The organism is Microcoleus vaginatus FACHB-2002, assembly GCF_040004035.1.
In the GTDB taxonomy this organism is placed as follows: Bacteria; Cyanobacteriota; Cyanobacteriia; order Cyanobacteriales; family Microcoleaceae; genus Microcoleus; species Microcoleus vaginatus_C.
Genome location: NZ_JAMPLN010000014.1, coordinates 112,501 through 162,664 on the forward strand (window position 1 = coordinate 112,501; position 50,164 = coordinate 162,664).

A 50,164-nucleotide genomic window follows, 5' to 3' on the forward strand; every position below is an offset into this window, starting at 1 on the left:
CCACGTCCCAAGTCAGGCCGTTGTTAGCAGCCAACTTTTCGGCGTTAAACAGCATTCCAAAAACGCCAATAGAACCGGTAATCGTATTGGGTTCGGCAAAAATGCGGTTGGAACCCATCGAAATCCAATAGCCGCCGGATGCTGCTAAATTGCCCATTGAAACAATAACTGGTTTCTTTTTCCCCGTCAGCATTACTTCGCGTGCAATTACTTCGGCCGCCGTCGCACTGCCTCCGGGACTGTTGACGCGCAAAACCACTGCTTTTACGTCGTCATCTTCTCGGATTTTCCGCATTGATTGAGCGATGCGATCGCCTCCTACTTGAGTCGATCCCCCTTCGCCGTCTACAATCTCTCCCTCTGCGTAAAGTATAGCAATTTGGTTTTTCTTGTCAGCGCGAGTTGAGTTTTTATTCTCAGCAACTTTGGCGTAGTTTTTCAAGCTAATTTGCTTGAAAGATTTGTTTTCGCGATCGGTTCCTGTAAGTTTTTTGAGTTCGGTCGATATTTCGTCAAAGTATACAACTTTATCAACTAACTTGTTTTTGAGAGCTTCGTCAGCCATTAAAGTTCCGCCATTATCTGCAATCGCTTGCAGTTGCGGAACAGTCACTTTGCGGCTCGGAGCGACAGTTTTCAGGTAGTCTCCCCACATATCTCCGAGCAACTTTTGAGTTTGCTGGCGATTTTCGGGACTCATTTTTGTGAGCAAAAACGGCTCAACGGCTGACTTGTATTTGCCGACGCGAGTCACTTGCACTCCCACGCCGTATTTTTCAAAAGCACCAGTCAAAAACATTGCCTGACTGCTAAAACCGTTGATTTCCAAAGCGCCGTAAGGATTGACGGCAATTGTATTAGCAACGGAACCGAGGTAATAATCTCGCTCATTCCAGTCCATCTGGTAAGCAAAAATGGGTTTTTTGGCATCTCGGAAACGCTGCAAGGCCGATCGAACTTCTTTGAGATTGGCAAACCCGCTGTTGCTCGAATTTGAGCTGCCTTCAAGATAAAGGCCAACGATTTTAGGGTCTTTTTTCGCATATTCGATCGTGTCTAAAACAGTCCGCAGCGTCACTGTATCGCCGGAATCTTCCGAAAGCACTTCTTCAATCGCCGCGCTAGTGCTACGGCTCGGTTTGCTGTCGGTGATATTTAAAGAAAGGTCTAATACCAATACAGACTTATCTTTAACTTGCGGGCCCGAATCTTTAGACGACGATGCCGCCATAGCAATTAGTAGTACCAGTCCCCCCAATCCGATGCTGCCCAGCAGCAGCAGTCCTAGGAAGGTTCCCAGTAAACTTGCACAGGTATATTTTAGGAAATCTTTCATTAGATAATTGGTAATTAGTTATTAGTCAATAGTCAATAGTCATTAGTCATTAGTTATAGCAAATCCGGTTAGAACGGAATAATACCGAGCGTGGGAGCTGGTCGCTCGCACTGCACTCGAAAAAATATTATTCCGATGCCAGCGCAAACGATATTATGGGTAATTCCTGCAACTAGGACTAAACAATTATTTCCTGTCGTAGTTATTAGCTAATGACTTTTGACTGCTGACTAATGACTTTTGACTGCTGACTCTCTTTTATCTTAACCTTTCCAAAACCCCAGAATGTTTTAACTCATCCAAATTACCGCAGCCCGTACAGAACATGACGGTGGCGATTTCTGCAATTAAAGCCTCAGCTAGGAGGGCTGCGGCTGATTCCGATTCCGCTGCAGCTTGCAGAAACGGCCGCGCCAGTCCCGCAATATCCGCGCCCAGGGCGATCGCCTTCGCTGCATCCAACCCATTCTGCAATCCTCCAGAGGCAATCAGAGGAACATCCGGCGCTACGGCGCGGGTGCTGACAATGCACTCGGCTGTTGGTATTCCCCAGTCGGCAAAGGTTGCGCCCAACCTGCGCTGCTTGCCATCTTTAGCTCGCTCTCCTTCTATTTTCGCCCAAGAAGTGCCTCCGGCCCCGGCAATGTCGATCGCACCTACCCCCGCAGCGAGCAATTTCTTTGCCATCTTTCCTGAAATACCGTTGCCGACTTCTTTAGCAATAACTGGTACTGGTAATTTAGCGCACAATTTGGCAATTTTATCTAGCAGTCCTTTAAAGTTAGTATCACCTTCGGTTTGGACGCACTCTTGCAGCGGATTGAGGTGCAAAAATAGTGCGTCTGCTTCTAAAATATCGACAATTTTTTGGCACTCTTCCAAACCGTAATTGTAGTTTAATTGAACTGCTCCGATATTGGCAAATAACAGAATATCGGGAGCGCGGCGACGGACTGCAAATGTAGGAGCTAGTTGAGGATTTTCTACAACGATTCGCTGGGAACCGACTCCCATTGCTAGTTTGTATTCTTGAGCGACATCAGCAAGGCGATAATTGATTGTCTGGGCTAATTCTGTGCCGCCTGTCATCGAGGAAATTAGCAGGGGAACGGCTAGTTTTTTGCCGATAAATGTGGAGGTTAAATCAATTTCAGTGCGATCGAGTTCTGGCAAACAGCAGTGTTCAAAACGGTAGCGTTCGAGGCCGCTGGTAGTTTCGCGAAATTGTACGTCTTCTTCGAGGCAGATCCGCAGGTGGTCTGCTTTGCGGGTTTCGGTTTGCGAGGGGGAGGTTAGCGGCAAGTTCACAGTTGCTATTTGGGGAAAGAGTTTTGATTTGGGAATATAGCAATTTTATTTCATTTTTGAATCTTTTTTAATGAACCGCAGAGAGCGCAGAGGGCACAGAGGAGAAGAAAAGAGAGATGTTCGCAAATCCTGTAGGGGTTGCTGTATTATCCAGGAACAGTAAGCGGCATTCCGTTATCTGAAGGTTTTAATTTTAGTAAAAAAGGAACTGCTTTTTGCACCCATGCTTTGGTTGATGTGTAATTGGCCGCATCTTCGCCGAAACAAATGTCCAGCATATCGGTGTGAATTATCCCCGGATTCAAAGGAACTGCTGCCATACCTGCGGGCAATTCTTGAGCGAGCGATCGCGTAAGTCCTTCTATTGCCCACTTAGAAGCGCAATAGGGCGCGACTTCCGGCGAAGTTGACCTTCCCCAACCAGAACTAAAGTTGACAATTGTGCCGCTTTTTCGAGACATCATTGCCGGGACAAAGTGACGAATTACATTAGCCGTACCTTTAATATTCACATCAATTACCTGGGAAAATTCTTCGTTACTGACATTCCAAAGAGGCGCGAGATGATTAGCTATACCTGCATTATTAATTAGCAAATCTGGTGGCTCATTTTTTGCCAGAATTTCTGTTGCCCAAGCTTTTACTCGATCGTCGTTGGTGACATCCAAACAAGTAAAATGCTGGGGCGCACTATATTTTTGTTGGAGTTTTTCCACCGCTTCGGCAGAACGGGCGCATCCCACAACTGTATGTCCCAATTCAATAAATTTTTCGGTCATGGCAAGACCTAGACCGCGACTGACTCCGGTAATTACAATTAATTTTGTCATAGATTTGCTCCAAGTTTGACATTAAGTAATACAATACATATTGACTGGTGAATTGACAAATCGATCGCAGGGAGAAAGCATGAAAGTAAAAGCAGCAGTTGCTCGCAGTGCCGGCAAACCTTTGAGTATTGAAACGGTGGATCTGGATGGGCCGCGGGCTGGAGAGGTGCTGGTGGAAATTAAAGCCACGGGTGTTTGTCACACTGATGCTTACACTCTTTCCGGTGCCGATCCTGAAGGCTTGTTTCCTGCTATCTTAGGCCACGAGGGAGCCGGGATTGTCGCAGAAGTTGGGGCGGGAGTCACGAGTGTCAAAGTGGGCGATCGGGTAATTCCTCTCTACATTCCTGAATGCCGCAACTGCGAATATTGTTTGAGCAAAAAAACCAATCTCTGTCAAGCAATTCGCGTGACTCAAGGCCAGGGAGTAATGCCCGACGGCACGAGCAGGTTTTCCATAGACGGGCAGAAACTTTACCATTACATGGGAACTTCTACGTTCGCTAATTATACAGTATTGCCGGAAATTGCAGTAGCAAAAATTCGCGAAGATGCTCCTTTTGATAAAGTTTGTTTAATCGGCTGCGGCGTTACAACTGGCATCGGCGCTGTCATTAATACTGCGAAAGTAGAGCCTGGTTCTAATGTGGTAGTTTTTGGTTTGGGCGGCGTGGGTTTGAATGTCATTCAAGCGGCTCGCATGGTGGGAGCTAACATGATTGTCGGCGTAGACTTGAATCCCGACAAGCGAGAGATGGCGGAAAAATTCGGCATGACTCACTTTGTCAATCCCCGCGAAGTGGAAGGCGATTTAGTGCCTTATTTGGTAGATTTAACCAAAGGCGGAGCTGATTACAGTTTTGAATGTATCGGCAACATTAATGTGATGCGCCAAGCTTTAGAATGCTGCCACAAAGGTTGGGGCGTGAGCGTAATTGTCGGGGTAGCGGGAGCCGGTCAAGAAATTAGCACCCGCCCGTTTCAGCTAGTAACTGGTAGGGTTTGGAAAGGGACGGCTTTTGGGGGGGCAAAAGGCAGAACTGATGTTCCTAAGATTGTTGATTGGTACATGGACGGTAAAATTGATATTGATAGTTTGGTATCTCGGGTAATGCCGATCGACAAAATCAATGAAGCCTTTGATTTAATGCACAAAGGCGAAGTAATTCGCACAGTGTTGACATTTTGAGTTTTTGAAGGAAGGAGGAAGAGGGAAGAAGGAAGACAGGACTTACAAAAAGTGGTTTTACGCGCTATCTCTAGCCGTAAGGTACACGGCTACACCCTACATAACTTCTCTTTTCTCTCTGCCTCTGCGTCCTCTGCGCCCTCTGCGGTTAATAAAAAATTTCCTTCACAAATGAAATAGAATTAATATGATATCAGAATCCCTAAAACTGCACAAAGAACAGAAAAGTTTCGGTGGCCAACTCGGCTTTTACAGTCATCAATCCTCTGCTTGCAACAGCGAGATGAAATTCGCTGTTTATCAGCCCCCGCAAGCTTTATCTCAACCCGTACCAGTTTTGTATTTTCTATCAGGTTTAACCTCCACGGAAGAAAACTTTATGGCAAAAGCGGGGGCGCAACAATTGGCGGCAAAATACGGGTTAATGCTGGTTGCGCCCGACACTAGCCCGCGCAATACTGGAATTCCTGGCGAAGATGACGATTGGGATTTAGGAAGTGGTGCGGGTTTTTATGTTGATGCGACAGCCGCACCTTGGAATGCTCACTATCGGATGTACAGTTATGTGGTTGATGAATTGCCCAATTTAATCGCCGAAAATTTTCCGGCGATACCGGAAAAACAGGGAATTTTCGGTCATTCTATGGGCGGACACGGGGCTTTAATTTGCGCTTTGAAAAAAGGATCTCGCTATCTTTCTGTTTCCGCTTTTGCGCCTATTTCGGCGCCAATGCGCTGCCCTTGGGGACAAAAAGCTTTTGCAAACTACCTCGGCAGCGACCAACAGATTTGGAGGGCTTGGGATGCTAGCGAATTGGTGCTTGAGGCGCAATACAACCGCCCGATTCTGATTGACTGCGGCACTGCTGATTCGTATCTTGCTGACGGGCAGTTGTTGCCGGAAGTGTTTGCGGAGGCTTGTGCAAAAGCGGGACAGCCACTAACTTTAAGGATGCAGGAAGGTTACGATCACAGCTATTATTTTATAGCTACTTTTATGGAGGAGCACATTCGCCATCACGCGGCTGTTTTGTGCGGGTAGTTCCTAGCAGGAAGCAGGCAAGATGCCTGCTCCACAACAACTGTTAGGTTGTGGCTGAGAACCGCTATCTAGAGGCTCTGCCTCGAATGCCTGCCATCAAATGTGGAGGCAGAGCCTCCTGATCTGCGTTACCAGGCAGAGCCTGGTAACGAGTGAACTCGCTTCTAGGATCGCAGGTATTTTCGGTTAATTAAGATTAATCGGAAATACCCATTCTTTATAATTGCTGTCGCGATTTTCGATAATCTCCGTCAGTTTGTCCAAAATCTTTTCGGTGATGGGTCGGTTTTGGGGCAAGTGATAGTTTTCCACTCGCTTAATAGGGGTAATTTTGGCTGCGGTTCCGCAGAGGAAAATCTCGTCTGCAATCAACAATTCTGATTTATCAACTGGTCTTTCTGTGACTTCAATTCCTAAGTCTCTAGCGATAGTTATAACGCTGTCTCTGGTAATTCCTTCGAGAATATCTTGCTCGAAACCGGGAGTAACTAATTTACCGTTTCTGGCGACAAATATGTTCATTCCTGAAGCTTCGCTGACTTTTCCTTGAGAATTCATCATAATTGCTTCGTCGAAGCCGGATTCTACTGCTTCTGTTTTAGCTAATGCTGAGGTGATGTAAGCGCCGCTAATTTTACCTCTTAAGGGCAAACTGCGGTCTTCTTGGCGGTACCAAGAGCTAATTCTACAGTTGACTCCTTCTTTGGGTAAATAGTCTGAAAGTTCTAATCCGTAGACAAAAAAGTCTGTTTCTACGTTGTGCAGTCGCGGGGCAATTCCTAAACTTGATGTGTAGATAAAAGGGCGGATATAAAATGATTTGGTTGGTTGGTTTTTCTGGACAAAATCAATGATTATTTGTTGGATTTTGCTGGCTGGTAAATCGCAGTGAAGGAAGCTGGCACTTTGACTTAATCTTTGACAGTGGCGGTCTAATCTAAATAGCAATATTCGATCGGCATTTTGGGGGTCGGGAATTCCCCGCAACCCGCCTAAGACTCCGGTTCCGTAGTGCAGTGCGTGGGTGGCTATGGAAATTTTGGCGTCGGTAAAGGGGAGAAATTGGTTTTGAAAGTAGGCAATTGGTAGAAAACTATCCATGATTCAAGCTGGCGATGAGTTTGGCAGTCCGCTAGGAAAGCTGAATTTGGTTATATTACCATAAGTTATACCATTTGAGATTTGAGATTGAGAATGGCTGATTTGATAAGGGTTTGAAGCTTGCTTACAGTTGGATTTTTTTAGACTGGTATTATTCTTTTGTTGTTAGATCGATTGATAAAATAATATCAAAAGCCGTCTATTAGGTTGATAATTGTTTGGGGAAAGAGTGCGATCCTCTTCGAGGGCTTCGCTAACGACTACAAACAAAAATCAACCAAGGGGCAACTATGGCACGTAAATGTTTCATCATCGAAATGGGGATGGGGGTAGACCAGCACGGGCAGGAACCGACTGTAGCCTGTGCAAGGGCTGTACGAAATGCGATCGCCCATAATGCTCTCCTAGGCGTCTGGGAAGTGGCAGGTTTGACTGACCCCAATCAGATGATTGTTGAGGTTAAGGTGGCTGTTCCTTACCCGGAACAAGTGCGGGAACAGGAGGTGTTGGCGGTGCTCCCTTTTGGCAGCAAAACTCTGATTGTGGAGCAAGGAGGCATGATTGTGCCAGGAAGGGCGATCGCATCTCTGAATGATAAAAATGATGAAATGCTAATCGCTGTGGCGGCTGTGACTGTTTTTGTGGAAACTGAGGGCTAATTAATTTTGTGTAGTTTGAATAAATCGCCCGATCGCACTTGGTTGTTTCCGCGATCGGGCGATCGTACGCCTGTCTGTTAAAAAATGATTAATTTAGGCTAAGTTGTAGGGTGCCCCGGAGATATGGCATGAAATATCGTAGAAAATCTGAGCCTATGAGGCACGCTATAACTTAGTCTGTTCAAGGGTAAGGTTTATTTGCGCCTACCTAATTAATTTTGAAGTTTTAATGGATAATTTTTAATTTCTCAGGCGGCCGGGTATGTAAGCAATCCAGCAAAACCCTAGGATTAATAACAGCCACGTCGCTGTAATATTGCTGCCCAACAAGCTGCGGAGAAAATCTTCCATTGTTCTCAAAAATTATAGAGTTTAAAAGTTTAAAAGAATCTATTGCTGTTCCCTCTCCGATCGGCAAAGGTAGAGTGCGATTGGCTTTTAGGCGATCGCACTCTACCTCCTCTACCTCCTATTGGGGCTGGCTGGTATCTGCCAACATTTGGTTAACCATTTGCAAGTGCGCCTGAAGGTTCGGCAACTTCTGGGTGGCCCAAGCCTTCAAGTCGGGATCTTGTCCCTGTTGAGATTGAGCCTGAAACAAAGCAATAGCCTGATTGTGGCTCTCGATCATAGCCTGCTTGTAAGCAGTGTCAAAACTTGTACCGGAGAGTCCCGAAAGTCGCTCCATCAAAGCTGTGTTCTGGCTGCTCATTTCGGTTGGCAGTTTTACGCCTTTTTGCATTGCTACCTGCATCAGTTCTTGATTAGCCTGGGTGTGTTCCTCAACCATTTCTTGCCCGTATTGTTTCACACCAGCACTAGAACCGCGCTGCACTGCCAGTCTGCCGAGCTCCACTTCGAGCATACCAAGTTGACCTGCTTGCATGACAAAGTTTCTGTCTTGGCTGCTGAGAGAATTAGGCGAAGTTTCGCCACCTGTTGGAGTGTTGGGAGAACGGCTGGGAGTGTTGTTGATGGGGCTATTTGGAGAACGGCCGGGAGTGTTGTTGGTGGGGCTATTTGGAGTGTTGGGAGAACGGCCGGGAGTGTTGTTGGTGGGGCTATTTGGAGTGTTGGGAGAACCGCCAGGATTGTTGTTGTTAGGATCTGTAACAGAAGGTCCCGGAGAATTAGGATCGTTTAAGTCGCTATCAGCAAGCTCAAAAACTCGATCGCCCGACTGGTTGAAGCCGTGAGTCTGGCGGTTTAATTCTGCGAATCCCGGCACAGCTATCAAGGAACTAACGCCGGCAATTCCGGCAACTGTTACCAATTTTTTGAACAAACTTTTGCGATTGAGTGAAGTCATGAATTTCTAAGCCTCTAAGTTGTTTTCAAAAGTACGTGAAGCGAAGCTATCCCGTAGGGAATCGCCCAAAACTACCGATGGGAGGGTGTGCTGCCTTTCCGAAACAAGTTGATCAAACCAAAGGCACCCAAGGCACCCAGCCACCCGAAATTGTTGGGGCTATCGCGCCGAGCACTCAAAACTCCAGAATTAGTATCAGCCGGCGTCGATGTGGTATCGGTTGTACCGGTTGTACCAGTTGTACCAGTGCCTGTCGTACCGGTTGTACCGGTTGTACCAGTGCCTGTCGTACCGGTTGTACCGGTTGTACCCGTGCCTGTCGTACCGGTTGTACCGGTTGTGCCGGTGCCTGTCGTACCGGTTGTACCGGTTGTGCCGATGCCTGTCGTACCGGTTGTACCGGTTGTACCAGTGCCTGTCGTACCGGTTGTACCGGTTGTACCCGTGCCTGTCGTATCGGTTGTACCGGTTGTACCCGTGCCACTTGTACCCGTTGTGCCCGTGCCTGTCGTATCGGCTGTACCGCTTGTACCCGTGCCTGTGGTATCGGTTGTGCCCGTTGTACCCGTGCCTGTGGTATCGGTTGTACCGCTTGTGCCCGTGCCTGTGGTATCGGTTGTACCGCTTGTGCCCGTGCCTGTGGTATCGGTTGTACCGGTTGTATCCGTGCCAGTCGTACCGCTTGTACCGGTTGTATCCGTGCCAGTCGTACCGCTTGTACCGGTTGTATCCGTGCCAGTCGTACCGGTTGTACCGCTGGTGCCAGTGCCAGTCGTACCGCTTGTACCGCTTGTACCCGTACCAGTCGTACCGCTTGTACCGGCGCCTGTGGTATCAGTCGTACCGCTTGTGCCAGTCGTACCGCTTGTGCCAGTCGTACCGCTTGTGCCAGTCGTACCGCTTGTGCCACTGCCGACGCTACCGCCTGCACCGCCGCCTGCACCGCCTCCAGCACCGCCCGACTGGGCAGAAGCAGGCACTGGGAAGGAAACCGTTGCTAAACCTAAAGTACAAACGCTTGCTAAAACAGCTTTCAACAATTTAGAAGATTTCATGGTAATGCTTGCTTTTACATAGAGTCTTGCGATCGCTTGTGATGCCAAAACCGTAGGGTCAAATTGACAGCGTAACGTGCAAATTTTCTAACCTTCGCTGCGGAATAATGAAGGTAAGGGAGCAAATTTAGTCCCGTTCCCTCGATTATTTTTACCTGAGTAATTACACCGCCGCGTTAACAGTTTATAAGCTATTACGTATGCTTCAAGTTCGCCATTCATCTTTAGGAAGATTTGACCAAATGGCTTTTTATTTCAGGTGGTGGATGAAATTTGATTGAGCGGCAGACTAGCTCAATCAAAATTTGTGTACGGGGGATAAAAATCGGGTCGATCTGAAAAATTTTGGGTTGAGTAACGAGACATATACGCATCAACCGGGTTTCTGAGACAAGCGCGCGGTTCTTCCTATAAATTTTCTCCGGCGGCTGGTGCTTTGAGAGAGAAATTATTGATTTTCTCACCGTCAATTTTGGGTTGGGCCTACGCCATAGGAGTTAGTTTAAAAATTTTTTGAGCGCTATTTTTCCTTAACTTGCTGCTGGCAATTTGGGCGCTGACAGAATACCGCTCAAACTTTCCCCGAAACTAAATTATCTCAAAACGCCCGATCGACCGTTTTGATTCGCCAAAACACCTGCGACCGCGCAACAGCAGGGCTTTGGACTGGATTTTGACTAGCCTAAAATAGGAAGGCGAACTGAGGGCTATCCAAGTCGAGCCCGCACGAGATTACATTAACCACCGGCGGCGCACTCGTCAGAATTGCTTGAGAGTGCGATCGGCTAAACTCTGATATAGTAAAGCCCAAACTATGCCAGATAGCGCTTATTTCCTAACACATTTTACAAGCAGACATCAAGTATGCTGTATCGAATTATTGCCAGAATTGGCTATCTAATGTTCATCGCTTTTTCTAAATTCGCAAGTGAAAAAGCCGAAATCAGATTAATGACTGTTTCAGAAAAGAAATTACCCAAACACGGCTGAACCCGCAACGGCAAGTCAATTGCCTAAGCCGTTCAAAAAAAAATTAATATTACATCTGTCGTCGGTATGAAAAAAATGCGGTTTAAAACAGGCTTTTAGAGAGAGGAAAGGAGTGGGTTCTAGTATATAAGATTTAATTTGTGTTTAATAATTAGAGGTCATTATGCCAGAACAACAATTTGATACCTTACCTTCAGAAGCACAAGAACTCCCCCAAGGAGCGAAACAAATTTTTCAGGCGGCTTTTAAGAGCGCTAGTGAAGATGGAATGAGCGCCGATGGTGCTACTAGCGTTGCTTGGAACAGCGTAAAATCTGAATACGTTCAAGGCGAAGGTGGCACGTGGCATCACAAGGGCGACGATACTAACCAAACCCGCAAATCTGTACAGTCTGGTGGCAATTAGTTATCAGCCATCAGTAATATCGTGTCCGCTAACATAACCCCTATCCGTTGTTTAGTGAGGACTTCATTCCTCAAATTTTGAGGAGAACCAAGAGTCCTCACTACCAACCAATTGCAGTGACTTTATTCTAGCGGGCATGATATCATCAGTAATTAGCAATGTACTCATCAGTTGTGGTTAATGCTTGAGGTTGATAGCTGTGGGAATCGCGGCGGTACACCCGTTAATGCAGCCTGTTAAGAGGCTGGCCCATATCCCATTGCAACTCGGCTAAAACGAGCAAGCTAAATACCATTACGGTTCCCGTAAATAGGAAATACCAACCGCCCGTGTAAGGCAAAATCAAAATCCCCAACAGGTGTAATAAACTTGCTGCTAAAAGCGCGCGCGATCGCACTGCAAATCCAGTCCCCAAATACCCTATTCCGCTCATTCCCAACCACAGGGGACAGAGATTCGCCAACAGTTTTCCCCAACTGAGAAAAATTGCTAAATCGGTCAGCAACAATCCTAATAACATTAGTATTACCCAACCGTAAAGCACCCAAATCAGGCGTTCTATTTTGACCCAAGAGTATGTCATGCTTACCATTGCTGCTGTACCTACGAGGCTGAGCGCTGACCACAAAGCAGCTTGCAGTATCCAACTCACAGAAAAAAATTGTGCTGTGCCGAAAATGGGTATTAACAGCAAGCTCCACAGCAAGCAAGTTCGATCGAGACAAGTATAAAATTGTGAATAAAATCGGTCTTTGCCAAGGGGAAACTGAACCTGCCAAAGCCCTTCTAAATCTTGAACATCAATGTTAATCTGTTTCCGGCGCAGAGGCGGAACTGAATAATTAAAAAAGGTCATATCTGACAATATAAAAATTTACCATCATTTGCTTAGATACTATCTCACCAGCAATCGCTATATAATTGCAATCTGTCAATCGGATTAATCTAGTTAATTTGATAATCTGTCGGCAGTAATAGTTATTCGAGCGCACGAGATAAAACAGGAAGAGAGAGATTGCAGAGTTTGATAAAATAGCTCTTGCGACAGATGGCTGGGATATTAGTTATTCGATACTTTTAAAATAGTCAACTTTGTTACAGAATTTATGCTCACTTCATCCCATCCTCTGAAACAGGTATTCCACTGCCCGGAAGAATCGGATTTTTACGCGCACTGCTTGGAAAGTTTAGTGTTAAATGCTAGTGACAATTCTCGACTTATCGTAGAGTTTGGTTCAGGAGAGGGAAGTCCAGTTATTAAGTCTTTGCTGAGAAGTGATTTTGATGGGACAATACAGGGATTTGAGCTAAATAATGTAGCTTGGAAAATTGCTCAGTCTCAAATTAAGGAATATCAACTGAGCGAAAAATATACTGTCAACAATTGCTCTTTTTTTGATTCGCCTTTATACGAGTCGGCGGATTGTGTCATCTCAAATCCCCCTTACTTGCCGGCGGTGGATGATAAGATTTACCAGCCGCTGTTGCACGGCGGGAGTGATGGTTCGACAATTGCTAAGAAACTTTTATCTTTGGGCTGCGATGAAGTTTTGCTGATGGTTTCTAGCTATTCTAATCCTGTGGGTTTGATCGATTATGCCTTGGATCGAGGCTACTCGGTTGCGAATTTTGAAATTGCACCTTTAACTTTTGGCTATTATAGTTCGGAACCGAAGGTGAAAAGTGCGATCGCCACTCTCAGAGAACAGGGAATGGCTTTTTATTCCGAAAATATCTATCTGCTGGCTGGAGTTTTGTTTAAGAAGCACCAAAAGTCGCAAAGAGATTTGTCGATCGAGCTCATTCAGTTAATGACAGCATTTTAAAATACAGCGGTGCCTCTGAGATGTTGCACCATTGTCAGCAACAGGCAAGATTGTCAGCAACAGGCAAGATGCCTGTTCCACAAAGAGTGTATTTCTTGTGGAACAGGCATCTTGCCTGTTCCTCAAAGGCTTATTGAGAACGGTGCAAGATCTAGGGTGCATCCAAGACTTATGCACCCTAAATAGCCGTTAATTCCGTTCTGCGGCTTGGATCGATCGCACCACAGCAGCCCCAGCCCGATCGCCGATCGACTTCTCCTGATCGTACCCCAACACCAGCTCCCAAGCGTCCTGCGGGTATCTATCAACCAGCGGGATCGCCACTTCATCTAACATCCAGCGGCCGTGACGCTCATCTTCTTTGATGTGCAGTTCCCAATAACCCATCGCAGCCTGCGAGAGGCCCAAACGCTGGGCGGCGGCTAGATAATTGCGGTAAGCGACAGGCCCCGCCACCTCAAAATAAGTGAGTCCGCCGTTGTAGCGCAGAAAATGGCGCTTGCGTTCCGTCAGCAGAAAGTTGTGATTAATGCTTGCGAGCACTTCCCAAGGCACTAAATCGAAGTACGCTTCTGGTTCTGTACTCATCCCGAATTCAGCCAGCATTTGAGCAAAAAAGGTCGAGTGCTTGCGGGGGAGGCGACCGCCGCCGTATTCTTCCATCAGCACTCGCGTAAGGGTACACTGAATTTCGTTGCCGGCACCGCCGAGGATGCGAGAAAGGCGGCTGGCTTCAACTAAACCGTCGAAAGAGGCGATCGCCAGCAGGTGTTTGTATCCCTCTTCAGTCATCTGTTCCCGCTGGTAGCGATCGAGCTCAGTTAGCGGAGGATCGACATGGGCGGCCGCGCGATCGCGCAGGGCTTGCTTGACATCCGGCAATTTTTGCAGCGCTGCAACGTCGATTTGCGCCAGTTCCCACTGCTGCCAAGGTTCCTCAATGCGATCGCGCACGGAACGCAAATAGTGCGATCGCTCGTTGTTGTAGCGGCGCAAATCGTCGTACCAAAACAAGTTGAGGCGGTTGATACGGTAAAGTACGCGCTGCAAGAAGCGGTGAGCGGCCTCATCGCCCGGTTCCTGTTGGTAAGCTGCTTGAATTGCATAGGCGATCGCGCTTTCAAAATCGCTGACAAGTAACGGTTTTGCCGCCACCGTCTTGTCTAAATCCTCGACTTCTAGCAAATTGACAAATTGCCGATCGGCTGCTTCATAATTTGGGAGTACGGGTTGCTTTTTGGAAAGAGTCCGCGAGTCTGAAGAAGGAAGTATCTCTATCGTGTTTTGCATGGAATCAAGTTATGCTAACTCTAATTATTGTGCTGCCTGCCCAAACAGCCAACCGTTGCAGATTGCTGAGGATAATGGCTACTTTTCTTGAAGATAGCTAATCTGTCAGCACAATACACCTTTCTATTGATAGAGATTGGAGAGAAATCACTTTGGTCACAACTGCCCCAATTCATTCCGAAAGCAGGGTGACTGAGGGAGACTCGATCAAGCTGTGCAAAGTAATTGGGGCTAATATCTGGGCATCTTTTGCAGCCGGCACTGCTTGCCGCCACGCTTTGATACCGCCTGAAAGGACAACAACATTCAGGCTAATATCCTTAATCTTATTAGTCTCATTTCCTCCAGATTCTTGGGAATAGCGAGCGACTTTTTCCAACTGTTTGTATGCTTTCACCGAGCGCCCTCCTCTGGCACAATAAAGTACAATTACGGGCTGAGGTTGATCGGATTTAACCCTAGCTTTTACAATGGATTGAATCTGCTTGACACCGAACCCCATCTCAATATCAATTAGGGGAACAAGGGGACTTTCGCCGATGCGATCTTCGGTGTATTCTTCGGGCGATCGCACATCGATCAAAATCACTGGTTTCAACTTACCCTGCTGCAATTGGGCAACAGTTACTTGTTTCGTATTTAAACTGGCGATAAAAGTTAGGATATCCATGTGATGAAATAGGGCAACTGCACCCACCGAAGCAACACTGGTCAAGCCAAAACCCATAATTACTCGCAAAAGGCGAGAATAGCGATTAATACCTGGTTTTGCATTTTCATCTAGCATTTTTCATCATCCTTGAAAATGGATAGAACATTTGTCCGACATATCCAGCAGGTATAGAATCAGAGATTCCATATTTATGAGGCATTTTTTTCGCTGGCATATACATAGTGCCAAATAGCAAATCTAACAGTGGCAACTGAACAGCAAAGTTTTTGGTGTTGATTCCGGGAATTTTACTGTGATGCCAGTGATGAAATTGTGGGGTTGCTACGAACCATTTTAGAATGCCAATTTTTAATTGAATATTAGAATGAATTAAGAAAGCGATCGCGGCCGAATAAAGAGCATAAACTACCAAACTCTCCTTAGTAAATCCCAACCAGTAAAGAGGCATAATTTTGCAAACCTGAGTAAAGAGTTGCTCGCAGGGATGCACCCGCACTGCCGCTAACCAGTCCATGTGTTCAATACTGTGATGGACTGCATGAAATTGCCAAAGCCAGGGTACTTCATGCAATAGTCTGTGAGCAATATAATATGCCATATCTGAAACGATAACTGCTTCTGCCAACTGCAACCACACAGGTTGAGAAGCTACTTTGCTTTGCAATTCCGGGTTGAGGAAATTAGTCATCAGCGACAAAATTACACTCACAACAATAGCGCCCGATCTGCCAATAAAGTGACCTGTAAAAAAATAAGTGGCATCGGTTGCCCATCCGAGACGGAATATCTTTTGCTTGTGCAAGGATAAGATTCTTTCGAGGGGAATGAAGATGCAAGCTAAGATGATGAAGCCTTTGACAATTTCTGGCATAATTTTGGTTGCAATTTACTTACTCACTTCTACTGTCCCATCACCGCAAGCTAATTTACCATTAATATTTATTGGCTCTGCAGGTGGAGTTGGGGTATCAGATTTGGCGATACATAATATAGTTAGTATCGTACTTGTATCGGCAGCTTGCTTACCATTAACAAGATAATCTGGTACTAAAAAAACAGCTCCGACAACGCTCTTTGTATCCTTTTGGACCGTGCGGGATACGCCATAACTAAATGCAGCTTTTTTACCAGCAATTACTGAATAATTGTAGTTGGTTGTTTGAGACTTAAGGCCAAGATCGAGGGCATCAAGGGAAGTTGCAAAAACACTTTTTTCGGCAAAATAAGCTTGTTGAGCGCGGAGCATTGAGCTAACATATTGTTTAGCTTCTGACTGCTTCGCTTTATTGCCACAAGAGAGCAGATTCGGTAACGCGAGCGCACCAACTATTATGCTACCCAAAGGAAAATAAAGAAAAGTGATTCTCAGTAAAATTCCTACCCATGATTTACGTTTTTTGTCAGGGAGAATCTTTTTTTCTGAAGATTCCGCTTTTTTATCGAGTGCATCGAGTTGAGGATTTTTCTTAAGCTGCATGATTGTTCTTCAAATGTGTTAGCCGATTAGTTGTCCAGCGAGTAATGGTTGGAGGAGAGGCGCGACAATATTCAGGTTTCAGGTAAATGCCTCATTGAGGTTAAACTGAATATATCACTGAGTGCTGCGGGGTATGCAAACCTCGCATATTGTGCCTTGCTTCTACTCTATCTCTATTAAATCACCAGGCTATTTGAGAACTCGACTGACTTTTCATCGACTTCTCATCGACTTTAGACATCACTGGCATTTAATAGGGCGTGTGACTATAATCGAAGAAATAATTAGAGGAACGGTAAGTTATGGCAGTGCAGTTGCTCAAAAGACTTTTCACCGTAGAAGAATACCATCTGATGGGTAAAGCTGGTATTCTTTCAGAGGGCGATCGCGTAGAATTGATAGAAGGAGAACTTGTTCAAAGGGCCGCAATTGGAACTCGTCACGCAGGTTGTGTTAACCGCATTACCCGACTCTTTTGCCGGCTTCCAGAAGAAAGGGCGATTGTGACTGTACAAAACCCCATTCAAGTCAGCCAGCGAACCGAACCGCAACCCGATCTAGTATTGCTGCAACCTCGCGCAGATTACTATTCAACCGCCCATCCTGTCCCATCCGAAGTTTTACTGTTAATAGAAGTAGCTGACACTTCAATAGATTATGACAGAGACGTGAAACTTCCTATTTACGCTCGATCGCAAATTCAGGAAGTCTGGATAGTAAATTTACAGGAAAACTGCTTGGAAGTTTACCGCCAGCCAACGGTTAACGGTTACAGTTTAATGCTGAGGTTTTGGCGGGGAGACGAAGTTTCGCCGCTGGCTTTTCCCGAATTTGTAGTTAGTGTGGATTTGGCGATCGGGTAAATAGGGATTATTTGCAGTCAAGGCGATCGCGAAAATACTCCTCATACAAATTGCATCTCGCACTGCAATAATTGCCCTCCTGTTTCACCAACCCCATACTGTTTAATTTAAACGCCAATTCTAGCCTTAATCGGACTGGCTTTGACACACTCGCAACCTCTCTCATCGCCTCGATTAATTCTGGATATTTTTCTAAATTCCACAAATGTCGGCGCAAATGGTCGCTGTAAATTCCTGCCTCGGTTGCCGCCGATTTCAGCAATTGATTTAAAGTCACATCTTGACGGGCAATGCGATACATAGCCAGCCGCACTAAATAGGGATGTCCTCCCACTAGCGCCATCATTTCTGCCACTTCTGTAGCACTCCAATTGATTCCGTGTCGCGCTGCTAAGTCTTGCACTTGCTGGGAATTAAACTCAGGCAAATCAATGGGCAACCCCACATTAAACGGCGATTTATTCACATCCAGCGGGATGTAAACTTCGGTCGAATGCACCACAATCAAACGCAATTTTTTCCAAATGTCTCGCCGTTTTGCTTCTTCGTGTAAAGCTCGCAATAACCCAAAAAAGTCGTCGGCAATTTCCGGCGATTCAAACAGGCGATCGCTCTCATCCAAGCCTAAGGTCAGAGGTTTTGAGGATTCTGAAAGCAAATACTGTTCAAAATAAGCCTTGCAGCACTGATTGCTGCCAATCAAATCGGCCAATTCCCAACACTTGGGCAACTGCTCCAGCCTTCCTAACTCTTGACCGATGCTCGCACAAAACCACTGCAAAAATGTATCTGAATTAGCGAATATTTTCCTATTGGCTAGCTGAAAACTCAGCGCTACCGTGCGAGAACCTTGCTGTTCTGCATGATGCAAAATCCTCGCCATCAAGGAAGTTTTGCCCATTTGTCTGGGTGCTTTTATGCGGATCAGCGCTCCCGGTTGGGCGATCGTCTCGTAACAGCGGGATTCGATCGGAGGGCGATCGATATAAAAACGAGAAGCTATTTCAACTTGTCCTCCCGGCAATTCTGGCGGGGCTGCTGGTAGGGGTTGAATTATTGACTGTTTGGTGCTAGTAATTACTTTCCATTCTACAGCCAATTCATGGTCGGCAGTTAACGCTGTGCGACCTTCTTTGATAATGGTTAAAATTTGTGATAATAACTTAAATGAGTCGCCAACACCGCGCCACAGCCAGGGCTGAATTCCTGCTAAATAGCTCAGTAAATCAAAAGAAAGCGGTGTATTTAATTCAAGTAAAATCGGTAAGATTGCGGGTTTATGAGCAGTTGAATTGTGCAGTTCTTTGGCTAGCTGCACTTGTTCCAATATCATTTCGCTAGCGGCGGATTCTTGGGAAATCAGCAACAGCAAATAATCGCAACCCTTTAAATATGAGGCTGAGTCGCTGCTGTTGTTAATAAAAAAGACTTCGTGGCCTCCCGCACTCAAAGCTTGGTGTAACTGCTGAGAAAGGGTGGTGTTTGAGGTCGAGCGGGCGTTAGCGAAGCGATCCGAAGGAAAGCCCTCGAAGACGATCGCCACTTTTGCCCTCACCAGCACTACCTCCTCTGGCTCTGAATTCGCGTCAAAATCGGCTATATCGCGCCATTCCTGGCCCAATCCGCGACAAATTTCGATGAAATTTGCATAATCCACAGGTTTGCCATTCAGAAAATGGCTGACAGTAGATTGCGCCATCCCTAAATCCTCAGCCAGGATTTTCTGACTGGGAAAGCCATTTCTCAGGAGGCAGGATTTAACTGCGCGAATGCACTCTTCGCGCACCCTTAGCGATCGTGGCATTGCTTATCACAATCAAAACACTGAAACCATCATAAATGCCAACCGCCCTAAAGTCGATGAAAAGTCGATGAAAAGTCGATGATTTTTCAAATAACTCAGTCACCAACTCAAATAGCCACCTGATTAGATTAGAAATAACAAGGTTGAATCCCATCAAAACGAGGTAAAAGCATTGTGTATTCTATCCTAATTTTGCCGCTGGCGTCAGCCACTAATCAACCAGGTTTCGCCTTCACCCCGCCCCTATTCTGGTTGCTGATCGGAGTTGTGCTTAGTGCGATGGAGCTATTAATCATCAAAACTCAGCCCCAAAAATACAGATTTTACCTGCTAATGATGGGAGCTTCGGCTTTAATTGAATCCTTTATTTTGTGGAGAGGTTCGGTAGCATTTCAGTTTAGTTGGGCGAACATAATGTATGAAGATTTTGACTGGCAAATCTTCTACTGGATGGGGATAGCCCTCGCGCTGAGCATCTGGATTAGACCAATTTTTATTGTTCGCAAAAAGTTTGTCATTCCCGAAGCAACCGAAGCGACAACAATCTCCGAAATTTTCCCCGGAGAAACCGGAATGGTGATTTATGAAGGGGCTTCGTGGAAAGCTCGCAACGAAGATTCCCAAGGGGCGATCGCACCCAGACAAAAAGTTTACGTTTTGCGCCGCGAAGGAAACACGCTGATTGTTGTACCTGACAGATTAATTCACATCAACAGCTAAATCTCAGTTAGCTCTTTTATGACTCGGCGATAGAAATCGCTTCTTGCCAAACAAAGTCCCTCTCTAAGAGACTAAGAAATAACTATCAACTGTCAACTCTCAACTGTCAACTCTCAACTGTCAACTGTCAACTATTTACCAGGAGATTCACTATGTATCACTATTTTTTGACGGTATTGTTTGCCATCACCGGAGTATCCTTAGCCAGCAGTGTAAAAATCGTCCGTCAAGGAGATGAGGCGTTAGTTGAAATTTTCGGAAAGTACGATCGAAAAAAACTAGAACCGGGTATAACCTTTTTGATTCCCTTTGTCGAGCAAGTCGCCTATAAACAAACTCTGCGCGAGCAAATTTTAAGGCTGTCACCGCAAGAATGCACGACGCGCGATCGGGTTGCCGTCACCGTTGATTTTATTGTGTACTGGCGCATAATTGACTTAGAAAAAGCGTCCTACAAGGTGCAGAATCTCAAGGAAGCGATGTTAAATATGCTGATTCTTTCAATTCGGACTCACCTTGCTAAATTATCTGTTGAGGAACTCTACACGGCTCGACATGAGATTAATAATGCTTTAGTGGAAGAGTTGGATACAACGACAGATCCTTGGGGTGTGAAGTTTACCAGAGTGGAATTGCGCGATTTTGCGATCGGCAGTAAAGTGATTCAGCCCACATCCATTGACCGGAAAGAAGTACAAAAGCTGCGAGCTTAAGGATTAGTATTCCCTAGTTTTCCTCGTTACCAGGCTCTGCCTGGTAACGCAGAGCCAGAGGCTCTGCCTCGCCGAATTTAATTCGCCTTGTATATACCATTTAAGGAGACAACACCATGACTAAATATCAAGAATCAAGTATTAGCAATTCAGCTTACAACGGTTGCGGATGCTTATTGCTTTTAATGGGCCTTGTAGTAATTGGCGCGATCGCTCTGCCCTCATTTCTTGCTGGCCCGCAAGATAAGACTAGGACATTTGAAGCAAAACAGTATCTTAGCTCAATGAACCGCGCACAGCAAGCCCTATTTATAGAAAAAAATACTTTTGGTACTTCTGTTGATGCTTTAGGACTTGGCATTAAAACAGAGACAACAAATTTCAAGTATTCAATTCGTGTCACTAAGAAAGCAGCATTTAATTATGGAGTATCCAAAAAAAACGACTTAAAAACTTATGTGGGCGGTGTCTTTCTAGTTCCTGCTAAAAACTTTGAGCCAAATGCTGCTAAAGAGGAAACAACTACAACGTCCATATTGTGCGAAGCTGATTCTCCCGGTACAATTCAACCAGCGGAACCCACCTATGAAAATGGTAAAATTGCTTGTGGGAAAGGCACAACACAATTGCCCCAATAATCTCACTATACGCAATATAATGACAGTCGATTACAATATCAAATCGACATTCAATTGAGATTTGCCGGACTAAAGTTTTTACTACAAATAGAGAGGATACAAAACAATGAGTCAACAAAATTATAAATCAGCTAGCCTTGCATCGAATGTTGGTGGATGCTTAGCGATTTTAATCGTGATTGGAGTATTGGCTTCGGTAGCTGTGCCATCTTTTCAGGTTAGGGTTAGGATCAACAAGCAATGGGAACCCAGAGATTATATTAGCTTAATCAACAAACGTCAGCAAGCCTATTTTGCCGAAAAAAGTGTTTTTAGCACTTCTGTTAAGGCTTTAGGAATTCGCATTATTAAAACCGAGACAGAAAATTACCAATATTCCCACCATACAACAAAAAAAGCAACATTTAATTATGGAGTCTCAAACCATAAAGATCTTAAAAGCTTTGTCGGTGGAGTTTTTGTAATTCCTGCTCCAAAAGTTGAGTCAAATGCTTCTAAAAATAAACTAACGACCACATCTATATTGTGCGGAGCTGATTCTCCTGGTACAATTAAACCACCAGAACCAACTTATCAAAATGGTAAAATTGCTTGTGCTACAGGCACCATAGAACTGAGACAAAGTTATCACTAGAGGCAATATAATGACAGTCGATTACCAATATCAAATCGGCGGCAGTCTCCCGCAAAATGCACCTACTTATGTAGTGCGACAAGCTGACTCAGAACTTTATCAAGCCCTCAAAGCCGGAGAGTTTTGTTACGTGCTCAATTCCCGACAAATGGGCAAATCCAGTTTGCTGGTGCGAACTGTACAAAAACTCTCGGCGGATGGCATTGCCTGTGCTACGATCGACCTTTCGGACATTGGCAACCAGCAAGTCTCTCTAGATAAGTGGTACGGCGGCGTCGCTTACAAGCTATTGTGCAGTTTCAACCTGTTTAACCCAGTCGAGTTTGTGGCTTGGTGGCGGGAGAGAGAGTTGATGTCGCCGGTGCAGCGCTTAGGAGAGTTAATTGAAGAATTGCTGCTGGTCAAAATTTCTCAAAACCTGGTCATTTTTATTGATGAAATTGATAGCGTTCTGAGTTTCCAAGAACCGCTAGACGATTTCTTTGCATTAATTAGATGTTGCTACAATAAACGCGCTCACAATTCAGAATACCAGCGCATTACATTTGCTTTGCTCGGAGTAGCTACGCCATCGGATTTAATTAGCGATGCAACTCGCACGCCCTTTAATATCGGTTTAGCTATTGAATTGCACGGTTTTACATTACAGGAAGCTCTGCCTTTAGCCAAGGGATTTGAGGGAAAAGTAGAGAATCCTCAAGAGGTTTTAAAAGAGATTTTGGACTGGACTGGAGGGCAGCCATTTCTGACTCAAAAGCTTTGCAAGCTGATTCTGCACCATGTAAAAAGCTTAGCTTCAGCGTCTATTATATCAGACTCAACGGATGAAAGCAAAACTGAAAATTTTACTACAAATCCATTATTAATTAGCGAGATAGTACAATCTCATATTATTGATAATTGGGAATCGTCCGATGAACCAGTACACATCAAAACAATTCGCGATCGCCTTCTCAGAAGTCAGCACCGCGCCAGTAGGTTATTAGGGCTATATCAAAAAATATTGCCACTTTCAGAACCCCCCGATTGTAGGGGCGGTGCCCCCGTGCCCGCCCTGGTAGGGGGAATCTGGGCCGATGATACTCCCGAACAAACAGAATTGCGGCTGAGCGGATTAGTAGTTAAACGAGCCGGAAAATTAACCGTATCCAACCGCATTTACGCAGCTATATTCAGCCATGACTGGGTAGAAAAAGCGCTCGGCGACTTGCGCCCCTATGCTGAATCCCTAACAGCATGGATCGCTACAAATTGTCAAGACGAATCTCGCTTGTTGCGCGGTCAAGCACTGGAAGATGCCCAACAGTGGGCGACAAATAAAAGCTTGAGCACCCAAGATTATCAATTTTTAGGTGCGAGTCAAGAAGCGGAATTTGCCAAATTGCGCGATCGCGAAAAACAAACTCAAACTGAAATTGAACAACTGCGCCGCGAAAAAAAGTTACTAGAGGAACTAAGCGAAGCACAAAAGCAGAAAAAAGCGATTGCAGTTAAACTTTGGCGCGAGCAACAACTGAGAGTGCAAACAGTTACCGGAGCCGCAGTCATATTAATATCAATCCTGATAGTAGCTTTTTGGGTAAAACCGTCAATCGAAGAAAGAAACCACAAAATTCTCACTCTCAGTTTGCTATCAGAAACCCTATTTGCTGCGGATAAAAAAGACGAAGCTTTGCTAGAAAGCATCAGAGCTGTTACAGAAATGAAACGATCGCTCGGAGTGAGTTCAGATATTCAGATGCGAGTGGCGATCGCCCTCGAACAGGCAGTTTACAACTTTCGGGAACGTCGCCGCTTGCAGAGTCAAGCGAGTACCCTCGCTTTCGTGAGTTTCAGTCCCGACAGTCAAACACTTGTGACTGCTACCGATGATAATTATATCAAACTTTGGCAAAATAATGGGACTTTGCAAGCAACATTAACAGGGCATACTAATAAAATTAGAATGGCAATATTCAATCCTAATGGTCAAATCATTGTCTCAGCCAGCGACGACCAAACTGTAAAAATTTGGCAAAAAAATGGCAAATTGATTCATAATTTAAAAGGACATAAGGGTAAAGTAACAAGCGTTTGTTTGAGTCCAGATGGTAAAATCATTGTTTCAGCAAGTGCCGATGGAACAGTTAAACTATGGAAAATCTATGGTGAAGAATTGTTAAGTTTAAAATTGCAGCGAGGTTGGATAACCAGCGCCAGTTTTAGCCCCGACGGTCAGATACTTGCTGCGGCTGCCACTGATGGCACTGTTAAACTTTGGAGTTTGAGAAAGGTTACGGAAAAGTTGCAAAAACAGCAGTCAATTGAAGCAAGCACCGATATCAAATGGCTCCGAAGTTTACAGATGGAAAGTGATAAAATTATGAGTGTAACTTTCAGTCCAGATGGAGCAATGCTGGCGACTGCAAGTGCTGGGGGAACTGCGAGAATTTGGAGCAAAGACGGCACACCGCTAAGTATTTTAAAGCATACAAGTGGATTGACAAATATCAGCTTTAGTCCCGACAGTCAAATGTTGCTATCTGCAAGCACAGACAAAATGGTGAGGCTGTGGAACATTGACGGTACATTGCTCAAAACTTTAAAAGGTAACAAGGATGCAGTTTGGAGTGCGAGTTTTAGTCCAGACGGCAAAGCGATCGCTAGTGCTAGTGCTGACGGTACGGTGATTCTGTGGAATTTTAATCTTGACGATTTATTGCAGCAGGGTTGTAATGGAGTCCGCAATTATTTGCAGACAAATCCGATCGCAAATCAAAACAATCGCCACCTCTGCGACGGGATTGGAACTCAGTCGGAACTCACGCAAAAAAAACCGGGTTAAGAGTCAAAATGTTGAGTTTGGCAGCAAAGTATCTAGACAGAAACTGGCTTTTTGACCGCCCCTGCGTCTAGGGCTGATATGGTTAAAATTGGTAGCAGCTAATAGGTAATAGGTCAGCCCGATCAGTGTATTCAACTCTAGAACAAAAGTACCAGCGCCTGCAAAAAGACTTAAGAAACGGAGTCATCGCCCTTGGGGGCATTGTATGCACGGGTACTCTCTGGTATTGCCTGGTGGAGAAATGGTCTTTGCTAGATGCCGTTTACATGACAGTATTTACCCTAGCAACTGTCGGTTACGGTGAACTTCACCCCCTCGGCAAACGCGGGCGAATGTTTACCATAGGCCTGATTTTGATGGGCGTGATTGTGATAGGTTTCATCGTCAACCGCTTTACAGAAGCGCTGATTGAAGGATATTTTCAAGAAGGAGCAAGAATTAGGCAGCAGCGACGATTGGTAGATTCTTTGAGCGGGCATTACATTCTCTGCGGTTTTGGGCGCACTGGCCGCCAAATTGCCTTGGAATTTCAGGCCGAATATATTTCTTTTGTGGTGATAGATTCGGCGGTACAGTCGGTTGAGGCTGCTTTGGCGCTGGGGTACACGGCTGTCCAAGGAGACGCGACTCTGGACGAAACTTTGGTGAATGTGGGGATCGATCGCGCAATTTGCATCGTAGCAGCTTTGCCTTCGGATGCCGAGAATTTATACACTGTCATGTCAGCAAAAACTCTGAATCCGAAGGTACGGGCGATCGCCCGCGCCACCACAGAAGAAGCTGTAAAGAAGTTGCAGCGGGGGGGCGCCGATGCCGTCGTATCCCCCTACATTACCGGGGGAAAGCGCATGGCGGCGGCTGCTTTGCGGCCTCAAGTTATGGATTTTTTAGACGGTGTTTTGACCGGTACCGACAGTTCTTTTTACATGGAAGAATTTTTGGTCGATCCCAATAGTTGTGTCTACGTCGGGGAAACTTTGAGAAATGCCAAGTTGCGATCGCAATCCGGGGCCTTGGTTTTAGCAGTGCGGCGCGCTGGCGGGAATTTGATTGTGGGGCCTACCGGAGAAACTGCGATAGAAGGAGGAGATATGCTGATTTGTTTGGGTACTGCTGAACAACTGCGAACTCTCAATCAAATCCTCAGTCCCCTGAGTTTTCGCCTCCCCCGGCCTCCCAAGTAGTCGCCCGGTAATTACCTATGAGAAATGAGAACTTCTGCCGAATGCCTTCTTATCTATAGCAGTTATTTCTTGAAGCGAGGTACGCACACGAGCCGGCCCAGCAATTCCCTTGCATGAACAGGAACCACCCATGCCCAATGCCCAATGCTCTATGCCCAGGAGCACCTCCAGAAACCTGAGAAAGGCTATATCAATCGCAGTTTAAACCCGCCGCTGCTGCTGTCGGAAATTCGATCGGCACAAAAGTCACCCCAAACTGCTCCTTAGAACACTTGACAATATGCACTAATATCGGACTAAAATTTTTGCGCGAACCCGTTTTGTCAAACTGAATTGTTCCGGTGGCTCCTGTGGCGCTAAAATTTGGATCGGCTAAGGTTTTTTGCATCCCTTCGCGGCTGGGTTGCTGCTGCATTTCTATGGCTTGAATCAGCGCCTTAGCCGCATCGTAGGTTAATGCAGTTCGGTGACTGACATTTCCTTCCCAAAGCTTGCGAGTATTCTCAAGGAATTTGCGGTTGGGAGATTTTAAATGATGCCAAGAAACTGCGGCCGCCATTTTCTCAAAAGACGGTAACTGAGCAGCAGCTTCTAAAGTTTTTTGACTGTATATTCCCCCCGTGCCGACAACCCAATTGCGGTCGAGATTGGCTTGCAAAAGTGCCATCGCATTGTTGAGAGCGATGGGGATGTGACTCGGACTTAAAACTATCGTTGTTTTCTCTGTTTGCCTGACTTCTTGTATGGCTTTTTTCACATTAAAGTCGCTGTGTGACAAATCGAATTCGGTGATATTTGCAATATTTCCTCCCCGTTCTCTAAACTGTTTTCTGAATTCTTCCCAAAAAGAGGAAGTGGCTTCGCTGCTGGTGCTGTAGAAACCTGCTACTTTGGTTTGACCTTTTTTCTCAATCAGATATTTCGCGAACACTTCAACACTAACTTTAGTCCGAGGCACAGTCCTAAAGAAAAAATTTCGGGGTTTTTCTGTGGCTTCTTCCGTGGTACTGCCTGGGGAAATTAATACTAAATGATTTTGGTTGTAAATATCGACTGTATGGACTGTCATTGCGTTAGTGTAGTGACCGATAGCGCCCAAAACACCGCCCAGTTTGACTAGGGAATTAGCGCGGGCGAGCGACTCTTCTTTTAGATTGGCATCGTCAGCAATTATGACTTGTAAACCTTTACCTTTAAGAGCTTGGTTTTTTTGAAATTCTAAACCATTTAAGTTGCGCTCTATCTCAGAATTGAATAATTTTAAATTAACTTCCGTTTGCGCTTGAGCAACTCCCCGCAAGATTTCTTTAGGCAAATCGATCTCGGCTCTACCTTGTTCGTTGGTACTAACGGGAACGATTACGGCCAGCGTGTAATAATCAGCTTTTTTAGCCTTTAATAAGGCATTATTCATGTAAATTAAAGTTTCGGGATCTTTGCGTTCTTCTTCATGCCACGACCTTTTAAAGTAATTAAATGCTTCCCGATAATTGGATTTGGCAAATTCATTAACTCCTGCTTGCTTTAATCGAGGAGTCGAGGATTTTAGTAGAGATTCTTCGCCGCAGCTTAAAGCATCACCTTGCAGTAAAAGACAAGTTTTCGGGGTAAAAACGTTGTGAAAAAAAAGGGCGATCGCACATCCGGCAATAATTCCCGCAATTGCCAACAGCGATCGGCGAAAGTGCGATCGAGAAAATCCCGAAAACCGATCGCGTTTCGGCGGTGGCGATAGGGATACGATTGAATGATTATCTTGCAACTGTTGCGGTACATTCAAATTCTGTGACAGTGGGGGCGGCGGGTATAAGGTTGCGATCGAATTCAAAGCCTGCAAAACATCAGCAACAGATTGGTAGCGATCGGGGAAGTTGTAGCGCACCATTCTGTTTAAAATCGTTTCCATGCCGGCGCTAATTTGTACCATAGGGCGATCGGGAGTCGAGTAGCGCCAAACGATATCGCCCCGCCGGGAATCTGTCAGGAAATCTTGAGCAGGAGACAAGCCTGTGAGGGCTTGAATAGCGACAATACCTACAGAGTAGATATCGCTACAAAATTGAGGATTGCCAGCAATTTGTTCTGCCGGCGAATATCCTTGCGTATAAATAGTTCTGCTGATAGTGTTTCCCGAATCAGTTATTTCCAAGGAACTGATTTCTTTGACAGCCCCAAAATCAATCAGAACTATTCTTCTATCGCAATCGCGCCGAATTAAGTTAGAAGGAGTGATATCGCGGTGAATGACATTGTGTTCGTGAACAAAAGCGATAACTGGCAAGATATCCTGCAAAAATTCAACTACTTGCTCTTGAGTCCATTGAGTATTTGGAGCGAATTCTTTCCTGAGCGGATGTCCTTCAATGTATTCTTGAATTAAATAAAAATTGTCATTTTCTTGAAAGCTATCGAATAACTGTGGAATGCGCGAATGTCCGCCCAATCGGCGCAAAGCTCGAACTTCTCTTTCCAATCGCTGCTGTGCTTCTGGCAAGAGTTGCGGATTGCTTGGCTGCCTGATTTCCTTAACAACGCACAGGCGGTTATCCGGTATGTCTAAATCCCTAGCTGTATATGTCCTCGCAAACCCTCCCCGACCTAATTCACTGACAATTTGGTAACGTTGGCGCAGGATATCTCCTGATTGCAGGCACATAAATTTTTCGCTATTCCCTAACTGGCTGCGATATGCGATAGTTAAAATTGATTGTGCCGCATTATTACAGCGATTTCTGTTAAGTTTCTGTTAAGTTTTAGAAACACTAGCGATCGGCAAAGTAATTACAAATTGTGTTCCCTTTCCTCTTTAGCAATTTACCTCAATTGGGCCTTGATTTTTGGCAACAATTTGACAAGCAATAGCCAGCCCCTATCTGGTATTTTTGCCATCGACAAAATCCGCAATGCCATAGGTTTGCAGCATCGGACTTCAGTCCTTATTAAAATCCGAGGACTTTACTCCTGACTAAAAACCATAAAAATTGGTAATCAAATAGCTTCGTAGTGAAGAGTTCAGTCCTCCTTAAAATCCGCGATGAAATAGGTTCCTAGTGAGGAATTCAGTCCTCCTTAAAATCCGAGGACTTGCATTCCTCACTAAAATAGGCAAACCATAGACAAGTCATGGAAAAAACAAAGGTTCTACAGCATTAATAAGCTATAGAACCCTTGAAAATATATATTTTATTGCAAGCCGATGGTGGGATTTGAACCCACGACCGTTCGATTACGAATCGAATACTCTACCCCTGAGCTACATCGGCACAGACAATTTTGAATTTTAGCACAACCTAAGCGAAAAAAGCAAGGAGTTGTAGAATTTAATTCAAAATTCTACAACTCACCAACAGCTAAACGGTCACTTCCGCGTCAGTTGATCCGCCTCTGGCCCCGGAATAAACCAAACCCCGCTGCATATCCAGCGTCAGCATAGTTCCGTCCCGAATTACCCGCGTGGCATTCTTTACGCCCACCATCACCGGCACGCCCAACCGCAAACCGATAATCGCGGCGTGAGAAGTCAAACTGTCCTCCTCCGTCACCACACCTGCGGCTTTCCGAATCATCTCGACAAAAGCGACGCTGGTGTGCTCCACTACCAAAATTTCTCCAGGGTGGAAATTGCCTACATCCGCAGCAGTGCGAGCAACCCTGGCCATGCCACTCACCGATCCCAAACCGACACCGGTGCCTTTGCCTAAAACTGCTGTCACTACTTCAACTTTGATCAAATCCGTCGATCCGGCAACCCCTTGCAGAGTACCGGCGGTCATCACCACTAAATCTCCGTCGCACACTAACTCTTTTTCCTGGGCGACAGTCATGGCAGAGTGAAATGTCTGGCCAGTGGAGGGCAAATCCAGCACCAACAAAGGTTTTACTCCCCATACTAATTGCAGTTGTCGGGCTACGTCTACGTGAGGAGTAACTGCCAAAATCGGAGTTTTGGGTCGGAACTTCGAGACATTTCGGGCTGTGGCGCCGGTTTTGGTCAGCGTCATGATGGCAGCGGCGTTCAACTGTTCGGAGATTTGGCTGACTGCTTGGCTGATACCGTTGGGGATCGATCGACCAATATCCTCTACATTCCTAATATTCCGCTTAATTCCTTCCTTCTCCATCCGCACCGCAATTCTTGCCATCGTCGCCACCGCTTCGACGGGGAACTTGCCGACAGCAGTTTCATTCGAGAGCATCACCGCATCAGTTCCGTCCAGAATCGCGTTGGCCACGTCGGAAATCTCGGCGCGGGTGGGACGGGGATTGTTGACCATGCTGTCGAGCATCTGGGTAGCGGTAATTACCGGAATACCCAGGCGGTTGGAGGTAGCAATCAGCCGCTTTTGCAAAATCGGCACGTCTTCGGCGGGCAGTTCCACTCCCAAATCGCCGCGGGCGACCATCACGCCGTTGCAAAGGGTGAGAATTTCCTCCATTTGTTCGATCGCCTCGTGCTTTTCGATCTTGGCAATCACTGGTACTTGCTTGCCCGCACTGGCAATCAGTTCTTTAATTTCGAGCACGTCTTGGGGATTCCGCACAAAGCTCAGGGCTACCCAATCGACACCTTGGTCGAGGCCGAACATTAAATCTTTGCGGTCTTTATCAGTCAGCGCTTTAATTGACAGGTAAACTCCCGGAAAATTCACGCCTTTGTTGTTGGAAAGCGGCCCGCCGACTACGACGCGGCAGTACAATTCCCGCGCCGCGCGGTCTACTTTTTCGACCAGCATTTCCACTTTGCCGTCGTCAAGCAGAATCACTGATCCCTCTGGAACTTCGTCTGCTAGGGGGTCGTAGGTGACCGAAGAAATGAGTTCGGTGCCGGGAACCTGGCGGCTGGTGAGAATGAAAGGATCGCCGTTTTTGACAACTATAGAGCCTGTCTCAAAGCGCCCTAAACGAATTTTCGGGCCTTGGAGGTCTTGGAGGATGGCAACCGGCTGGTTGAGTTCAAAGGATGTTTGCCGGATTAAGCGAATGCTGCGCTGGTGGTCTTCTTCTGTTCCGTGGGAAAAGTTGAGTCGCAAAGTTGTGGCACCGGCTTCTATGAGCTGGCGCAGCACTTGTGGGTCGGAAGTTGCTGGGCCAATGGTGGCGACGATTTTAGTCCGGCGTAGGGCTTTTGGCAATTGCATCAGCGGTGTTCTGGGGAGGCAGGTGGATTTCTTGTTTAAATTTCGGCTAACGTTTCATTTTTCACTACAAGCAATGACGCTAGTCTCAAGTCTTAAAAATTTTGATAGTGGTCAAAAGAGCAGGTATTGAACAATATATAGAATATCTGACTTTTTACCGATCGGTAATTTTTTCTTGGGGATCGCTCTTTTTTGCAAATTTTTCCGCTCTCAGGCTTGACATAAATACAGACATACCCATTTATTTTATTTGGTCTGCTGAGCTCTTTTGGCTAATTTAGGACTGGTATCCTTGTACAACAGCAATACTTTCCTGTTTGTGCAGAGGCTAGTTTCTGGCGATCGGACTCTATTCTTTCATCAAAACTTTACTATTGTCCGGCTTGTATCTTATACTACGCAAGTGTGAAATATTAAGGAGTCTTAACAAAGATGTCGGAGGCAGGACGGCCGCTGACAGTGCCGAAAGAGTTTCTGAGTCCTCCCGGTGACTTCAATCCGACACTGCTGCTGTTTTTGAGTGCAGTAGCGATTATCGTGATTTCTAACTTGGGTTTCTGGTGCTGGGGATGGCCGCAGTGGTGCTGTTTTTCGCTGAACGTGTTGGCTTTGCACATGGCTGGAACTGTGATTCACGATGCGTCTCACAATGCGGCCCATCGCGATCGCACGATCAATGCTATTTTGGGACACGGTAGCGCGCTGATGTTGGGTTTTGCTTTCCCGGTGTTTACGCGGGTACATATGCAGCATCACGCCCACGTTAATGACCCAGATAACGATCCAGACCATTATGTTTCGACGGGCGGGCCTTTGTGGTTGATTGCTGCAAGGTTTTTTTACCACGAGATTTTCTTTTTTAAGCGCCAACTGTGGCGGAAATACGAACTATTGGAATGGTTTCTCAGCCGTGTTTTTGTGATCGGGATCGTGTATATCTCGATTCAGTACGACCATTTAGGTTACGTGCTGAATTTTTGGTTTTGTCCTGCTATGGTGGTGGGGTTGGCCTTGGGGTTATTTTTTGATTATTTGCCGCACCGTCCGTTTCACGATCGCGATCGTTGGAAAAATGCCAGAGTATATCCTAGTCCTATTCTAAATATCTTGATTTTGGGGCAGAATTATCATCTGATTCATCACTTGTGGCCTTCTATTCCTTGGTACAATTACAAGCCTGCTTATGAGGCTGTGAAGCCGCTGTTGGATGAGAAAGGTTCCCCTCAAACTTTGGGAATATTGGAAGGGAAAAAGGACTTTTGGAGTTTTATATATGACATTTTTTTAGGGATTAGGCTGCATCACAAGAAGGCGTCTGATTGACAAAAAACCCGGTTTCTTTGAGAGGCCGGGGGTTTTTTTGTATGGCAGAAGGAAGAAGGCAAATGCAATTGGGGGTAATGGTTTGAGTAGGGAAACGGTACTGCCTTTGGTGGTGTCAACTTAAGCTTTTAGTCCGCCAGTCGTCCCACCCGGCACTCCGCCAGGGAATGAATTCCCTGTCTCATAGCTAAAGTCCTCTCAAAGAGGACTGAAGAACTCATTAGTCCTCTTTTAGAGGACTTTCACTTTGAGGCAGGGGTTTCAACCCCTGACGGACTATCGGTTTTACCTTAAGTTGACACTACCAAAGGCGCTGCCGCCACTCCTCCCACCCGGCACTCCGCCAGGGAATGAATTCCCTGTCTCATAGCTAAAGTCCTCTCCAAGAGGACTGAAGAACTCATTAGTCCTCTTTTAGAGGACTTTCACTTTGAGGCAGGGGTTTCAACCCCTGACGGACTATCGGTTTTACCTTAAGTTGACACGACGAAAGGTACTGCCGTCTCCTGACTGTGGGTAAGATTAATTTCGATGCGACGGGATTTGATATCAATCCCCTGTTGGGGAAGTGGTAAAGAAGCTAAGTAGGGGCCCAGAAACCGGGTTTTTTTACGAAAATATGTGGTTGTAGTCCACAGATTCGGTAAAAAACCCGGTTTCTTTCGTCGGAGTGCATAAATTCTGGCGTTGCAAAGAAATGGAAAAATTTCCAGCAGATGTAGTTTTAATCCCCTCTTGGGGAAGTGGTAAAGGAGACCTACACAAGGCTAATTAAGGTTGGAACAGCTCTTAACGTTTCAATCCCCTCGCGGGGAAGTGGTAAAGGAGACATGGATCGTTGATAATACCAACCGACTGATAGCGTTTCAATCCCCTCGCGGGGAAGTGGTAAAGGAGACGAGACATGATTACTACAAAAAGTTATACGACCAATATGGTGTTTCAATCCCCTCGCGGGGAAGTGGTAAAGGAGACAAGTGTACAAGGATCAGCCATTCTCCCAACCGAGGATTGTTTCAATCCCCTCGCGGGGAAGTGGTAAAGGAGACTTGGTTGAGGATATGCTCAATTTATCAGTACTACTACATGTTTCAATCCCCTCGCGGGGAAGTGGTAAAGGAGACTTGTTTTTGACATTGACAGTACCTTCTGCTGCAATTTTATTTGTTTCAATCCCCTCGCGGGGAAGTGGTAAAGGAGACTAGAAAAATTATTTGCAAAACCATCCTCAAATAGTTTCAATCCCCTCGCGGGGAAGTGGTAAAGGAGACAAAAAACGTGCTTTCCTTGGGCGTCACAAGCACCAATGTTTCAATCCCCTCGCGGGGAAGTGGTAAAGGAGACGTTTTGTTCGTTCTCGCTTTCTTGTCTCAACCTCAGGTTTCAATCCCCTCGCGGGGAAGTGGTAAAGGAGACCAACTGACCAAAAAGTGCAGATGAACGTGACCGGAACACAATGTTTCAATCCCCTCGCGGGGAAGTGGTAAAGGAGACGTTGCAGGATATTCCGAAGTTGAGTTTGATAAATTTTTGTTTCAATCCCCTCGCGGGGAAGTGGTAAAGGAGACTTAAACAAGATCCCAGGGGAGGAGATCATCCAAACGTTGGTTTCAATCCCCTCGCGGGGAAGTGGTAAAGGAGACGTTTGAAACTGGTTCTCCTGGAAAGGCTTATGTACACCTTGAAAGTTTCAATCCCCTCGCGGGGAAGTGGTAAAGGAGACTGCTACAGGCATTTTTAAATGTCTATGCGGCTCAAAGTGTTTCAATCCCCTCGCGGGGAAGTGGTAAAGGAGACAAGCGGAGTCTCCGTACACCCAGATATTGTTACATATTTAGTTTCAATCCCCTCGCGGGGAAGTGGTAAAGGAGACTTGGGTACCAAATTTTCAGTAGAATCTTACCGAGAAAGGTTTCAATCCCCTCGCGGGGAAGTGGTAAAGGAGACGCAAGAAAAACTCCTCCAAGAATTTGGAGATAAGGTGTTTCAATCCCCTCGCGGGGAAGTGGTAAAGGAGACACAAAGTAATGACAGACTCCGAAATCTCGTACAAGATGTTTCAATCCCCTCGCGGGGAAGTGGTAAAGGAGACTTCCAATTTCTAGTCCGACAAATCCGTTTGAAACAACAAACGTTTCAATCCCCTCGCGGGGAAGTGGTAAAGGAGACGAGTTGGTGTATTTCAAGCCTTATCTAAATTTGAGAAGGGTTTAGAGTTTCAATCCCCTCGCGGGGAAGTGGTAAAGGAGACCTCTATTTCAAAAGACGACAGAGCCTTTCTGTACTTCTAGTTTCAATCCCCTCGCGGGGAAGTGGTAAAGGAGACTTTTTCAGATTAATGGAGATGACGAGGAAGAAGATGGTTTCAATCCCCTCGCGGGGAAGTGGTAAAGGAGACTTTTACGAGTCCCAGTTCCGTCGGAAGTGGGTGACGTTTCAATCCCCTCGCGGGGAAGTGGTAAAGGAGACGAAAAGTGGATGTCCTTGCAAAAAGAAATGAAGCAACTAAGTTTCAATCCCCTCGCGGGGAAGTGGTAAAGGAGACTAAAGCTATTGAGTCTGGAGAAGAGATTACAATAGAATGTTTCAATCCCCTCGCGGGGAAGTGGTAAAGGAGACAGTTTGGAAAATCCAGACGACGTTCTACGCTTTGTTTCAATCCCCTCGCGGGGAAGTGGTAAAGGAGACACTTTAAATCTTTTAAGAGTCGTTCGGGCAACTAAAGTTTCAATCCCCTCGCGGGGAAGTGGTAAAGGAGACTGGCAAGGGTTGACGGTCGTTTTAATAATCATACCTTCACGTTTCAATCCCCTCGCGGGGAAGTGGTAAAGGAGACAGTTAGAACTCATTCAAGAATGGGACGCTTACAAAGTTTCAATCCCCTCGCGGGGAAGTGGTAAAGGAGACTATGGAACCCCTTCTTGCTTTGTTAACCACTGTCTCGTTTCAATCCCCTCGCGGGGAAGTGGTAAAGGAGACTTAATTATTCAGGGAGAAACAGACCATGACTTTGGAGTTTCAATCCCCTCGCGGGGAAGTGGTAAAGGAGACTTGAAAGTTTCAATTCCAGTGCAAAATATTATAATTATTGTTTCAATCCCCTCGCGGGGAAGTGGTAAAGGAGACCCTACTCAACCTGCGCCTGTTACTACAACCCCGTAGTGTTTCAATCCCCTCGCGGGGAAGTGGTAAAGGAGACCAGCGTCGACAAGACAACTGGCGAACGCACTGGTCTGAAAAGTTTCAATCCCCTCGCGGGGAAGTGGTAAAGGAGACTCTTCCTAGGATTTGAGTAATAAACCACTAGTTTTGTGTTTCAATCCCCTCGCGGGGAAGTGGTAAAGGAGACCTACTACTGGACCGAAACCGAAGACGGGCAGGAATGTTTCAATCCCCTCGCGGGGAAGTGGTAAAGGAGACAACTCACAAAAGACAGAAGAAATTCGTGTTTTAGTTAAGGGTTTCAATCCCCTCGCGGGGAAGTGGTAAAGGAGACAACCCATAACCACCCAGATTGGGTGAGGTGCGGCAAGTTTCAATCCCCTCGCGGGGAAGTGGTAAAGGAGACAAGAAAGGGGGATAAACGAGAGAAATAACCAAGAGTTTCAATCCCCTCGCGGGGAAGTGGTAAAGGAGACTCACTATTGTCCTTTGTGAAGCTTTTGACTGAGTAAGTGGTTTCAATCCCCTCGCGGGGAAGTGGTAAAGGAGACTTTCAATCAATCACCTTACGAGGATTTCTACCATGTGTTTCAATCCCCTCGCGGGGAAGTGGTAAAGGAGACGTCCGCAGAGTGCCGGGTCAACCATCGTGACTGATGGAGTTTCAATCCCCTCGCGGGGAAGTGGTAAAGGAGACTTTTTTAGACAGTTCAGAATCGTCATCGCGGTGGGGTTTCAATCCCCTCGCGGGGAAGTGGTAAAGGAGACAAACAAAACTGGACTTTTGTTAAATGTTGGGGAGTTTCAATCCCCTCGCGGGGAAGTGGTAAAGGAGACTGGATCTAATGAGAGCGTGGATGCACTTTAGTTTCAATCCCCTCGCGGGGAAGTGGTAAAGGAGACCAGTTAAGTCCAAAACTGAAGGGAAAGCTTCTTGAAAAAGTTTCAATCCCCTCGCGGGGAAGTGGTAAAGGAGACTGTTCGGCCAGGGAGCCTTACCCAGAAAGGGTTTCAAGCCTCAAATCGACGCACCATTTTTCACCTGTCAATAAGACCGTAAAACCTGCAATAAGCTCAGTTGCTTGCAAGCCGTAACCGTTGGTATCAGAGTAATCGACGCACCCCAACGAGAAAATCAGGGTTTTGCCGATCGCCCGAGGTGCGTCGATTGCCTTTCTGCGACACTGAAACTAGCCGCAGATCCAAAAAAAAACTATGCAATTTTCAACGTTCTGGAGCGATCGAGCTTTGCAACTCGCAAACTCACCATACACCTTAACCTGCAACTTGTCAACCCCTTGAGAGTAAAATCGGACGAGAACCTTTTTGGAGTTGTCGGGGCGACAAAATCCCAGAAACCGGGTTTTTGCGGTTTTCGTCGGCTGTAAGGCATCTTCTGAGGAAAAAACCCTGTTTCTCAGAAGCCGTGAGTCTACGAGTGTTTGACTTTTTGAGTTGTCGGGGCGATCGACTTTCACAATCGCCAAGTCTAATTTTCCCCAGCCACCGCCACCGCTAAATTCCTATCCGGGCGCAAATTTTGAGCTTCCCGCAAATAAGGATGATAAATTTCAACGTGTGCCGGCCAATTGACGTGAATTAAAAACCGAATGCAGCGTTGCAAAGCACCTTCAACGTGCATTTGCTGTACGTCCAACAAAGGAACATTACACCAGTGAGGACGTTCGCGGGCGATCGCAGCCGGAAACACAGCATCTAAATCACGAGTAGCAGAAAACGTAGCACTAATAATTAAATCTGGATTTATATCATTTTTTGCTTCTAATTCATCTAATAATTCTCTCACCGCTTCTCGAATTGCTGCCACCGAATTCTCGCTAGCAGTAGTTGCCCCACGAATACCCCGCACTTGCCACTCCACGCAAATTTCCTCCATATTTTTGTTATTAGTCATTAGTCATTAGTCATTAGTTATTAGTCATTAGTCATACTAAATTAGGCTTAAATACCCACTTTATTTCTTAGTCCCCGCTTGAGTGGACTTCGTTTGTGTAGTTTGACCTCGAACTCGTAGGCGAAGCCAGCGCGAAGCGCTTATGACAGGCGAAGCGCCACATTGGAGTTTGAGGTCAACAGATTTCAATCGCCCAATCATCCAGGGAGTAACTAATGACTACTGACTCCTGACCAATGACTAATTTATTGAATCACGGGCGATACATCCACAGCGGCAAACCGCTAGTAGAAAGCTCGAATTCCAGCACATTATTGTAAGCTGAAAGCCCGGATATATCCAGACTACTCCCCAAGACGCGATTTAGGAAAGGTTTTTGTTTTTCTAGCGTGCAAGACTCGGTTTTTTCCGGGTCCAGGCCTGCGAGTTCGGCGGCAAGGCGGCGAGCGTCCTCTTCTGTTCCCAGTCGATCGACCAAACCCAATTCTAAGGCTTGCTGACCCGTAAAAACCCGACCGTCGGCAAAACTTTTCACTTTCTCAACAGGCAATTTCCGGGCTTCCGCAACGGTTTCCACGAATTGCTGGTAGCTGGTGTCGATCAAGTCTTGCAGAATTTGCTGTTCCGGATCGGTCAATCCTCGATCGAATGCCAAGATATCTTTATACGGGCCAGATTTAATCACCTCAAAAGAAACGCCTACTTTTTCTAACAGCCGTTCTATATTGTTACCCCGGATAATCACGCCAATGCTGCCAGTAATTGTACCGGGATTAGCAACGATATGCTCGGCTCCCATGCCGATGTAAACTCCGCCAGAAGCAGAAATATTGCCGAAACTGGCGACAATTTTGACTTTTTCGCGCAAACGCTTCAGCGCGCTGTAAATTTCCTGGGAATCGCCCACAGTGCCGCCGGGGCTGTCTATCCGCAGCAGCAAGGCGGGAAATTTGCGTTCTTCAACGGTTTTGAGAGCTTCTAGGACTCGTTTGCGGGTTTCTCCGGCAATGGCTCCGGTGATTTCGATACGGGCGATTTGTTTGCGGTAGCGGGGCTTGAATGGCCAAATCATGGGCAGTGTACAGGCAATGTTACGGATTTGTGTAGCTAACTTCTTATAGTGTGCCTTATTCATCGGGGTAGATGCCCGTTCCAGATTGTTCGCAACAGGCAAGACGCCTGTTCCACCTTGATTTTGTGGAACAGGCATCTTCCCTGTTCATAATGGCCGAGATTTGTGCGATCGAATTTAACTCAACAGCGATATATAATTGTAAAAATTGCTTAACAAAACTACATCATTCTCGTGAGAGCCACTCTCATCAATTATTTGGAGTCTCCGCCATGCAGCTAAAGCTTACCGATTCAAAACTGCCTTTTGCCCCGCTGTTGCTCATTGCGCCGTTTTTCCTGTGGGGAACCGCGATGGTAGCGATGAAGGGGGTGATGCCGCACACAACGCCGCTGTTTGTGGCTGTCGTGCGTTTGATACCTGCGGGTGCGTTGGTGCTGCTGGCGGCGGCATTCATGGGAAAACCGCAGCCGCAGGGTTGGAAAGCTTGGCTGTGGATTTCGCTGTTTGCTTTGGTTGACGCTACTTTGTTTCAAGGCTTTTTAGCCGAAGGTTTGGCGAGAACCGGTGCCGGCTTGGGTTCGGTGATGATTGATTCTCAACCGCTAGCAGTGGCGATTTTGTGTTTGTGGCTGTTTCAAGAAAAAATTGGTTTTTGGGGCTGGTTGGGATTAGTTATTGGCGTTGCGGGCATCAGTTTGATCGGGTTGCCCGATGGCTGGATTTTGGGGCTTTTTCATCCTGAAAACAGGCAGGTTTCTGCGGGTATCGAACAGTTATTTCAGGGTGGAGAATGGTTGATGCTGTTGGCTGCTTTGTCGATGGCTGTGGGTACGGTTTTGGTGCGCTGGGTTTGCCGTTATGTTGACCCGGTTATAGCGACTGGTTGGCACATGATATTGGGCGGTTTGCCGCTGTTGGCAATATCGGCGGCCACTGAGTCTGAACAGTTTGTGAATATCGATTTTTCGGGCTGGATGGCGTTAGGTTATTCTACTGTGTTCGGAAGTGCGATCGCCTACGGTTTATTCTTTTATTTTGCTTCTACCGGCAGTCTAACAAGTTTAAGTTCTCTTACCTTTCTTACGCCTGTATTTGCTTTGCTATTCGGCAATTTGTTTTTGGGCGAAGTGCTGAATCCGCTACAATCGATGGGAGTTGGGCTGACTTTGGTGAGTATTTATTTGATTAACCAGCGGGATACTTTGGGTGAGAAATTGAAGAAAGTGCGGCACGGTGAAGCGAGTGCAGAAGTTAAAGCAACAGGATTGTTAGAGCCGTCTGAGTTGAATTCTGTAGAGTTACCCGTGCAGTTGCGGGTTAGCGAAATGGAATCAGAAGTTTAGCACTTTGAGAAATTTAGGGAGAATTGGTTAATTCTTGAATTAACTGATTTGGAGTTACAATCCTAGGAGTAGTAACCGGAAAATCTCGCGGGTTGCGGGTGACAATGGCATCAATTCGATTGATTACAGCAGTGCTGTACTGAATCGCATCTTCAAAATCCTTGAAGTTGCAAGTTAATGCCATTGAAATAACAGAGTTATCTACTGTTGCGACTTGACAAATTGTGGCTAGCTGCCGCAAAAAATCCAGTGTCCAATCGCGGCCTGTGTCTCTGCGGATAATATAGTAAAGGTCGCTAAAAGTTGAGGCTGAAATATAGCCTTGAATTTGTGCTTCTTCAACAAAAGTTAAAATGCGATCGCTCTCAGCAAAGAAAAGTTCTCGTTCGAGTGCAACATCTACTATTATATTGGTGTCTATCAGGAGTTTCACAAGTTATGTTTCTCCTTTAAATATTCCCATTTTGCTTGTTTGTCTGGATCGTCAAAATCCAGCGGTTCCGGTACAGCATCTCGCTCGAATAAACCTTGAAATGCCTTCACGTTAGTTTTAAACTTTTTTTGAGGTGCTTCAGGTGCGATCGCACTTTCTGAAGCGCTGGCTTGTTTAACCGTGTCAGCTAGCTGCAAGACGATGATTTCCACGTCTCCCGGTGGCATATTCACGGGTTCAACAACTACCAAGTTGCCAGTTGCATCGATTTTACCTCTAAGTTTGTATGCTTGCATGGTAATCTCCGATAACTATGTTTCTATTATATGACATAATAACTTGCTTCATTACCAATTCTCTTCATCACCAATCTTAATGTCTCTGCTTTGAATCTCTTCTATAAAAGTTTTTAAACTGGGATTTTCTGCGTAATGCTTCATCAAAACTTTATGCTTGCGATATGGTTCTGAAATTATTCGATAATATTCAGGATTTTTAGCATCTATCCTAAACTTGTGTTTTTTATCAACTTGCGGATTTAAAGCCTTGAGACAGTTCTTAACTTGAGATTTTTTCTTTTTGTCGGTATCATAATACAGTGGAAGTAACCAACACTCAATAGAATGTACGGAGATTGCAAATATAATTTTTTCTAGATTATTGCTGTAAAAATTATCGCCACTCGCACCCCTAAACTTTTCAATAACTTTTTCAATTAAATGCTGAGGAGTAAATTCACCGTTTTCATCTAGCTTGGGGATATTATAATCGTCTGAAACATCAGTATCTATTTGGATAATGATATAGTCAATAAATTGCAATGCTTCTTGAAAATCTCTTGACTTACAATAATCAAAAACTAGAGTCCAGCCGCCGTATGTGGATTTATTCTCATTGTCTTTATCTCTTTCTGGTTGAAGTTGTCTGATATCTAAATCTGAACTATCGAAATATCCAGCTAAAATATTCTCAATAACAATCTGGTCAGTAAGTCCCTCTGTAACCAATCCAAAACTAATCATATTAAAAATTTTTAGGAAGTCCGCCGATATAGCCCCTCAAAAACGCCTCTGATAATTTTACAGGTTCTTGTCCCTCTAGAGGTTTAGGTTTGAGAATGCGTCTAGCTTTAGTGTAACCTAATTGGTTGCGGGAAATCACAAACAGTCGCTGTTCGTCATCATCTAAATCCAAACCGTCCAAAACTGCCGGGTTGTGAGTGGTAAAAATTACTTGTTTGTCGTGTTTTTTTGCTAATTCGACTAATTCTTGGATTAATCGGCGGCATAATCTGGGGTTGAGAGAAGCGTCAATGTTATCTATTGCCAAAAATTTAGGCGTGATATCGCTAATAAATAAAGCGAAGTAAAAAAGCAAGAATAAAAAGCCTTCATTAGAACTTCTTTGATCGAAGTAAGCTAAATCTGGATCTAAGTATCTATCTTTAATTTGGAGAGAGTTTTGAATACTTGATAAATTGGGAGGAGCTTCAAAATCTTGAAACCAATCTATCAATTGCAGTTTTTTCTTGATTTCATTAAGCTGCTCCTGGTTATCTGAATTCAAAACTTTTAATAGTTTAAACAAGCCTTCTCCATTAATCCCTAATGGTTGAATTTGCCCTTCTTTTTCAAAAGTACGTAAGGCGAGATTTTCAGGAGAGTAAATGATAAATTGCTGTATTTGAAGTGTTCTGATATTTGTTTTGCGGCTAGATTGATATTGTTCATTTCGGCTGTCTAAAAAACTATTATATTCCCAAGCAGGAAGCTGCCTATATGCTTTTTCTAAATTACGTTCGTATTCTGAAACCCCATAGTAAAAATGATTTCTCCATCGAGCATAGGGTGTATTATCGTTATTTAAAATAAAGCTTATTTTTATTGTGTCATTATTTGCTCTAATTTCAATGCTGATATCTTTATCTAAATTTTCCTTTTCAAAAGCCGATCGCATAAATTGAGGTTCTGTCACTCTGATGCCCCGAGAAGCTAAAAACTCGTTATCCAGCTTGTCATCAGCCGCAGCAGAAGCAAGGGCGATCGCCTCCAAGATATTGCTCTTGCCGCAACCATTTTCGCCAATCAATACGGTGACTCGTCCTAATTCTAGCTTCAGCTTTTGAATGGACTTATAATTTTCGATTCTGACTTCTCCAATCATAATTCAATCCCATATAATCTTACTGTACTAATTGTATCTCCGATCGCATGAATCTCAAAGAACGCTTGCACAGCCATCTGATTCAAATTGTACGCGATCGCAACCCATACCTCGCATCCGAAGGGCATTTTTATGCCCAGCAATACATCCGCGAACAGTTGGCACAGTGGGGAACTGTAGAAATTGACGATTTTTCCGTGCGCGGCCGAATTTATCACAATTTGATTTTGGATTTACCCCCCTTAGATCGGGCGAGTAAGAAGCGGTTGCCGCCGATCGTAATTGGTGCTCATTACGATACTGCACCCGGATCGCCTGGGGCCGATGATAATGCTACGGGGGTTGCTGTTTTGCTGGAACTCGCAAGGGATATCGCATCTGGGCCGCTCAAATATCCAGTGCAATTAGTCGCCTTCGATATGGAAGAATACGGTTATTTGGGAAGCAGTCATCATGCAGCTAAATACAAGCAACAGCAAAAGTCAATCCGGTTAATGATTTCTTTGGAAATGTTGGGTTATTGCAACCATAATCCTAATTCTCAAAGCTATCCCGCTGGCTTGAAATATTTTTATCCAAATAGTGGCAATTTTATTGCTTTAATTGGCACTTTGCGGACGGTTCCCGATTTGATTAATTTGAGTGGCAAAATTCGCAAATCTGGTCAGCCCTGCGAGTGGCTGCCGGTGCCGAATCGAGGTTTAATTGTGCCGGATACTCGCCGCAGCGATCATGTTCCTTTTTGGGATAATGGTTATCCGGCTATTATGGTGACTGATACTGCTAATATGCGAAATCCGCACTATCATCGAGAAAGCGACAGGATTGAGACTTTGGATTTGGATTTTCTGGCTGGTGTTTGTCAGGGGTTAGTCAAGGGCATTCGACATCTATAATTAACATGATCTAGGGCCTGTTAGTTTGATTGACCATAAATTATGACTTTTATGACTAGAAATTATGAATTTTATGAATTGACTCGAACAGAAATGTGGTGAATAATTGTAAATTAGTTAAGCAAAAATTTCACAAAAAATAGATATGAATCCTACTTATCCCGATCGCACTCGCTGGCAATTTTGGATCGATCGCGGTGGCACTTTTACCGATATTGTCGCCAACAGCCCCGACGGTAAATTAGTCATTCACAAGCTGCTGTCGGAAAACCCAGAACGCTACACTGACGCCGCAGTGCAAGGAATTCGCGACATTTTGGGAATTGCCGCAGATGTTCCCATACCCGCCGCCGAAATTGAAGCGATTAAAATGGGGACGACGGTAGCGACAAATGCTTTGCTGGAACGAAAGGGCGATCGCACAATTCTGTTAATTACTAAAGGTTTCGGCGATGCGCTGAGAATTGGCTATCAAAACCGCCCGAATATTTTCGCGCGTCACATTGTTTTGCCCCAGATGCTGTACGATCGAGTTATTGAAGTTGCCGAACGCTACAGCGCTCAAGGTGAGGAGTTAACTGCTGTCAATCCCGAGTTTATCCCGTCTTTGCAGCAAGCATACGATGAGGGAATTCGCAGTTGTGCGATCGTATTCATGCACGGCTACCGCTACTCGGAACACGAAAAACAAGTTGCTAAAATAGCCAGAGAAATTGGCTTTACTCAAATTTCAGTATCTCACGAAGTCAGCCCGCTGATGAAATTAGTTTCGCGGGGAGATACTGCGGTTGTCGATGCTTATTTATCTCCGATTTTACGTCGATACGTCGAACAAGTAATCAGTCAGTTAATCGAGGCAGATTCCGGGAACGAGGGATTATTAATGCCCAATGCCCAATGCCCAATGCCCAATGCCCAATTCCCCACATTAATGTTCATGCAATCGAACGGCGGCTTAGTGGACGCGGCACAATTTCAAGGAAAAAACAGTATTTTATCCGGGCCTGCTGGGGGAATTGTCGGTGCTGTTCAAACGAGCAAAAAGGCAGGTTTTGATAAAATTATTACCTTTGATATGGGCGGAACTTCGACAGATGTTGCCCATTTTAACGGCGAATACGAACGCGAATTTGAGACGGAAATTGCTGGGGTGAGATTGCGATCGCCCGTGATGGCAATTCACACTGTAGCAGCCGGCGGCGGTTCAATTGTCTTTTTTGACGGGGCTCGCTACCGCGTCGGGCCGGAGTCTGCAGGGGCCAATCCTGGGCCCGCTTGCTATCGCAAAGGCGGCCCCTTGACGGTGACTGATTGCAATGTGATGTTGGGGAAAATTCAACCGGATTTTTTCCCGAAAGTATTTGGATTGAATGGAGATTTGCCGATCGCCCCTGACGTAGTAAAGCAAAAATTTGGGCAATTAGCGGGGGAAATTGGGGGCGAGAGGACGGTCGAAGAGGTGGCGGAGGGTTTTTTGGCGATCGCTGTGGAAAAGATGGCAAATGCTGTCAAAAAAATCTCGCTTCAGCGCGGTTACGATGTTTCGGAGTATACATTGTGCTGTTTCGGCGGTGCGGGCGGCCAACACGCTTGCGCGATCGCCGATGCTTTGGGGATGAAACGGGTATTTATTCACCCTTATGCGGGTGTGTTGTCCGCTTACGGTATGGGTTTGGCTGATGTGCGGGCTATTCGCGAAAGGGCGATCGAGCAACAATTAAATGCAGAATTATTACCGGATTTACATCATATTTTAACCGAATTGGAGGCTGAGGGAAAGAGGGAATTGAACCGCAGAGGCGCAGAGAACACAGAGAATGGGTCAGAGGTTTTAGTTGTTAGCAAGTTGCGCTTAAAATATCAGGGAAGTGACTCTGTTTTGGCGGTTAATTTTGCTGACAATATTGAGGCGATGCAGGCTGAATTTGAAGCAGCCCACCGACAGCGTTACAGTTTTATTATGCCAGAAAAACCGCTGATTGTGGAAGCGGTTTCGGTGGAAGTTGTAGAAAGAATGGATGTGCCGGAAGCCTCCACAATTTCCCCCTCTGGTGGCACGGGCATCTTGCCCGTGCAACCAATTTCAACGGTGCAAACCTATGTTGCTGGCGGGTGGCGGGAAACGCCTGTTTATCACAGAGACGATTTGCGATCGGGCGACTGCATAGAAGGCCCTGCTATGATTGTTGAAGCAACGGGAACTAATATCATAGAACCGGGCTGGGAAGCGGAAATCACCGAAAATAACGATCTAATTTTGAACCGCAGATGCACGCAGATGGACGCAGATAATATCGGCGTTCATTCGCGTTTATCTGCGGCTAAATCAGATCCGGTTTTGCTGGAAATTTTTAATAATTTGTTTCGGGCGATCGCGGAACAAATGGGCGTCACATTACAAAACACAAGTTCCTCAGTCAACATCAAGGAACGCCTCGACTTTTCCTGTGCAATTTTCGACAAAAACGGGCAATTAGTTGCCAACGCCCCCCACATTCCCGTACATTTAGGCTCGATGAGCGAAAGCGTTGAAGCTTTAATTTTAGCACAAGGCAATGCGATTCAACCGGGCGATGTTTATGTTTCTAACAATCCCTACAACGGCGGCACGCATTTACCAGATATCACCGTGATTACTCCAGTATTTGATCCGGATTCCTCCCTTCCTTTGTTTTATGTTGCCTCGCGGGGACACCACGCCGACATCGGCGGCATTACTCCCGGTTCCATGCCTCCTAACAGTACAACAGTAACTGAAGAAGGTGTATTGCTTGACAATTTCCTGTTAGTAAGCGAGGGCAATTTTCGAGAACAAGAATTACTAGAAATTCTGACATCGGGTAATTTTCCTGTTCGCAATTCCGCTCAAAATATAGCCGATTTGCAAGCACAAATTGCTGCTAACAAGCGCGGCGCAGAAGAGCTGAGCAAGATGGTAGAACATTATGGATTAGAGACTGTGCAAGCTTATATGGGCTTCGTACAAGACAATGCGGAGGAGTCGGTACGCAGGGTAATTGATGTTTTGCAAGATGGCGAGTTTACTTATCCGATGGATAGTGGCGGACAAATTAAGGTAGCGATTACAATTGACAAATCTGCGCGCAGTGCAAAAATAGATTTTACTGGCACTTCAGGTCAACAAACCAACAATTTTAATGCTCCCGCTGCGGTGTGCAAAGCCGCTGTTTTGTATGTTTTTCGCACGTTGGTAGATGACGATATCCCTCTGAATGCGGGCTGTTTGAAACCTCTCGAAATCATCAATCCCGAAGGCTGTATGCTGAATCCTCGCTATCCAGCGGCGGTAGTTGCCGGAAATGTGGAAACTTCGCAGAATATTACCGATGCTTTGTATTGTGCTTTGGGAGTGATGGCGGCTTCTCAGGGAACTATGAATAATTTTACCTTTGGAAATCAGCGCTATCAATATTACGAAACAATTTGCGGCGGTTCGGGTGGTGGTGCAAGTTTTGACGGTACGGATGCGGTTCAAACTCACATGACTAATTCGCGTTTAACTGATCCCGAAGTATTAGAATGGCGGTTCCCGGTGTTGTTGGAAAGTTTTGCAATTCGGGATCATAGCGGCGGGAATGGATCTCATAGTGGCGGTAATGGAGTTGTGCGGCGAGTGCGGTTTCGGGAGGCGATGACGGCGGGAATTTTATCGGGGCGGCGGGTGATTTCTCCTTGCGGTTTGAATGGGGGTGAAGCGGGGAAAGTTGGGCGAAATTATGTTGAAAAGGTTGATGGTAAAGTTGAGAAATTGGGAAGTACGGCGACTGTGGAAATGCTGCCGGGGGATGTGTTTGTCATTGAGACTCCGGGGGGCGGAGGTTATGGTACAATTATGTAGCCGCAGTAAAATTAACTAAATTGTAGAGGTGACTGTGATGCCTGACAGTTCTTTCTTTGATGAGTCCAGAGAGAATTCTTTAGTGAAATCAGAAATAGTTGCTAAATACTTTTGGGCCTGGGCTAAAATAATGATCAAACAAATCAAAAACGCACAAGAAAAAAAACGACTGAATGACAATAAAAACCCACAAAAAAAGTCTACAGAAATTGCATATATTGATTTGTTCTCTGGGCCAGGTTCCTATCAAGACGGTACTAAGTCTACTCCACTACTTATCTTGGAACGTGCTATTGCTGATCCAGATATGTCACAAATGCTAGTAACCTTGTTTAATGATAAGGACTCAAATAATACTCAGTCTCTCCAGCAGGCTATAGAATCCATCCCAGATATAGGCAGGTTAACCCATAAGCCAATACTTTTAAATAAGGAGGTTGGAGAAGAAATTGTTCAAGCAATTAAACAAATCACTAAGATTCCTACACTATTCTTTATCGACCCTTGGGGTTATAAAGGCTTGTCACTTGCGCTAATTGGAACGCTCATCAAAGATTGGGGTTGTGATTGTATATTTTTCTTTAACTACAACCGGATTAACATGGGATTGCATAATACAGCCGTAGAGAAGCACATGAATTCTCTCTTCGGTAAAGAACGAGCAGACAATCTTAGGGGACAGCTTGAATCGAAGCAACCAGAGGAGCGAGAGTTAATAATTGTGGAGGCTATCTCTCAGGCTTTGAAAGAAATAGGTGGCTCATATGTACTCCCATTTTGCTTTAAAAATGAAGGAGGTAATCGGACTACCCATCATTTAATTTTTGTCTCAAAAAATGTTTTGGGTTATTCAATCATGAAAGAAATCATGGCTGGAGAAAGCTCTAGCGCTAAACAAGGTGTTTCTTCTTTTGAATACAATCCCGCTCCACCTAGATATCCCCTATTATATGAGCTTTACCGTCCTCTGGATGAGCTGGAAAATTTGTTGTTGGAGGAATTTGCCGCTCAGACGATGACTATGGAACAAATTTACAATCAGCATCATGTTGGCAAGCGCTACATTAGTAAAAATTACAAAGAAGCTCTTAAGAAACTCGAACAACAAGGTAAAATAATAGCAGATCCACCTGCCAGTAAACGAAGGAAGTACAAAGGAGAAATTACATTTGGAGAGAAGGTGACAGTTACATTTTTACCAAAGTAGGTGCTACTACTTTATTTGAGTTACGACTCATCCTGAAAGTGTAGCCATTGAATTGCCTTTGATGTTTATCCCATGCTTCCGGCATCTCATCCCAAATTTTATCATCCAGAAGTCGCCCACCAGCTTTAGGTGTTCTACCTCCCCATTGCTTGAAGAAAAACGCTACTTCAGCCTCCTCACACTGCTGTTGAATACTCTCAACCCATTCTGCTTGCATGGGACGGTGTTTTTGTCCAGATTCTCCCCCCACTATTACCCAATGAATGCCTTTTAAATCAATATCCAAAGCACCTAAAAGCGGTTCGCACGAGAGAAATCTGACCTTGGCAGGTACTTTTCGCAAACAATCAATCCTGTCAACGTACTTTTGATTTTCAACAGAAACTCCCATCCAAATGTTTTCATGCCAGTCTAATTTATCTGCTAGTTCGCGAAGGCGTTCGTGTCTTTTGGTCAGAATTTGATATACGTGCCAAGGAGTTTCTCGAATCACTTCAAAAACTTCTTGAAGGAATGAAAAAGGAACTTCTTCGTGAAATAAATCGCTCATCGAATTCACGAAAATGCGGCTCGGTTTTCGCCAGCGTTTGGGTTCTTGCAGCCGCTCGCGATGCAATGTTAAATCAAAACCGTTAGGAAAATTAGTGTGAAACCTTTTTGTTAATGCTTCGGCATAACAATGCGTACAACCGGGACTAACTTTATCGCAGCCCGTTGTTGGATTCCACGTTCTGTCGGTCCATTCAATACCAGTATTAATGCTAGACATACAAAGAATTTACCATTTAAATAACATTTGTAGGTGACACTGAACCAATAAGATTCACTCTACTAATTGAGGTTTATTCACTGTCATCTACAACTTAATTATATAATAAATTTGACTTTATTATCAACATATTTTTTAAGCACTTGCATCAAATGTATATCGTGTTGTAGAATCGTGCTGCACCAGCATATATTACCAAATCTATTCCAGAACAATTGTGCAAACACCTAAATTTTCCGAACTCAACCATCCTGTGGTCAAATCCCTGTTCCATCACAGCGACCAGGAATTATTGACTCTGTTTCAAAACCATCCCGATCAGGGTCGCTTCTTCACGGCGATTTTTTGCCGCTACGCTCAAATTGTACACTCCCTGATTCGCCATTCCGTGCGATCGCCCGTACAAGGCGATTACCTGTTTGCCCACACTTGGCTGCACATCTATCACGAACTGCGAGGTCTCGATTTGCGCCGCGAGATCCAAGAGTCTGATGGCGGAAATCTCAGTCTCCAAAACTGGCTGATTAATGTCACCGCAGTCTGCATAAATCAAGCTGAATTGCCCCCTGTTGAGTCGATTCACTACTCTTTGCAATCGGCTCCGCCTCCCCTGTGGTGTTACGTCAAACAAGCCTTGGAATTGTTAGCGCCGCTGCCGCGTTTAGTGGTGTTGATGGCTCAGACTTTCCGCTGGAGCGAAACTCGAATTGCAGCTTATTTGCAAGCAGAAGGCGAAGCTATTTCGCCCGCTCAGGTAAAGGCTTTACTGCAAAAAGGATATCAAACTTTAGAATCAAATTTGCCGGAGGATATTCGGGCTATTTATCTCGATGAAAATCTCGATTATCAAGAAGCACTTGTCTAGATATACACCATATAAATCCGCCCTTTCTAGTTGTAGATACTGTCTTGAACTGTCAAGGGGTCGCGAGTAAATAATTTGGGTCGAAAGGCTTTTGGGATTTTAAAATCCCAAAAGCCAAATGCACCAGTTTCCTCATCAGCGCACC

Annotated in this window: 40 protein-coding genes, 1 tRNA gene and 1 CRISPR repeat array (1 of these 42 cut by a window edge); of the genes, 19 read left to right on the forward strand and 22 right to left on the reverse strand. The window is 45.4% G+C overall.

Annotated elements, in window-relative coordinates; genetic code table 11:
* The 3 genes from sppA (NDI35_RS14400) to NDI35_RS14410 form a co-directional block, all read right to left on the reverse strand.
* Nucleotides 1-1,336 carry the 5' portion of a signal peptide peptidase SppA gene (gene sppA / locus NDI35_RS14400; RefSeq protein WP_445313330.1) on the reverse strand. It extends 485 nt beyond the left edge of the window, so only the first 1,336 of its 1,821 coding nucleotides appear in the window; it begins with the start codon at nucleotides 1,334-1,336; the stop codon falls past the left edge of the window.
* Between the two features lie 258 nt (nucleotides 1,337-1,594).
* On the reverse strand, nucleotides 1,595-2,644 hold the full coding sequence (gene fni, locus NDI35_RS14405) for a type 2 isopentenyl-diphosphate Delta-isomerase (RefSeq protein ID WP_445313331.1): 1,050 nt from the start codon (nucleotides 2,642-2,644) through the stop codon (nucleotides 1,595-1,597).
* A 146-nt stretch (nucleotides 2,645-2,790) separates the two neighbouring features.
* Nucleotides 2,791-3,474 (reverse strand): SDR family oxidoreductase, encoded by a 684-nt coding sequence (locus NDI35_RS14410; protein ID WP_445313332.1) that lies wholly within the window; start codon nucleotides 3,472-3,474, stop codon nucleotides 2,791-2,793.
* Between the two features lie 79 nt (nucleotides 3,475-3,553).
* Here NDI35_RS14410 and NDI35_RS14415 point away from each other — a divergent pair, with 79 nt between their 5' ends.
* Together NDI35_RS14415 and fghA are read left to right on the forward strand one after the other, a co-directional pair.
* Nucleotides 3,554-4,663 carry an S-(hydroxymethyl)glutathione dehydrogenase/class III alcohol dehydrogenase gene (locus tag NDI35_RS14415; protein ID WP_445313370.1) on the forward strand — a complete coding sequence of 370 codons (1,110 nt, stop codon included), beginning with the start codon at nucleotides 3,554-3,556 and terminating at the stop codon, nucleotides 4,661-4,663.
* A gap of 187 nt (nucleotides 4,664-4,850) precedes the next feature.
* Complete coding sequence (fghA, locus tag NDI35_RS14420) at nucleotides 4,851-5,705, forward strand: S-formylglutathione hydrolase (RefSeq protein ID WP_445313333.1); 855 nt, start codon at nucleotides 4,851-4,853, stop codon at nucleotides 5,703-5,705.
* Nucleotides 5,706-5,891: 186 nt separating this feature from the next.
* Here fghA and NDI35_RS14425 read toward each other — a convergent pair whose 3' ends face one another.
* A complete protein-coding gene (locus NDI35_RS14425) occupies nucleotides 5,892-6,806 on the reverse strand; it encodes a branched-chain amino acid transaminase (protein WP_445313334.1) in 915 nt (304 codons plus the stop codon).
* A gap of 290 nt (nucleotides 6,807-7,096) precedes the next feature.
* Here NDI35_RS14425 and NDI35_RS14430 point away from each other — a divergent pair, with 290 nt between their 5' ends.
* Nucleotides 7,097-7,465 carry a Lin0512 family protein gene (locus NDI35_RS14430; protein WP_445313335.1) on the forward strand — a complete coding sequence of 123 codons (369 nt, stop codon included), beginning with the start codon at nucleotides 7,097-7,099 and terminating at the stop codon, nucleotides 7,463-7,465.
* 469 nt (nucleotides 7,466-7,934) lie between these two features.
* Here the strand turns inward: NDI35_RS14430 and NDI35_RS14435 are convergent, their stop codons facing one another.
* Both NDI35_RS14435 and NDI35_RS14440 read right to left on the reverse strand, forming a co-directional pair.
* Nucleotides 7,935-8,774 (reverse strand): DUF4142 domain-containing protein, encoded by an 840-nt coding sequence (locus NDI35_RS14435; protein WP_445313336.1) that lies wholly within the window; start codon nucleotides 8,772-8,774, stop codon nucleotides 7,935-7,937.
* A 71-nt stretch (nucleotides 8,775-8,845) separates the two neighbouring features.
* A complete protein-coding gene (locus tag NDI35_RS14440) occupies nucleotides 8,846-9,829 on the reverse strand; it encodes a hypothetical protein (protein ID WP_445313337.1) in 984 nt (327 codons plus the stop codon).
* A 1,153-nt stretch (nucleotides 9,830-10,982) separates the two neighbouring features.
* On the opposite strand from NDI35_RS14440, the gene NDI35_RS14445 reads away from it, so the two are divergent.
* On the forward strand, nucleotides 10,983-11,225 hold the full coding sequence (locus NDI35_RS14445; protein WP_190662935.1) for a ChaB family protein: 243 nt from the start codon (nucleotides 10,983-10,985) through the stop codon (nucleotides 11,223-11,225).
* A gap of 223 nt (nucleotides 11,226-11,448) precedes the next feature.
* Here NDI35_RS14445 and NDI35_RS14450 read toward each other — a convergent pair whose 3' ends face one another.
* Nucleotides 11,449-12,081, reverse strand: a complete 633-nt coding sequence (locus tag NDI35_RS14450) for a hypothetical protein (protein WP_445313338.1) — start codon at nucleotides 12,079-12,081, stop codon at nucleotides 11,449-11,451.
* A 250-nt stretch (nucleotides 12,082-12,331) separates the two neighbouring features.
* Between NDI35_RS14450 and NDI35_RS14455 the strand changes: the two genes are divergently transcribed.
* Entirely contained in the window at nucleotides 12,332-13,051 is a 720-nt protein-coding gene (locus NDI35_RS14455; protein ID WP_333037411.1) for a class I SAM-dependent methyltransferase, read from the forward strand.
* Nucleotides 13,052-13,240: 189 nt separating this feature from the next.
* Here NDI35_RS14455 and NDI35_RS14460 read toward each other — a convergent pair whose 3' ends face one another.
* The 4 genes from NDI35_RS14460 to NDI35_RS14475 form a co-directional block, all read right to left on the reverse strand.
* A complete protein-coding gene (locus NDI35_RS14460) occupies nucleotides 13,241-14,341 on the reverse strand; it encodes an iron-containing redox enzyme family protein (protein ID WP_445313339.1) in 1,101 nt (366 codons plus the stop codon).
* Nucleotides 14,342-14,513: 172 nt separating this feature from the next.
* A complete protein-coding gene (locus tag NDI35_RS14465; RefSeq protein ID WP_445313340.1) occupies nucleotides 14,514-15,128 on the reverse strand; it encodes a rhodanese-like domain-containing protein in 615 nt (204 codons plus the stop codon).
* The gene (locus NDI35_RS14470; protein WP_445313341.1) at nucleotides 15,118-15,885 is read right to left on the reverse strand and encodes a sterol desaturase family protein; all 768 of its coding nucleotides are present in this window, start codon (nucleotides 15,883-15,885) and stop codon (nucleotides 15,118-15,120) included. Before NDI35_RS14470 ends, NDI35_RS14465 begins: the two co-directional genes overlap by 11 nt.
* Nucleotides 15,886-15,900: 15 nt before the next feature.
* Nucleotides 15,901-16,491, reverse strand: coding sequence for a type IV pilin-like G/H family protein (locus NDI35_RS14475; protein ID WP_445313342.1), 591 nt, complete (start codon nucleotides 16,489-16,491; stop codon nucleotides 15,901-15,903).
* 302 nt (nucleotides 16,492-16,793) lie between these two features.
* On the opposite strand from NDI35_RS14475, the gene NDI35_RS14480 reads away from it, so the two are divergent.
* Nucleotides 16,794-17,354, forward strand: coding sequence for a Uma2 family endonuclease (locus tag NDI35_RS14480; protein ID WP_445313343.1), 561 nt, complete (start codon nucleotides 16,794-16,796; stop codon nucleotides 17,352-17,354).
* A gap of 7 nt (nucleotides 17,355-17,361) precedes the next feature.
* Here the strand turns inward: NDI35_RS14480 and NDI35_RS14485 are convergent, their stop codons facing one another.
* The gene (locus NDI35_RS14485) at nucleotides 17,362-19,158 is read right to left on the reverse strand and encodes an AAA-like domain-containing protein (protein WP_445313344.1); all 1,797 of its coding nucleotides are present in this window, start codon (nucleotides 19,156-19,158) and stop codon (nucleotides 17,362-17,364) included.
* A 174-nt stretch (nucleotides 19,159-19,332) separates the two neighbouring features.
* On the opposite strand from NDI35_RS14485, the gene NDI35_RS14490 reads away from it, so the two are divergent.
* From NDI35_RS14490 to NDI35_RS14515, 6 genes are all read left to right on the forward strand, one after another.
* Nucleotides 19,333-19,878, forward strand: a complete 546-nt coding sequence (locus NDI35_RS14490; protein ID WP_445313345.1) for an NfeD family protein — start codon at nucleotides 19,333-19,335, stop codon at nucleotides 19,876-19,878.
* Nucleotides 19,879-20,030: 152 nt separating this feature from the next.
* Nucleotides 20,031-20,591: a paraslipin gene (locus NDI35_RS14495; RefSeq protein WP_445313346.1), complete on the forward strand. Its 561-nt coding sequence runs from the start codon at nucleotides 20,031-20,033 to the stop codon at nucleotides 20,589-20,591.
* A 116-nt stretch (nucleotides 20,592-20,707) separates the two neighbouring features.
* On the forward strand, nucleotides 20,708-21,229 hold the full coding sequence (locus tag NDI35_RS14500) for a type IV pilin-like G/H family protein (protein ID WP_445313347.1): 522 nt from the start codon (nucleotides 20,708-20,710) through the stop codon (nucleotides 21,227-21,229).
* Nucleotides 21,230-21,335: 106 nt separating this feature from the next.
* Nucleotides 21,336-21,863: a type IV pilin-like G/H family protein gene (locus tag NDI35_RS14505; RefSeq protein ID WP_445313348.1), complete on the forward strand. Its 528-nt coding sequence runs from the start codon at nucleotides 21,336-21,338 to the stop codon at nucleotides 21,861-21,863.
* 10 nt (nucleotides 21,864-21,873) lie between these two features.
* Nucleotides 21,874-24,687 (forward strand): LpqB family beta-propeller domain-containing protein, encoded by a 2,814-nt coding sequence (locus NDI35_RS14510; protein WP_445313349.1) that lies wholly within the window; start codon nucleotides 21,874-21,876, stop codon nucleotides 24,685-24,687.
* A 125-nt stretch (nucleotides 24,688-24,812) separates the two neighbouring features.
* Nucleotides 24,813-25,871 carry a potassium channel family protein gene (locus NDI35_RS14515; protein ID WP_445313350.1) on the forward strand — a complete coding sequence of 353 codons (1,059 nt, stop codon included), beginning with the start codon at nucleotides 24,813-24,815 and terminating at the stop codon, nucleotides 25,869-25,871.
* Nucleotides 25,872-26,061: 190 nt separating this feature from the next.
* Here the strand turns inward: NDI35_RS14515 and NDI35_RS14520 are convergent, their stop codons facing one another.
* From NDI35_RS14520 to pyk, 3 genes are all read right to left on the reverse strand, one after another.
* On the reverse strand, nucleotides 26,062-28,527 hold the full coding sequence (locus NDI35_RS14520) for a bifunctional serine/threonine-protein kinase/ABC transporter substrate-binding protein (protein ID WP_445313351.1): 2,466 nt from the start codon (nucleotides 28,525-28,527) through the stop codon (nucleotides 26,062-26,064).
* A 535-nt stretch (nucleotides 28,528-29,062) separates the two neighbouring features.
* Nucleotides 29,063-29,134, reverse strand: a tRNA-Thr gene (locus NDI35_RS14525).
* An 87-nt stretch (nucleotides 29,135-29,221) separates the two neighbouring features.
* Entirely contained in the window at nucleotides 29,222-31,009 is a 1,788-nt protein-coding gene (gene pyk, locus NDI35_RS14530; RefSeq protein WP_445313352.1) for a pyruvate kinase, read from the reverse strand.
* Between the two features lie 432 nt (nucleotides 31,010-31,441).
* On the opposite strand from pyk, the gene crtR reads away from it, so the two are divergent.
* The gene (gene crtR / locus NDI35_RS14535) at nucleotides 31,442-32,332 is read left to right on the forward strand and encodes a beta-carotene hydroxylase (protein WP_445313353.1); all 891 of its coding nucleotides are present in this window, start codon (nucleotides 31,442-31,444) and stop codon (nucleotides 32,330-32,332) included.
* 721 nt (nucleotides 32,333-33,053) lie between these two features.
* A CRISPR array of direct repeats spans nucleotides 33,054-36,472; the repeat unit is 36 nt; unit sequence GTTTCAATCCCCTCGCGGGGAAGTGGTAAAGGAGAC.
* A 104-nt stretch (nucleotides 36,473-36,576) separates the two neighbouring features.
* Nucleotides 36,577-36,882, forward strand: a complete 306-nt coding sequence (locus NDI35_RS14540) for a hypothetical protein (protein WP_445313354.1) — start codon at nucleotides 36,577-36,579, stop codon at nucleotides 36,880-36,882.
* Between the two features lie 101 nt (nucleotides 36,883-36,983).
* Here the strand turns inward: NDI35_RS14540 and aroH are convergent, their stop codons facing one another.
* Nucleotides 36,984-37,409, reverse strand: coding sequence for a chorismate mutase (aroH, locus tag NDI35_RS14545; protein ID WP_445313355.1), 426 nt, complete (start codon nucleotides 37,407-37,409; stop codon nucleotides 36,984-36,986).
* Nucleotides 37,410-37,662: 253 nt separating this feature from the next.
* Nucleotides 37,663-38,481 (reverse strand): signal peptide peptidase SppA, encoded by an 819-nt coding sequence (gene sppA / locus NDI35_RS14550; RefSeq protein ID WP_445313371.1) that lies wholly within the window; start codon nucleotides 38,479-38,481, stop codon nucleotides 37,663-37,665.
* A 272-nt stretch (nucleotides 38,482-38,753) separates the two neighbouring features.
* Between sppA (NDI35_RS14550) and NDI35_RS14555 the strand changes: the two genes are divergently transcribed.
* Nucleotides 38,754-39,827: a DMT family transporter gene (locus NDI35_RS14555; protein WP_445313356.1), complete on the forward strand. Its 1,074-nt coding sequence runs from the start codon at nucleotides 38,754-38,756 to the stop codon at nucleotides 39,825-39,827.
* A gap of 13 nt (nucleotides 39,828-39,840) precedes the next feature.
* Here the strand turns inward: NDI35_RS14555 and NDI35_RS14560 are convergent, their stop codons facing one another.
* Genes NDI35_RS14560 through NDI35_RS14575 form a run of 4 tightly spaced genes read right to left on the reverse strand, consistent with a single transcriptional unit; the run spans nucleotide 39,841 to nucleotide 42,423 of the window.
* On the reverse strand, nucleotides 39,841-40,260 hold the full coding sequence (locus NDI35_RS14560; RefSeq protein ID WP_445313357.1) for a type II toxin-antitoxin system VapC family toxin: 420 nt from the start codon (nucleotides 40,258-40,260) through the stop codon (nucleotides 39,841-39,843).
* On the reverse strand, nucleotides 40,257-40,556 hold the full coding sequence (locus tag NDI35_RS14565) for a hypothetical protein (RefSeq protein WP_445313358.1): 300 nt from the start codon (nucleotides 40,554-40,556) through the stop codon (nucleotides 40,257-40,259). The genes NDI35_RS14560 and NDI35_RS14565 overlap by 4 nt, the downstream gene beginning before the upstream one ends.
* Nucleotides 40,557-40,607: 51 nt before the next feature.
* Nucleotides 40,608-41,282, reverse strand: coding sequence for a phage tail protein (locus NDI35_RS14570; protein WP_445313359.1), 675 nt, complete (start codon nucleotides 41,280-41,282; stop codon nucleotides 40,608-40,610).
* 1 nt (nucleotide 41,283) lies between these two features.
* Nucleotides 41,284-42,423 carry an AAA family ATPase gene (locus NDI35_RS14575; protein WP_445313360.1) on the reverse strand — a complete coding sequence of 380 codons (1,140 nt, stop codon included), beginning with the start codon at nucleotides 42,421-42,423 and terminating at the stop codon, nucleotides 41,284-41,286.
* Between the two features lie 47 nt (nucleotides 42,424-42,470).
* Between NDI35_RS14575 and NDI35_RS14580 the strand changes: the two genes are divergently transcribed.
* The 3 genes from NDI35_RS14580 (at nucleotide 42,471) to NDI35_RS14590 (ending at nucleotide 48,385) form a co-directional block, all read left to right on the forward strand.
* Nucleotides 42,471-43,319: a M28 family peptidase gene (locus NDI35_RS14580; RefSeq protein ID WP_445313361.1), complete on the forward strand. Its 849-nt coding sequence runs from the start codon at nucleotides 42,471-42,473 to the stop codon at nucleotides 43,317-43,319.
* Between the two features lie 145 nt (nucleotides 43,320-43,464).
* Nucleotides 43,465-47,178, forward strand: coding sequence for a hydantoinase B/oxoprolinase family protein (locus NDI35_RS14585; protein ID WP_445313362.1), 3,714 nt, complete (start codon nucleotides 43,465-43,467; stop codon nucleotides 47,176-47,178).
* Nucleotides 47,179-47,215: 37 nt separating this feature from the next.
* Nucleotides 47,216-48,385, forward strand: coding sequence for a three-Cys-motif partner protein TcmP (locus NDI35_RS14590; protein WP_445313363.1), 1,170 nt, complete (start codon nucleotides 47,216-47,218; stop codon nucleotides 48,383-48,385).
* On the opposite strand, the gene NDI35_RS14595 is transcribed toward NDI35_RS14590, so the two are convergent.
* Nucleotides 48,366-49,154 (reverse strand): DUF5131 family protein, encoded by a 789-nt coding sequence (locus NDI35_RS14595; protein ID WP_445313364.1) that lies wholly within the window; start codon nucleotides 49,152-49,154, stop codon nucleotides 48,366-48,368. The two genes, NDI35_RS14590 and NDI35_RS14595, sit on opposite strands and share 20 nt — an antisense overlap.
* Before the next feature lie 217 nt (nucleotides 49,155-49,371).
* On the opposite strand from NDI35_RS14595, the gene NDI35_RS14600 reads away from it, so the two are divergent.
* On the forward strand, nucleotides 49,372-50,019 hold the full coding sequence (locus NDI35_RS14600; protein WP_445313365.1) for an RNA polymerase sigma factor: 648 nt from the start codon (nucleotides 49,372-49,374) through the stop codon (nucleotides 50,017-50,019).
* Nucleotides 50,020-50,164 lie beyond the last annotated feature (145 nt).

Bases quoted from the DNA above. Each gene is read 5' to 3' on its own strand.
- NDI35_RS14410 (WP_445313332.1), bottom strand. From the start codon at position 3,474: ATGACAAAATTAATTGTAATTACCGGAGTCAGTCGCGGTCTAGGTCTT.
- NDI35_RS14415 (WP_445313370.1), top strand. From the start codon at position 3,554: ATGAAAGTAAAAGCAGCAGTTGCTCGCAGTGCCGGCAAACCTTTGAGT.
- fghA (WP_445313333.1), top strand. From the start codon at position 4,851: ATGATATCAGAATCCCTAAAACTGCACAAAGAACAGAAAAGTTTCGGT.
- NDI35_RS14425 (WP_445313334.1), bottom strand. From the start codon at position 6,806: ATGGATAGTTTTCTACCAATTGCCTACTTTCAAAACCAATTTCTCCCC.
- NDI35_RS14430 (WP_445313335.1), top strand. From the start codon at position 7,097: ATGGCACGTAAATGTTTCATCATCGAAATGGGGATGGGGGTAGACCAG.
- NDI35_RS14435 (WP_445313336.1), bottom strand. From the start codon at position 8,774: ATGACTTCACTCAATCGCAAAAGTTTGTTCAAAAAATTGGTAACAGTT.
- NDI35_RS14440 (WP_445313337.1), bottom strand. From the start codon at position 9,829: ATGAAATCTTCTAAATTGTTGAAAGCTGTTTTAGCAAGCGTTTGTACT.
- NDI35_RS14445 (WP_190662935.1), top strand. From the start codon at position 10,983: ATGCCAGAACAACAATTTGATACCTTACCTTCAGAAGCACAAGAACTC.
- NDI35_RS14450 (WP_445313338.1), bottom strand. From the start codon at position 12,081: ATGACCTTTTTTAATTATTCAGTTCCGCCTCTGCGCCGGAAACAGATT.
- NDI35_RS14455 (WP_333037411.1), top strand. From the start codon at position 12,332: ATGCTCACTTCATCCCATCCTCTGAAACAGGTATTCCACTGCCCGGAA.
- NDI35_RS14460 (WP_445313339.1), bottom strand. From the start codon at position 14,341: ATGCAAAACACGATAGAGATACTTCCTTCTTCAGACTCGCGGACTCTT.
- NDI35_RS14465 (WP_445313340.1), bottom strand. From the start codon at position 15,128: ATGCTAGATGAAAATGCAAAACCAGGTATTAATCGCTATTCTCGCCTT.
- NDI35_RS14470 (WP_445313341.1), bottom strand. From the start codon at position 15,885: ATGCCAGAAATTGTCAAAGGCTTCATCATCTTAGCTTGCATCTTCATT.
- NDI35_RS14475 (WP_445313342.1), bottom strand. From the start codon at position 16,491: ATGCAGCTTAAGAAAAATCCTCAACTCGATGCACTCGATAAAAAAGCG.
- NDI35_RS14480 (WP_445313343.1), top strand. From the start codon at position 16,794: ATGGCAGTGCAGTTGCTCAAAAGACTTTTCACCGTAGAAGAATACCAT.
- NDI35_RS14485 (WP_445313344.1), bottom strand. From the start codon at position 19,158: ATGCCACGATCGCTAAGGGTGCGCGAAGAGTGCATTCGCGCAGTTAAA.
- NDI35_RS14495 (WP_445313346.1), top strand. From the start codon at position 20,031: ATGTATCACTATTTTTTGACGGTATTGTTTGCCATCACCGGAGTATCC.
- NDI35_RS14500 (WP_445313347.1), top strand. From the start codon at position 20,708: ATGACTAAATATCAAGAATCAAGTATTAGCAATTCAGCTTACAACGGT.
- NDI35_RS14505 (WP_445313348.1), top strand. From the start codon at position 21,336: ATGAGTCAACAAAATTATAAATCAGCTAGCCTTGCATCGAATGTTGGT.
- NDI35_RS14510 (WP_445313349.1), top strand. From the start codon at position 21,874: ATGACAGTCGATTACCAATATCAAATCGGCGGCAGTCTCCCGCAAAAT.
- NDI35_RS14520 (WP_445313351.1), bottom strand. From the start codon at position 28,527: ATGTGCCTGCAATCAGGAGATATCCTGCGCCAACGTTACCAAATTGTC.
- pyk (WP_445313352.1), bottom strand. From the start codon at position 31,009: ATGCAATTGCCAAAAGCCCTACGCCGGACTAAAATCGTCGCCACCATT.
- crtR (WP_445313353.1), top strand. From the start codon at position 31,442: ATGTCGGAGGCAGGACGGCCGCTGACAGTGCCGAAAGAGTTTCTGAGT.
- aroH (WP_445313355.1), bottom strand. From the start codon at position 37,409: ATGACTAATAACAAAAATATGGAGGAAATTTGCGTGGAGTGGCAAGTG.
- sppA (WP_445313371.1), bottom strand. From the start codon at position 38,481: ATGATTTGGCCATTCAAGCCCCGCTACCGCAAACAAATCGCCCGTATC.
- NDI35_RS14555 (WP_445313356.1), top strand. From the start codon at position 38,754: ATGCAGCTAAAGCTTACCGATTCAAAACTGCCTTTTGCCCCGCTGTTG.
- NDI35_RS14565 (WP_445313358.1), bottom strand. From the start codon at position 40,556: ATGCAAGCATACAAACTTAGAGGTAAAATCGATGCAACTGGCAACTTG.
- NDI35_RS14570 (WP_445313359.1), bottom strand. From the start codon at position 41,282: ATGATTAGTTTTGGATTGGTTACAGAGGGACTTACTGACCAGATTGTT.
- NDI35_RS14575 (WP_445313360.1), bottom strand. From the start codon at position 42,423: ATGATTGGAGAAGTCAGAATCGAAAATTATAAGTCCATTCAAAAGCTG.
- NDI35_RS14580 (WP_445313361.1), top strand. From the start codon at position 42,471: ATGAATCTCAAAGAACGCTTGCACAGCCATCTGATTCAAATTGTACGC.
- NDI35_RS14585 (WP_445313362.1), top strand. From the start codon at position 43,465: ATGAATCCTACTTATCCCGATCGCACTCGCTGGCAATTTTGGATCGAT.
- NDI35_RS14590 (WP_445313363.1), top strand. From the start codon at position 47,216: ATGCCTGACAGTTCTTTCTTTGATGAGTCCAGAGAGAATTCTTTAGTG.
- NDI35_RS14595 (WP_445313364.1), bottom strand. From the start codon at position 49,154: ATGTCTAGCATTAATACTGGTATTGAATGGACCGACAGAACGTGGAAT.